The 57671-nt window shown below is 61.4% G+C and carries 47 protein-coding genes and 5 pseudogenes (2 of these 52 only partly in view); 19 read left to right on the plus strand and 33 right to left on the minus strand.

Annotation, left to right across the window (positions count from 1 at the left end; all coding sequences use genetic code 11):
- From INQ48_43280 to INQ48_43315, 8 genes and pseudogenes are all read right to left on the minus strand, one after another.
- Window positions 1-326: the beginning of a YncE family protein gene (locus tag INQ48_43280; GenBank protein QRF63229.1), read on the minus strand. It extends 823 nt beyond the left edge of the window; 326 of the gene's 1149 nt are visible here — the first part of the coding sequence; it begins with the start codon at window positions 324-326; the stop codon falls past the left edge of the window.
- A gap of 20 nt (window positions 327-346) precedes the next feature.
- Entirely contained in the window at window positions 347-2062 is a 1716-nt protein-coding gene (locus INQ48_43285; GenBank protein ID QRF63230.1) for a dihydroxy-acid dehydratase, read from the minus strand.
- A gap of 42 nt (window positions 2063-2104) precedes the next feature.
- Window positions 2105-2792, minus strand: a pseudogene (locus INQ48_43290) (RraA family protein).
- 702 nt (window positions 2793-3494) lie between these two features.
- A complete protein-coding gene (locus INQ48_43295; GenBank protein QRF63231.1) occupies window positions 3495-3980 on the minus strand; it encodes a hypothetical protein in 486 nt (161 codons plus the stop codon).
- Between the two features lie 125 nt (window positions 3981-4105).
- Window positions 4106-4720: a hypothetical protein gene (locus INQ48_43300; GenBank protein QRF63232.1), complete on the minus strand. Its 615-nt coding sequence runs from the start codon at window positions 4718-4720 to the stop codon at window positions 4106-4108.
- Between the two features lie 221 nt (window positions 4721-4941).
- Window positions 4942-5684, minus strand: a pseudogene (locus INQ48_43305) (IS630 family transposase).
- Window positions 5685-6098: 414 nt separating this feature from the next.
- A complete protein-coding gene (locus INQ48_43310) occupies window positions 6099-6731 on the minus strand; it encodes a hypothetical protein (protein ID QRF63233.1) in 633 nt (210 codons plus the stop codon).
- Window positions 6732-7067: 336 nt separating this feature from the next.
- A complete protein-coding gene (locus tag INQ48_43315; protein QRF63234.1) occupies window positions 7068-7427 on the minus strand; it encodes an H-NS histone family protein in 360 nt (119 codons plus the stop codon).
- A gap of 604 nt (window positions 7428-8031) precedes the next feature.
- Between INQ48_43315 and INQ48_43320 the strand changes: the two genes are divergently transcribed.
- Window positions 8032-9048, plus strand: a complete 1017-nt coding sequence (locus tag INQ48_43320; protein ID QRF63235.1) for an H-NS histone family protein — start codon at window positions 8032-8034, stop codon at window positions 9046-9048.
- A gap of 386 nt (window positions 9049-9434) precedes the next feature.
- On the opposite strand, the pseudogene INQ48_43325 reads toward INQ48_43320, so the two are convergent.
- Window positions 9435-9818 (minus strand): annotated as a pseudogene (locus INQ48_43325) (enoyl-CoA hydratase/isomerase family protein).
- A gap of 70 nt (window positions 9819-9888) precedes the next feature.
- Here INQ48_43325 and INQ48_43330 point away from each other — a divergent pair.
- Window positions 9889-10228: pseudogene (locus tag INQ48_43330) on the plus strand (helix-turn-helix domain-containing protein).
- Window positions 10229-10280: 52 nt separating this feature from the next.
- On the opposite strand, the gene INQ48_43335 reads toward INQ48_43330, so the two are convergent.
- The 3 genes from INQ48_43335 to INQ48_43345 all read right to left on the minus strand — a co-directional run bounded on the left by INQ48_43335 (window position 10281) and on the right by INQ48_43345 (window position 13223).
- A complete protein-coding gene (locus tag INQ48_43335) occupies window positions 10281-12404 on the minus strand; it encodes an IS66 family transposase (protein QRF63236.1) in 2124 nt (707 codons plus the stop codon).
- 88 nt (window positions 12405-12492) lie between these two features.
- On the minus strand, window positions 12493-12831 hold the full coding sequence (gene tnpB, locus INQ48_43340) for an IS66 family insertion sequence element accessory protein TnpB (GenBank protein ID QRF63237.1): 339 nt from the start codon (window positions 12829-12831) through the stop codon (window positions 12493-12495).
- Window positions 12828-13223, minus strand: a complete 396-nt coding sequence (locus INQ48_43345; protein ID QRF63441.1) for a transposase — start codon at window positions 13221-13223, stop codon at window positions 12828-12830. The genes tnpB and INQ48_43345 overlap by 4 nt, the downstream gene beginning before the upstream one ends.
- Before the next feature lie 530 nt (window positions 13224-13753).
- Here INQ48_43345 and INQ48_43350 point away from each other — a divergent pair.
- Complete coding sequence (locus INQ48_43350) at window positions 13754-14671, plus strand: amino acid ABC transporter substrate-binding protein (GenBank protein QRF63238.1); 918 nt, start codon at window positions 13754-13756, stop codon at window positions 14669-14671.
- A gap of 12 nt (window positions 14672-14683) precedes the next feature.
- Here INQ48_43350 and INQ48_43355 read toward each other — a convergent pair whose 3' ends face one another.
- The gene (locus INQ48_43355; protein ID QRF63239.1) at window positions 14684-15577 is read right to left on the minus strand and encodes a LysR family transcriptional regulator; all 894 of its coding nucleotides are present in this window, start codon (window positions 15575-15577) and stop codon (window positions 14684-14686) included.
- A 91-nt stretch (window positions 15578-15668) separates the two neighbouring features.
- Between INQ48_43355 and INQ48_43360 the strand changes: the two genes are divergently transcribed.
- The 6 genes from INQ48_43360 (at window position 15669) to INQ48_43385 (ending at window position 20614) form a co-directional block, all read left to right on the plus strand.
- Window positions 15669-16871 (plus strand): pyridoxal phosphate-dependent aminotransferase, encoded by a 1203-nt coding sequence (locus tag INQ48_43360; GenBank protein QRF63240.1) that lies wholly within the window; start codon window positions 15669-15671, stop codon window positions 16869-16871.
- A gap of 9 nt (window positions 16872-16880) precedes the next feature.
- The gene (locus INQ48_43365) at window positions 16881-17666 is read left to right on the plus strand and encodes an SDR family oxidoreductase (GenBank protein ID QRF63241.1); all 786 of its coding nucleotides are present in this window, start codon (window positions 16881-16883) and stop codon (window positions 17664-17666) included.
- Window positions 17667-18401 (plus strand): ribonuclease activity regulator RraA, encoded by a 735-nt coding sequence (locus tag INQ48_43370; protein QRF63242.1) that lies wholly within the window; start codon window positions 17667-17669, stop codon window positions 18399-18401. It begins immediately after the preceding gene.
- A 131-nt stretch (window positions 18402-18532) separates the two neighbouring features.
- Window positions 18533-18688, plus strand: a complete 156-nt coding sequence (locus INQ48_43375) for a hypothetical protein (protein QRF63243.1) — start codon at window positions 18533-18535, stop codon at window positions 18686-18688.
- A 69-nt stretch (window positions 18689-18757) separates the two neighbouring features.
- A complete protein-coding gene (locus tag INQ48_43380) occupies window positions 18758-19480 on the plus strand; it encodes a glutamine amidotransferase (GenBank protein ID QRF63244.1) in 723 nt (240 codons plus the stop codon).
- Between the two features lie 117 nt (window positions 19481-19597).
- Complete coding sequence (locus INQ48_43385) at window positions 19598-20614, plus strand: homoserine dehydrogenase (GenBank protein ID QRF63442.1); 1017 nt, start codon at window positions 19598-19600, stop codon at window positions 20612-20614.
- Between the two features lie 62 nt (window positions 20615-20676).
- Here the strand turns inward: INQ48_43385 and INQ48_43390 are convergent, their stop codons facing one another.
- A complete protein-coding gene (locus INQ48_43390) occupies window positions 20677-20988 on the minus strand; it encodes a LysR family transcriptional regulator (protein ID QRF63245.1) in 312 nt (103 codons plus the stop codon).
- A gap of 74 nt (window positions 20989-21062) precedes the next feature.
- On the opposite strand from INQ48_43390, the pseudogene INQ48_43395 reads away from it, so the two are divergent.
- Window positions 21063-21691: pseudogene (locus INQ48_43395) on the plus strand (SDR family oxidoreductase).
- A gap of 52 nt (window positions 21692-21743) precedes the next feature.
- Here the strand turns inward: INQ48_43395 and INQ48_43400 are convergent.
- The 14 genes from INQ48_43400 to INQ48_43465 form a co-directional block, all read right to left on the minus strand.
- Complete coding sequence (locus INQ48_43400) at window positions 21744-22439, minus strand: TetR/AcrR family transcriptional regulator (GenBank protein QRF63443.1); 696 nt, start codon at window positions 22437-22439, stop codon at window positions 21744-21746.
- 34 nt (window positions 22440-22473) lie between these two features.
- Window positions 22474-23049: an SRPBCC family protein gene (locus tag INQ48_43405; GenBank protein QRF63246.1), complete on the minus strand. Its 576-nt coding sequence runs from the start codon at window positions 23047-23049 to the stop codon at window positions 22474-22476.
- Window positions 23050-23060: 11 nt separating this feature from the next.
- The gene (locus INQ48_43410; GenBank protein ID QRF63247.1) at window positions 23061-25379 is read right to left on the minus strand and encodes a xanthine dehydrogenase family protein molybdopterin-binding subunit; all 2319 of its coding nucleotides are present in this window, start codon (window positions 25377-25379) and stop codon (window positions 23061-23063) included.
- Window positions 25376-25870 (minus strand): (2Fe-2S)-binding protein, encoded by a 495-nt coding sequence (locus tag INQ48_43415; protein ID QRF63248.1) that lies wholly within the window; start codon window positions 25868-25870, stop codon window positions 25376-25378. The genes INQ48_43410 and INQ48_43415 overlap by 4 nt, the downstream gene beginning before the upstream one ends.
- A gap of 1 nt (window position 25871) precedes the next feature.
- Window positions 25872-26735: a xanthine dehydrogenase family protein subunit M gene (locus INQ48_43420; protein ID QRF63249.1), complete on the minus strand. Its 864-nt coding sequence runs from the start codon at window positions 26733-26735 to the stop codon at window positions 25872-25874.
- Window positions 26732-27547, minus strand: coding sequence for an alpha/beta hydrolase (locus INQ48_43425; GenBank protein ID QRF63250.1), 816 nt, complete (start codon window positions 27545-27547; stop codon window positions 26732-26734). Before INQ48_43425 ends, INQ48_43420 begins: the two co-directional genes overlap by 4 nt.
- Before the next feature lie 24 nt (window positions 27548-27571).
- Window positions 27572-28276 carry an ABC transporter ATP-binding protein gene (locus INQ48_43430; GenBank protein ID QRF63444.1) on the minus strand — a complete coding sequence of 235 codons (705 nt, stop codon included), beginning with the start codon at window positions 28274-28276 and terminating at the stop codon, window positions 27572-27574.
- 1 nt (window position 28277) lies between these two features.
- The gene (locus INQ48_43435; protein ID QRF63251.1) at window positions 28278-29015 is read right to left on the minus strand and encodes an ABC transporter ATP-binding protein; all 738 of its coding nucleotides are present in this window, start codon (window positions 29013-29015) and stop codon (window positions 28278-28280) included.
- Entirely contained in the window at window positions 29012-30001 is a 990-nt protein-coding gene (locus INQ48_43440; protein QRF63252.1) for a branched-chain amino acid ABC transporter permease, read from the minus strand. Before INQ48_43440 ends, INQ48_43435 begins: the two co-directional genes overlap by 4 nt.
- Window positions 29998-30864 carry a branched-chain amino acid ABC transporter permease gene (locus tag INQ48_43445; GenBank protein QRF63253.1) on the minus strand — a complete coding sequence of 289 codons (867 nt, stop codon included), beginning with the start codon at window positions 30862-30864 and terminating at the stop codon, window positions 29998-30000. The genes INQ48_43440 and INQ48_43445 overlap by 4 nt, the downstream gene beginning before the upstream one ends.
- Window positions 30865-30871: 7 nt before the next feature.
- Window positions 30872-32014, minus strand: a complete 1143-nt coding sequence (locus INQ48_43450) for an ABC transporter substrate-binding protein (protein ID QRF63445.1) — start codon at window positions 32012-32014, stop codon at window positions 30872-30874.
- Between the two features lie 840 nt (window positions 32015-32854).
- Window positions 32855-33163 carry a transposase gene (locus INQ48_43455; GenBank protein ID QRF63254.1) on the minus strand — a complete coding sequence of 103 codons (309 nt, stop codon included), beginning with the start codon at window positions 33161-33163 and terminating at the stop codon, window positions 32855-32857.
- Window positions 33164-33229: 66 nt separating this feature from the next.
- Window positions 33230-34769 (minus strand): IS3 family transposase gene (locus tag INQ48_43460; protein QRF63255.1). Its coding sequence is split into 2 segments (ribosomal slippage): window positions 33230-34504 and window positions 34506-34769, totalling 1539 coding nucleotides; the frame shifts between segments, so codons are not numbered across the junction.
- 62 nt (window positions 34770-34831) lie between these two features.
- Entirely contained in the window at window positions 34832-35332 is a 501-nt protein-coding gene (locus tag INQ48_43465) for a transposase (GenBank protein QRF63256.1), read from the minus strand.
- A 390-nt stretch (window positions 35333-35722) separates the two neighbouring features.
- Here INQ48_43465 and INQ48_43470 point away from each other — a divergent pair, with 390 nt between their 5' ends.
- Complete coding sequence (locus INQ48_43470; protein ID QRF63446.1) at window positions 35723-36763, plus strand: IS110 family transposase; 1041 nt, start codon at window positions 35723-35725, stop codon at window positions 36761-36763.
- Between the two features lie 452 nt (window positions 36764-37215).
- Here the strand turns inward: INQ48_43470 and INQ48_43475 are convergent, their stop codons facing one another.
- A complete protein-coding gene (locus tag INQ48_43475) occupies window positions 37216-37953 on the minus strand; it encodes a hypothetical protein (GenBank protein QRF63257.1) in 738 nt (245 codons plus the stop codon).
- 44 nt (window positions 37954-37997) lie between these two features.
- Between INQ48_43475 and INQ48_43480 the strand changes: the two genes are divergently transcribed.
- A complete protein-coding gene (locus INQ48_43480; protein QRF63258.1) occupies window positions 37998-38204 on the plus strand; it encodes a transposase in 207 nt (68 codons plus the stop codon).
- 416 nt (window positions 38205-38620) lie between these two features.
- On the opposite strand, the gene INQ48_43485 is transcribed toward INQ48_43480, so the two are convergent.
- From INQ48_43485 to INQ48_43495, 3 genes are all read right to left on the minus strand, one after another.
- A complete protein-coding gene (locus tag INQ48_43485) occupies window positions 38621-40891 on the minus strand; it encodes a DUF262 domain-containing protein (GenBank protein ID QRF63259.1) in 2271 nt (756 codons plus the stop codon).
- A 1528-nt stretch (window positions 40892-42419) separates the two neighbouring features.
- Window positions 42420-43568 (minus strand): ParB/RepB/Spo0J family partition protein, encoded by a 1149-nt coding sequence (locus tag INQ48_43490; protein QRF63260.1) that lies wholly within the window; start codon window positions 43566-43568, stop codon window positions 42420-42422.
- A 151-nt stretch (window positions 43569-43719) separates the two neighbouring features.
- Window positions 43720-44955, minus strand: a complete 1236-nt coding sequence (locus tag INQ48_43495; GenBank protein ID QRF63447.1) for an AAA family ATPase — start codon at window positions 44953-44955, stop codon at window positions 43720-43722.
- A 612-nt stretch (window positions 44956-45567) separates the two neighbouring features.
- On the opposite strand from INQ48_43495, the gene INQ48_43500 reads away from it, so the two are divergent.
- The gene (locus tag INQ48_43500) at window positions 45568-46992 is read left to right on the plus strand and encodes a replication initiation protein (GenBank protein QRF63261.1); all 1425 of its coding nucleotides are present in this window, start codon (window positions 45568-45570) and stop codon (window positions 46990-46992) included.
- 152 nt (window positions 46993-47144) lie between these two features.
- Complete coding sequence (locus INQ48_43505; GenBank protein QRF63262.1) at window positions 47145-47645, plus strand: hypothetical protein; 501 nt, start codon at window positions 47145-47147, stop codon at window positions 47643-47645.
- Here the strand turns inward: INQ48_43505 and INQ48_43510 are convergent.
- A complete protein-coding gene (locus INQ48_43510; GenBank protein ID QRF63263.1) occupies window positions 47581-48747 on the minus strand; it encodes a hypothetical protein in 1167 nt (388 codons plus the stop codon). The genes INQ48_43505 and INQ48_43510 overlap by 65 nt on opposite strands.
- A 1656-nt stretch (window positions 48748-50403) precedes the next feature.
- On the opposite strand from INQ48_43510, the gene INQ48_43515 reads away from it, so the two are divergent.
- The 5 genes from INQ48_43515 to INQ48_43535 form a co-directional block, all read left to right on the plus strand.
- Window positions 50404-51516, plus strand: a complete 1113-nt coding sequence (locus INQ48_43515) for an EAL domain-containing protein (GenBank protein QRF63264.1) — start codon at window positions 50404-50406, stop codon at window positions 51514-51516.
- A 2-nt stretch (window positions 51517-51518) separates the two neighbouring features.
- Window positions 51519-52289 carry a hypothetical protein gene (locus INQ48_43520; protein ID QRF63265.1) on the plus strand — a complete coding sequence of 257 codons (771 nt, stop codon included), beginning with the start codon at window positions 51519-51521 and terminating at the stop codon, window positions 52287-52289.
- 190 nt (window positions 52290-52479) lie between these two features.
- A complete protein-coding gene (locus INQ48_43525) occupies window positions 52480-52941 on the plus strand; it encodes a hypothetical protein (protein QRF63266.1) in 462 nt (153 codons plus the stop codon).
- A gap of 13 nt (window positions 52942-52954) precedes the next feature.
- Window positions 52955-54370: a hypothetical protein gene (locus INQ48_43530; GenBank protein ID QRF63267.1), complete on the plus strand. Its 1416-nt coding sequence runs from the start codon at window positions 52955-52957 to the stop codon at window positions 54368-54370.
- A gap of 89 nt (window positions 54371-54459) precedes the next feature.
- Window positions 54460-57671 carry the 5' portion of an S-layer family protein gene (locus INQ48_43535; protein ID QRF63268.1) on the plus strand. Its footprint extends 1489 nt past the window's final position, so 3212 of the gene's 4701 nt are visible here — the first part of the coding sequence; the start codon lies at window positions 54460-54462; the stop codon falls past the right edge of the window.

The raw sequence follows: 57671 nt of genomic DNA on the forward strand, positions 1-57671 counted from the left end.
GTGGGGACACGCTGGACGACGCGAGGCGACTCGATGCTCAGGTCCACCACCTGAAGGTAGTTCTCGAACACGCACTCGTCCCGGGCCGCGGCGTAGCGATTGGGTGCGGACACAACAGCCAGTTGTCCATCCGGCGAAAGTGCAACGGCCTGCGGCGGGCCGACAATGGTGGTGCGCACATCCACCGTGGCGACGACGCGTTGCGGGAACGACGTTGCATCGATGAGGTCCATCGTGTCGCAAGGTGCGTCGCAGGGATAGGTGTCCCCGCCCGCCACGCGCTGATACTTCGCATCGTTGGTCGACACGATCCAGTCGGGCCTCATGGCCGCATATCGCTGCGAGTTCAATGGCTCTCCCGCGGCACAGCGTGGCCTCGACAGCCGACGAGAAAATCCAGGTCCGCCCCCTTGTCCGCCTGCAGCGTTCGCTCGACGTAGAGCGACTGATAGCCGCCCTGCATGGCAGGCTGCGGCGCGGACCATGCTGCTCGGCGCGCGGCCAGTACCTCCTCGGAAACATGTAGTTGGAGCCTTCGAGCTGGCACGTCCAGTTCGATTTCGTCGCCATCCAGCACCAAGGCCAGAGGGCCGCCGACGGCTGCTTCCGGAGCGACGTGCAGGACCACGGTCCCGAAGGCGGTGCCCGACATTCGGGCATCGGACAGCCTCACCATGTCCCGTACACCGCGCTCGAGCAGCTTGCGCGGAAGCGCCATGTTGCCCACCTCGGCCATCCCAGGATAGCCCTTGGGGCCGCAGTTGCGCAGAACCATCACACAGCTTTGGTCTATGTCCAGAGCAGGGTCGTCAACGCGGCGCTTGTAGTCCTCGATCGTGTCGAACACGACAGCCCGCCCGCGATGGCGCATGAGTTCCGCAGACGCGGCGGACGGCTTGATGATTGCGCCGTCGGGCGCGAGGTTGCCTCTGAGCACCGCGATTCCGCCGTTCGCCGTGAGCGGATTCGTCGCAGGGCGGATTACCTCCTTGTCGAAGTTTTCCGCCGCTTCGATGTTCTCGCCAAGCGTTCGCCCCGTCACGGTAAGCGCGTCGAGATCAAGCGCAGACGCCACTTCCTTCATGAGTGCCGGCAGGCCGCCCGCGTAGCAGAAGTCTTCCATGAGGAAGCGCCCGGACGGCATCAAGTCGAGGATGGTGGGCATGTCCTGTCCCCATCGGTCCCAGTCCTCCAGCGTGAGCGGCGTGCCTATGCGCCCCGCGATCGCTAGCAGGTGCACGACTGCGTTTGTCGAGCCGCCGATTGCACCGTTGACGCGAATCGCGTTCGCAAATGCTGCGCGCGTCAGAACACGCGACAGGGCTAGATCTTCGTGAACCATTTCAACTATGCGTCGGCCCGTCATCCGGGCTAGACGAGAGCGACGCGCGTCAACCGCTGGATAGGCGGCGTTGCCGGGCAACGCCACTCCCAGCGCTTCGACCATGGAGGCCATGGTCGAGGCTGTTCCCATCGTCATGCAGTGCCCCGGCGAGCGCGACATGGCGCTCTCCGCCGCCATGAAATCGCTCCGGCTCATCACGCCCGCGCGAACGTCTTCCGAGAAGCGCCAAACGTCTGTGCCCGAGCCGATGTCCTTGCCTCGGAACTTGCCGTTGAGCATGGGACCACCGGAGATCACGATGCTTGGCAGGTCGCAACTCGAAGCGCCCATGAGCAGCGAAGGCGTCGTCTTATCGCACCCGGCCATCAGCACCACTCCGTCCATCGGGTTGCCCCTGATCGCCTCCTCGACATCCATAGACGCGAGGTTTCGGAAGAGCATGGCCGTCGGCCGCAGGTTGGACTCCCCGCAGGAGAACACCGGGAACTCCAACGGTACGCCTCCGGCTTCGAGGACACCTTTCTTGACGTGCTCCACCAACTCTCGGAAGTGCGCGTTGCACGGCGTGAACTCCGAGAAGGTATTGCAAATTCCTATGATGGGGCGCCCGTCGAACGCATCATCTGGCAGCCCGCGGTTTTTCATCCAGCTGCGATGGATGAATGCATCTTTGTCGTCGCCCGCAAACCAGGCAGAGGATCGAAGTTTCTTTGTCATGATGGTTTTTTTGCGACGGGGGGCGTTCTGCAATCCGCTCGACTACATCACGCCGAATGTTTGGAAGGCTTCGACCGCGCCCATGCTGTGCTGGATGACCTTACGCACACTGCTTTCCGTGGAAGCCTTCTCCAGTGCCAGGCTGATGGCTTCAACTTTGGCTTCTCAAGGAATGATCAATACGCCGTCTTGGCCGCCGTAGACGACGTCACCGGGGCGCACCCGCACGCCCTGAATCTTCACCGACACGCGGTAGTCGACCACGTTGCCGCGTGGTCCCTGATCCTGTGATTAGCCGGCAAGCGAGAGCACCGGCGGGCCCAGCCCGAGTACTTCCGTCGTGTCGTGGGAATACCGTCTAGGACCGCCCCGGCGGCCTTTAAGTGCATTGCCCGTGTAGTCATCAGGCCGAGCCCCACAGCGCGAACTGCGGCGCCGATCCGGTGGCGATGTAGACCTCATTGGGCTCTAGGTCGTCCAGCGCCTGAAACAGCAGGCCAAACGCCTGCTGGCTCAGCGAAGACTTGCCTTCGGGTTCGATCCGCGAGAAACAGTTGATCTCCAGCATAGGCATTGCGCGGCCCGCGACGACCATCGGGCGCTTGACCGGCTTGATGGCCGGCTGCAGGAACTTTTGCATCAGCCCAAGGGTGTCGAGGATGTCGCCAACCACAGCCGGGAATATCCGCGTGCGCATAAAACTGAATAGTTTGGAATCGTCTTTCCACATGGTCTCAGGTCTCCTTGAGAGACTTGGATTGAACCAGCGGACGTCCGCATCAACAACCTATTACCCTATCTGATAGGTATACGAAGCGCACGACGGCTGCGCGCCGCTCCGATCTCGGAAATTTCGAAGAAAGGTGATGATGTAGCGGGGCAGCTAGATTCACCGGTTCGAGCTGGGAATCGCCCGAACCCCGAACGTTCTGGACCATGTTGGGCACTTACTTCGCGAAGCCTGGTACCGCATGAACGCAAGCCTCTGCGCCTCTACCAGAGGGCAAGGAGGTCTCAACGAATAGTCACAACACCTTCAGCCATGGATGTGCCGTGGATGTATTGCGGCGCGATGAGCCTGAGCCACTCGGCTGGCTCTGCCTAAGCCCATCGCGGAGTTGCCGCCGTACTGTTGGCGGACGACCATTGGGCCTTGATCCTTCAGGTGGGCTCATCGCACACGGATGAATAGGGCGCTATACGAAAATTCAGCCGATGGTCGCGGCACAACGGTGTTCTCGGCCGCTCGGCGACGCCTCTTCAAGTTGTTCCCAGACGATTGCAATGGCGCAGTGCAGTCTGGGACTAGATAACTTCGTGCCGCATTAAGTCGGCGTGCTTTGATGCGCGAGTCTTGATTGCAAAAAAAGTACCTGCGTCGAGCGGATCGCCAATGAGTTTGATGCGCCCCCCGAAGGACGGCTGCTAACTCCTAGAACTTTTGCGTCGTTCCATCAGTGTAGATGATGCTCAATGTGCGAAACGCCAAACTCATATTCGAAAGTTCCGTTGCCAGCATCCATTGATGCTCGGTCATGAACTGGTTGTATGCGAATCCAGTCCCTGGTTGTGCAAGCGGGACACCGGGCTTGAGAGGAACATTGAGCGTCAAATTCAACCGAAAATGGACCTCGCCGAACAAATCTAAAAACTCAAGTACCCCCTTTACTGCACGCGTAGGTTTGGAGGCAGACGAAAGTGTATAGACGCAGTCGAACCAAAGATGGTCCTCGTAGCTGTTGAGCGACGGGTTAGCCGGATCGAAGCGCTTGTTCTCCACCTTCACCCTAACCAGATCGCCTGATTTCTCCGGCATATCGTTGACCACAGAGAAAAGCTCAGGTTTGCTCGGATCTCTTGCTTCGAGTGCAGCAAGCCGAGCCTCGATATCAGCCAATCTTCTCTCTAAATCATTCATCTAAAGTTCCTCAATTCGCCAGCGTAGTGCATCCTCGATAGATAGCAGTAAGTTGGCCAAAGGCTATGTGTCCCTCATAACATCGGACTACGAATGTGTCGCGACAAAGACATGCGTGACACCGCTTAATCGTAGCGAGCTAGAAGCGTTTGCAGGCGCGCTCGCGCAACGGGCTTCAATCGTTCAGATTGTGCGAGTTCGCGCGCCGAAAGCAACACACTGTCCTTGGACTTGTCCTGGGCACTCTTAAGCAACAGGGTCAACTGGTGAGACGCCGCCGAATCTTCACTGCGGCCGGAAGCGCTGAACGAGTTTGGCGGCCCGATCACTCTTGCGAATAATTCCGGCCGAAGCAGACTCCACATTGCCAGCCGGATACCAACTACCTCTACATACTCGTCTTGATACCATCGCCCGTCACTCTTCTTGAAGGCAGTTTCATAACGATCGAGTACGCTCGGCAGTCCACTGAGGATTTCGCCTGCCAGCTTTTCATTGCCGGGTGGAACATTGGATAAGGCAAAAAACACCATGGCGGCGTTTTCAGCATTCAGCAGCGTGTCGACGCTCCTGCCTCCTTGGTCATGCAGCCAGAGCGGTTCGGCTGGATATGCAGATTGGCGCTTCTCAGTGGCTCTCAGGGCGAGAACATATTGCGTTACGAGGCTCGAACTTTGAACGGCCGGATAAGGAAGAACCGGCGTGGGTGCAGAACCACATCCAAGGAGCGTGGCGGCCATGGAGATGGCGAGCACGATTCGAGTGGCTGAAGACATCTTTCGTTTTCAATGTAATTTTGGTAACTCGATGATCCCACAGAAATCGGTGAACGCAATGGCTCGATGCGCGAGGGGTGATCCTCCATTTGGAGGAGTGCAGATCGATCTAGCCTAGTGTGGTGAATTAGAAGTTCGCAAACAAATCGCTCGACGCTGGCGAGGATGTCTTCGGCGGTTTTCGATCAAACGAAGGGCTTCGGCTCGGCGTTGTTGATGTCCAGGTGCTCGCGGATGGTCTGCTCGAGCTGCCGCGTGGAGCGATGGGTGCCCCGACGAATGCAGCGCAGGGTGAGCGTCGCGAACCAGCGCTCGACCTGGTTGAGCGATGACGCCGAAGTCGGCGTGAAGCGCACATGAATGCGCGGGTGGCGCGCCAGCCAGGATCTGATCGACGCCGTCTTGTGCGTGCCGTAGTTGTCCATGACCAGATGGATGTCCAGCACCGGTGGCACGCTGGCTTCGACAGTGCGCAGGAACTGCAGAAACTCACTGCTGCGGTGGCGACGGTGCATCTCGCCCATGACCGCCCGCGTGGCGATGTCCAGAGCCGCAAACAACGTGGTCGTGCCATGGCGCTCGTAGTCATGGGTGCGCCGCTCGGGGATACCAGGGGCGAGCGGCAGCTGGGGTTGCGTGCGATCAAGCGCCTGGATCTGGCTCTTCTCGTCCACGCACAGCACCATCGCCATCAAGGGTGGATCCATGTAGAGGCCGACGATGTCGCGCACCTTCTCGACGAACATCGGATCGCTCTATAGCTTGAACGTCTCCTGGCGATGCGGCTGCAAGCCGAAGGCGCGCCAGATGCGCGAGACGGCCGTCTGCGAGAGCCCGGCTGCACTGGCCATAGTGCGGGTGCTCCAGTGCGTAGCGCCGCGCGGCACGCTCTCCAGCGCTTGGCGATCACAGCATCCACGCGGGCGTCGCCTTACCCTTGGAAGCGAGCTCTAGGTGGGCTGGAAGGTTGCTGCGACCGTCGTCGCGCAGCCTCAGCTCAGCGAAGAGCAATGGTGAACTGAGCGACCGCTACACACCCCGTTTGATGCCGCTGGTGTATGGCTTCCCCTCTTTGATCAGACGTTTGCCTCCTTCGAAGTCGTCGCACAGGATTTCCTGGCTGGGTGCAGCGGAATTCTATGAAGTTCAGCTGAACCGAGCCGGAAAGTTAAAAGCATGCTTTTTATTTCGCATGAGTCACGTGGCTAATTTCGTGCATCCGACTCAATGCACTTTCGTGCCATTTTTCGTGGGTAGCTGGAGCAGGATTTGGATGCCGCAACAAAATTCGAATGGGCCTTTCCAAACTGCGGCACGCCAAGCCTTGTATCTTTTGGGAGAATCACGTGGAGCTCCATTGGAGTGGAGTCTTGTCCAGCCATCTTGGCCGCTTTTCGCCTTCCTTCACATCGAGGGGTCCCCTCTCACTGCTGCGCCAAGCGAGCATGTGGACGTAAGCGATCTGCAGCATGAGAGCTTCTGAGTCCGCTGGCGAAATCCGGAGTTCAGCGTAAGTGTTTCCCTGTTCGCCAAACCGAGCACGTACTGAAAGGTCCCGGTAGCCTGGAGCATTCCCATAACTGAGCAACGTCGCTGGAAACGTTCCACCATCGTGCAACGGCGCCGGCGCCCCTTCGGGTAGCATTGCGCGTCGAGCATCCAGGCGCACTCTTTCTATGTCCTCTATCCCCCAAAAGTTGGCCAACTTCTCAAAGCCAGGACCGCCATCTTTAATATAGAGGTGGAGCTCTTGGCGTGCTACACGCGCATCCATACGCAGCACGGCAATGCAATCCTCGAACAGCGCATCGTCGATTGCGCGCAGATCTTTGAGGTCGAGCGGAAACCGTTCACCGTTGTAGAGGCTCAGCAGGAAACGGGCGACATAGCGAGACTGCCCCGCGTCACGGCTGCTCGCCGCGAAGAGGCGCTGCAAAGCCGCTTCGCCCTGCGTCTCGAAGATGTCTTTTTTCATGAAAGAGCCTTTCCCAACGTCCTCAAACTTCAACAAACTGCACTGCAACGCCAACGAATGTAACAAACGATCTGCGCCTTGAACCGATACAGCTACAAGCTGGTATCCGCTTTCCGCGAATGGTTCGTAAGGGGCCGAACATTGCACTTGCGAAGCCAATTCCTCCGCACGCCCCCTTTTCCCGAAGTCGAGCCCGCTATATCGAGTCGGTTTAGGCTGAAACGTATGGTCTCCGCTACACGGCACGTCGCAGATCTGCCGATCACCTGCGAAGAATGAGCGCGGCCGTGATACTTGATATCGCGGAATAGAGACTCTGTGAGCAAGAAGTCTTTCTTACTTGGCGAGAAACGACCCCGGATCGGCTCCGGACCTTAGTGCCGCCTTGAACCACGCAGGACGAGGGCCGCGGCCGCTCCAAACGTTGCCAGCTTCATCGCGATACTTCGGCTGAGCGCCCGAAGCCTTCTTGGCACTTGCAGGGCGGCCGAGTGTAACAACGCGCGAGGGCCTTGCCGAGCCAGTGCGTCGTAATGCGCGCCCTACCCCCAACTCGGCGGCGGAGAAACCGTAGACGGCGATGGCTTCTTTGATCCTTGCCAAGACCTCATTCGCTTCTTGCTGGCGAAGCTCACTCGCTTCCTTTTGGAGTTGCTCGATCTGCTTTTGCACCTCTTGAAAAGTCTTCTTTGCCATTGAACATCTCCATAGTTAAAAGTATGAGGATACACGATTAGGTATTTCTTAGCGCTAAAACTTCATTCATCGGCAGGCTAATGAACTTAAAAAGGCAATGTTGTACAGCGACCTCTGGGTGGGGCACGCACTTGGGCTCCGGCACCTTCTGACTCTCGGATCGGGTTCGATTTTCTACATCGTCAATTTGTCCTCGCATGCGATGGGCGTAAGGCTTCCAACAGAACCTTTCTGGAACCAGAAACGCGCCATTTGTGTACTTACGGCGAGTAGCTAACCACTTGGACCCACAGCAAATGCACTAACGGCGTATGAATTAGCTCCCAACCTCAATGCTCACCAGCGGCTCGCCGCTCCAGCGCTAGCCGTTAGTGTATTTTCTGCCTCGTCGGTGATTCATCCCTGATGGCTGTCTTGCGTGATCAGCATTGATCCCGAGAGCGCCAGACAGCCGCGCTAGGATCGCGCAGCATGCCGGCGCAGCTGCAGCCGTTCGCACCCATGCGTCTGGCGAAATCGGTTTCCGCATGTTTGCCGTTTGTATCGACCCATAACCATCGGCTGGGGGGGCCCTACACTCCCCACCAACTCTTTTTGACTAAAAATGGCACGCCTACACAGAACCTATCTTCAGCTGCGCGACGAGATCGCAGCGCTGCAACGTACCGCCGCCGACCTTTTGACAGCTGAAAAAAACGATGCGATCGCCAAGATCGACTCCCTGATTGCTACTTACAACATCGCACCGTCGGAGCTGACCTTTGCACATCGCACCTCCAGACCTCTAAACACGGCTAGGACCAAAGGCCGTACGCCCAAGAAAGCGAGCGTTCAATTCCAAGACGCCGCTGGCAATACGTGGGGCGGGCGCGGGCCGCGTCCGATCTGGCTAAAACAAGCTTTGAAGAAGCGCGGCGCACGCATCGAGGATTTTGCGATCGCGTCATCGCGTCAAGCACCCGCACCCAGCCAACCCATCAATGGCTCGACGAATCATCCTCTCGTCAAGATCCACGTCAAGCCAACTGCCGCGACCCCGCTGGCCCAGAAAGTCTCTGAAGCCAGCAGGGTCAATACCCCGGAAAGTGCCCCCAGAAGCGGCAAGTCTTCTGCAACCAAAGTTTCTTTAACACCAAAGAAGCTCACAGCAGCGAAATCAGCCGACTCCGCAAAGCAAGCGCACAAGAAGCCAGCGACAGCTTCTAAAAATGCGTCTTATTCCAGCGCGCCTAAGACATCGAGAAAGAAGTTGGTCGCACCAAAGCCCGCTGTTCCAGAGCATCAAGGTGCCGAGGGGGCTGCGGCGTCCGCTTCGGGAAAGGCAATCAAGAGCCGATCGGGAGAGGTAACGACGAAGCCGTCGAGCATCGCCAAGGTTGCATCCAAAGTGGCGTCTACATCGGCTCGTGCAAAGAAATCCAGCAATGCTCGCGCCAATCCCTCAAAGACCACCATTGCAAACAAACAACTAAAGGTATCGACCAAGAAGGCGCGCAAATCAACCGCGGCGACAGAACGTCAAGACGACTCGCAGCTTTCTCTGCCCATCCAAGTGGAGCACTCGACCACTGCCCCTAACGTTGCGAGTTCAGAGACCAATTCCGCTTCGATCGCCGAATGAGCAGACCATCGTCTTCGCGCTAAAGCTGGTTCGGCCATTTCACGAGGCACTCGGCGGCACCTACTGCGCGGGCGCCGATCTGAAGAAGACCATGCCACCAGCGGAAAGCTTATATCTCCACTAACACAGCTCCGAGCGGAGCGAGTTAGTGTTGCCAGGGCGGCATTGCTGAGCCCTGTTAAGTAGCGAAGGCGGCCGCTGCGTGGCATGACCTTAACTGCGTCCAAGGCCTTAGGGCCGGCTCGGACCGGGTCGACACCTGAACACTATCTCTCCTTCGCACGCAGGCGATCGGCGCCGCCGCAGCCCGCGCGCCGACGAGTTCAAGGCCCACGCCGTCGAGCAGCCTGGCATGTCGATGGGGGCGGTGCCGATGTCTCTCGGTATCCCATCGCGCGCGGCAGGCGCTGCGTGCCGCCGGCGCCGGGGATCACGCCGATCTTGATCTCGGGCTGGCCGAACTTGGCGTTGTCGGCCGCGATGATGAAGTCGCACATCATCGCGAGCTCGCAACCGCCGCCGAGCGCGAAACCGGCCACCGCGCCGATCACCGGCTTGCGGATCGAACGGATGGTCTCCCAGTTGCGCGTGATGTAGTCGCCCCGGTAGGTGTCGATGAAGCTGTACTTGGCCATCGCCGCGATGTCGGCGCCGGCCGCGAAGGCGCGCTCGCTGCCGGTCAGGATGATGCAGCCGATGGCGTCGTCGGCGTCGAAGGCCTTCAGGGCCTGGCCCAGCTCGGTCATCAGCGCGTCGTTGAGCGCGTTGAGGCCGGTGAATTCAACCGGTCGTCGCAACACGTCCAATCAAGGAGGTTTCATGGCAAAACCTGCAGGATGGGTGCAGGAGTTGACGGCGCGAGCGGCAACGCGCTCGCCCGGTGCTCCTTCGCATCGGCGAGAAGTGGAGCGACAGTTCTGGGCGCAGATCGCAAATGGAATCACGAGTGAGAAGGCAGCTGAGGCCGTGGGCGTCTCTCGGCCGGCAGGCACACGCTGGTTCCGTCATCGTGGCGGTATGCCGTTCTTCCTGTCGATCCCTATATCTGAGTGTTATCTATCATTCGCCGAGCGAGAAGAGATTGCTCTTCTACGAACCAAGAGATTGAGGTGAGGGAGATAGTCCACCGCTTGGGCCGCTGCCCTTCAACCGTTCGCGAGAATTAACACGAAACGCCGCGCTGCATCCATCGTGAGCGTCCAGTCATCCCATCTTGACCGGCCGCACGCGTGTCACTTGGACTGTAGCTGCGCTCCGACGTAGGCAACGCACTGCACGAGATTGAGGCAGGCCAGCAGCAGGTATTTCTCGGCGTCGGTTCTCACGGCCAGCAGGTCGTGCTCGCTGAGGTAGCCGTACACGAACGCCAGCAGGTAGCGCTCGGGGTGTTCGACGCAGGACTTCGTGATCATCTGCTCGACGAGGTCTGGCGGCACGCCCTCGGTGAACCTCATCGTCGCAGTCAGCCGCTGCAAACAGGTTTCCTGGACGTCTTCAGAGATTGTCGGCAAGGCGTGCCCGCAGTGCTTCATGGCCTGGAAGGCGACCAGCAGAACATAGATCGGGACCTCAAGCTGCAGCATGTCGACTCCGTAGCGAGGCAACACGAGGATGGAGGCCAGCAGGTTCGGTTGCTGGACGTAGATTTCGTCAGCCAGCTCAACCCTCTGCTGCGCGCTCATGCGGTCGACGTCGATGTTCGCCCGAACCATCACAGCCTGTGTGAGCAAGGTCATGGTGCCGCGCTGGATTCTGGCTGCCATCGGTGTGGCAGCAGTTCCTCGATCCGACTGCTGCGCTGCGCTGCGTCGGCAGCACGTCGTCGCAGGTAGGCCCAGGGATCGCGCCCGTTCATGCGCGCCGACTGCACCAGGCTCATCACGATGGCCGCGCGCTGGCCAGCCAGTTCGCTGCCCAAATTTGGCGCTCAGGTGGTTGTTGTCGATGGCGACCGCGCCGTCGTCCAAGTGCCGCGTCAGCGCGGCCCAATGCCCCAGCGCGTAGTCGATGGCCTTGGCCGTCGGGCCGCCGTCGGCTACCAGCCGGCGCTCCAGTTGTAGCCAGTGTTTGAGCTCTTCCCACAGCTTGGCAAGCCGCTGGCGCTGCGCCCGGCGCTCGTCATCGCTGAGCTCTTTGAGCTGTGCCTCGACCCCGTAGATGCGCGCGAAGCGACGCACCGCCTCCAGGCCCACCACGCTGGTGCCGTCGTGCGTCAGCTCTTCGAAGTTGCGGCGCGCGTGCGCGGCGCAGGCTGCGCCCAAGCGGTCCGGATACAGCCGCGGATCGACCACAGTCTCGTAGGCGCTGTAGCGGTCGGTCAGCAACGTGCCCGACCATCGCTTGCCGTATCGATCCTGGCCTCCCAGGAATTCCAACGGGTACTGCGCTCCGCGTCCCGGGCAGAACTGGTAGATCACACCAGGCACCTTGTCGTGCCAGCTTCTGGCGTAGGCCCAGATGTAGGCTCGGCGCGTCTTGCCCGCACCCGGGTCCAGCAGGGCCACTGGGGTCTCATCGGCGTGCAGCACTGCACAGCTGAGGATGAAGCGCCTGTGCGCCTCGTGCAGCGGCTCCAGCGCCGCACCGGCCTGGCCGGTGATGGATGCCAGCGTGGAGCGCGGTGTGTGCACGCCGCTGCGGGCGTTGATGGTCGCTTGCCGGTAGTAGGGCATGTGGTCCACGAAGCGACTGATCAGCGTGTGTGCGACGAAGCCACTGGCAGCGATACCGCCTTCGATGACCTCTGCCACGCTGGGCGCCTGGCGCAGCACCTGGCAGCAGCGGCAGGCCCACTTGCCGTAGATGTGGCGATGTACGAAGAACTCGGCAGGCACGATGTCCAGGCGCTCGCTGACCTCCTGGCCGATGCGCGTCATTGGGCGCCCGCAGCCGGGCTCCAGGCAGTCGGTGCGCTCGGGCTCATGGTGGTGTTCCACACGGCGCAAGTGATCGGGGAACGGGTTGCGGCGCGGCCGGCGCGGGGGCGCCTTGGTCGCCGTGTCCGAGGCAGCTGCGCCGGCTGCGGCCGTGGCGGCTTCACGCCGCAGCCGCTCGAGCTGCTCACGCAGGCCCGCCTCGTCCTCGGCCAGCGTCTCCTCGAACAGGCGGCGCTGCTCGGCATTCATGGCCTCGGACTTGGCGCCGAACTTCCAGCGCTTGAGCCTGGCCAGCTCGAAGGTGATCTTCTCGATCTTGGCCTCGCGCAGCGCGATCTCACGGTCCTTGCGCTGTAGCAGCGCGTCGCGCTCGGCAAGCTGCTTGTCCTGGTCTTGCAGGCGCTGGCGTAGCTGGGCAATCAGCGCGGCTGTCTCTGCGGACAGCTCGGATGGAATCGCAGAAGGAAGAGCGCGCGCCAAGCATGCTGTGCATGGTGCCAGAGCGTGCCGATGGAGCCATCGGCACATGCACTGTCAACGCGGGGCACGCGGCCTGGGCGTTAAGCCCTCAGGCCCGCGTGATGGCGCTCAGTTCGGGCAGACGCTGCCACGGCAGGCCCAGGACCAAGGCATCGAACTGCGCAGGTGTGAGCGACAGCAAGGGCGCTGCGTCGCTCGTGCCCGGCCAGACGAAGCGCCCCGCGTTGAGCCGGCGCGCCGCGCACCACACGCCGAAGCCGTCGTGCACCAGCAGCTTGACGCGCGTGCCGCGGGCGTTCGCGAACAGATAGCCATGGTGCGCCTGCGCTGCGCCGAAGACTTGCACGACGCGCGCCAACAGGCGCTCGGCGCCAGCGCGCATATCGATGGGTTCGGCCGCCAGCCACATCGCGTCGATGCGGATCATCGAAGCAACTCGCGCATCCAGGCCGCGCACTCGCTGGCCGCGCCGCCCGGCCAGGTCACCGTGACCGTCGTCGGTCCACGTCGCAGTTCGATGCGAATGTCTGGGGCCTGCGCAGATGGCGTCGGTGCCGACGTCGGTAAGCTAACCGGGACGAAGACGGTCTTGGGCTCTTGCGCCTTGGCTCCATCATCGACCTGCGCGCGCACGGCGTCGCTCGCTGGCTTCATCTCCGCCTCGTGCACCCATCGCCGGAGCAGATTGGCGTTGATGCCATGGGCCATCGCCACTGCGGCCATCGACATGCCAGGCTGCATGCAGGCAGCCACCGCATCCGCCTTGAACTCTTCGCTGTGGCGGCGCCGACGGCGGCCCCCCTCAAAAGCTGCAGGCATAGTGTTCACGAATCCACCTAGAGTTAAGTGGATTCGAGACTCCTATACCTCTTTCCGAAACTCAAGATGGGATGACTGGACGCTCACCATCCATCGCCCTGCTAGCCAGTTCATGATTCAAAATTGGAACGGCGCATTCGAGGCAGGCGCCAATATTCACGGCGAGCGACATTGCTACCTTCGAGGGCCGGCTCGGCGACCGCACGCCTGGCATCGTGACGGCTGCCTCCAGGAACGAGAACACCGACTCATGAAATTGCGCTCGGATGCGCCATGGCAAGCATCAGGGCTCTCACCGCTTCTCGCGCGAAACGCGAGGAGATTCGCTGCGCGCGCCGGGGCCTTTTGGGCATCAAAGAACTTGGTGCTGAGAACGCAAATCCATCGTTATCACGTCTCGTTTCCCCGGACTAAAGTGGTCATCGAAGGTCTGCTGCATCAGCAGAACCTCCAGGCGCGGAGCGCCCACGCGCAGATCTAAGCCGTGATGCTCCGCCGCAATCAATCGACTAAAAAATGGAAACAAAAAAATGATCCTAAGATGCTTCTTTAAACCGGCGCTCGTTTGCGGCGTTCTGGCCGTGGGAGTGCTTGTGGCGTTATCCGCGGCAGCTGACACGCTGGACAAGATCCAGGAAGAAGGGCGAATCACTGTCGGTGTCAGGGATGCCTCCGGCGCCATGTCGTATACCCTGGGGCCGGACAAGTACGTCGGCTACCAGGTCGATGTATGCGAGCGAATCGTTGCCGACATCAAAAAGACGTTGCTGCTCGACAAGCTGGAGGTTCGATACCAGGTCGTGACGCCCACCAATCGCATTCCACTACTAAGTAATGGCACCATCCAGCTCGAATGTGGATCGACCACCAACAACACGGCGCGACAAACCGACGTGGCGTTTTCTCCCACGACATATGTCGAAAGCGTGCGCATCGCGGTGAAAGCCGACTCGGGCATCCACGACTTCACAGACCTCGGCGGCAAGACCATCGTTGCGACGGCGGGCAGCACCGCAATTCGAGTTGTCAGGAACTTGAATCGGGTCGCATCCCGGAAGGTCTTGGAAATCTACGGTAAGGACAACGCCGATGGCTTTCTGCTCTTCGAGTCGGGCAGAGCCGACGCCTATGCTGCCGACAGTCAGATCTTGGCCACGTTGATCTCGAAGAGCAAGTATCCAGGCAACTACAAGATTCTGGAGCGGCCCCTGAGCGTGGAGCCAATCGGCATCATGATTCCCAAGGGCGACACCAGGTTCAAAAAGCTCGTGGACACCACGGTGACCGCACTGGCCTCGAGTGGTGAGCTTGCCCAGCTGTACGACAAATGGTTCGTGCAACCTATCCCTCCCCATGGCACGAAGGTCGGACTGCCAGCTTCTGCGCTCACCCGGGCCGCTTGGGCTTCACCCAATGACAAGCCGCTGGAGGCCTACGCGGAAAAGTAGGCGCGTCCAGCCTCATCTATCAACCGCTCGGGCGCCGGCGAACCTAGCTGCCGACTCGAGCAGGCATTCAAGAAGAATATTGGACGCTGGCGCTTCGCTCACACGCCGCTGCATCACGCCGATCTCTCTGAAGAACGTCTGCTCTCCCAACGAAATCATTCTCACGCCTAGCGGCAGCGGAAGATTGGCCTCCGCAAGCGGCACGATCGCCACGCCGGCACCCACGGCCACCAGGTTGACAAGGCCCGCGATCTCGTCGAGCTCGATGGCGTCGTGCACGGAGAGCGACTCGCGCTGGATGAAGCGCTCCACCATGCGCCCACCGAACGAGGTCCTCTCATACCGCAGGAGCGGGTTCTGTTGCACAAGCTGCCGCCAGTCTTCGCCGGGCACGTCACTCGGTACGACCAGGACGTAGGGTTCGCGAACCAGCGGTTGCCACGTCATGTCATGCAGTATCCCGAAGGGCGGCTTGATGATGATCGCCGCATCGATCTGCCCACTATCCAGAGCATCCGTCAGTGCAATCGAAAGGCCCGGTATCACGTGTATGCGCAGGAGCGGAAACCTCTGGCGCAGCATGACCAATGCGCGAGGAAGCAAGGTCGTCTGTGCGGATGCGATGGCCCCCAGCCGCATCATCCCCACCGTCATGGCCTCGTCCGGAAGGTCGATGAGCTTCGCGCACAGGGCACTGATCTCTTCCGCGCGAGGGAGCGTTGCATGACCCGCTGCGTTAAGGACAGCTGCTCTTCCGGTTCTTTGGAAGAGCGGGAAGCCGAGCAAGTCTTCCAGTCGCTTGATCTGGCTGCTCACCGCCGACTGCGTCAGCCCGATCCGATCTCCCGCAGCTTGGAACGTGCCGTGCCGACAGACAGCAATGAAGGTTCTCAGTTCGGTCAGCATTTTGCATTTCCAGAATCGATGAATAGCAGAAGAATATATCGTTATTCATGTTGAGCGAAAATCCCTAAATTCCATCTCCTCGGAGATTCGAATGAAACTGCTCGCCACCTCGCTTGACGCAGTCAAGCCTTCACCCACGCTGGAAATTGCCAAGCAGGCGGCCTCGCTGCGGCGAGAGGGCGTGGACGTGATCGGGCTTGCGCAAGGCGAGCCGGACTTTCCTACGCCGGATCACATCGGCACTGCTGCCAAGGCGGCCATCGAGAACGGGTTCACCAAGTACACCGATGTGGATGGCATGCCTGAATTGAAGGCCGCAGTCGCCCGAAAATTCAAACGGGAGAACGGTCTCGTGTACGAATCCAGCCAGGTCAGCGTGGGCACCGGCGGCAAGCAGGTCATCTTCAACGCGTTGAGAGCGACCCTCGATCCGGGCGACGAGGTCATCATTCCCGCGCCGTACTGGGTTTCCTATCCCGACATGGTGTTGCTGGCCGGCGGCAAGCCGGTGGAAGTACTGTGCGGCTCCGAGCAGCACTTCAAACTGGATGCGCAGCAGTTGCGCTCGGCCATCACGCCGAGGACCAAGTGGCTCATCCTGAACTCGCCCAGTAATCCGACGGGCGCCGGCTACTCCGGCGAGGAACTGAAGTCACTGTCGAGCGTGTTGATGGAGCATCCGCACGTTCACGTTCTGACGGATGACATGTACGAGCACCTGCGATACGACGGCTGGAAGTTCCACACGATCGCCGCCGTGGAACCCGCGCTATATGAGCGTACGCTGACAGTCAATGGCGTATCGAAGGCCTATGCGATGACCGGATGGCGCATTGGCTATGCCGGCGGGCCGCAAGCCTTGATCGGCGCCATGGCCAAGATCCAGTCGCAAAGCACGAGCAATCCCTGCTCCATCGCGCAATACGCGGCGCGGGCGGCGCTCGACGGTCCGATCGACTTTCTTGCCGAGCGCAACGACGTGTTCCTGCAGCGTCGCGACATGTGCCTTGAAACCTTCGATGCGATCGACGGGCTGGATTGCCGCACGCCCGAAGGCGCTTTCTACCTCTTTCCTTCCTGCCAGGCATGGCTTGGTCGACGCACACCAGACGGTGTCGAGTTGAAGGACGACATGGACGTCGCTCGATATCTTCTGGATCGGGCTCGCGTGGCGGTGGTGCCAGGCAGCGCATTCGGCGCTGGCGGCCACTTTCGCATCTCGTTCGCAACCTCGACCGATCGGCTTCAAGAGGCATGCATGCGCATGTCCCGTGCTGCTCAACAACTCATCTAGGAGAACGCTTTGGAACTTGGCATCAAAGGAAAGACCGCGCTGGTCCTGAGCGCTGGCGGTGGATTGGGAAGCGCCGTGGCAGTGGCGCTTGCACGCGAAGGCGTGCGGCTTTGCCTCGCCGACATCAGCCGCCAAGCCTTGGACGATACCGTGCGCCGGGTGCAGGTTGTCGGGGGGCGTGCCGAGTCTTATGTGTTCGATCTGGCCTCTCCGACCCAGACATCGGAGGCGATCGGAGAAATGCTCTCAATGTTGGATGCCGTCGATATCCTTTTCAACAACACTGGTGGGCCCCCGCCAGGTCCGGCCTACGGACACGTGCGCGAGACCTGGGAGCGAGCGTTCGGCTCCATGGTCACGCCAGTCATCGGCATCACAGATCTGCTGTTACCAAAGATGTGCGCCAAGGGGTGGGGCCGGATCATCACGAGCACCTCGTCGGGGGTGGAGTCGCCAATCCCGAATCTGGGCCTGTCCAATACCGCCCGGATCAGTCTTGTCGGATGGTCCAAGACCCTCGCCAAGGATGTGGCTCGCGATGGCGTGACGGTGAACATCCTCGTTCCCGGCCGGATCAGCACGGCACGCACGCGATTTCTCGATGGCGCCAAAGCTGCCCGCGAGAAGCGCGATGTGCAAGCGGTCGAGGAGGAAAGCGTGGCCTCCATACCGGTCGGGCGCTATGGTCGGCCGGAAGAGTACGCCGACGTGGCGGCGTTCCTGGCCAGCGAACGTGCCTCCTACATCACCGGCGCCATGGTGCGCGTCGACGGTGGACTGATCCAAGCCCTTTGAATGGCAACTTCTTACCAAGGAACATCTGTGTCTCTGCTTGATCCTGCAATCGTCAATGCGCTGTCGAACGTCACGACGGCGACTCTCACCACCATCTTGCTCAAGAAGGGTTTGCGCAACGTCTGGATCAGGGGCGCCTTCCCATTGCTGCAGGACTCGCCCCGCGTTGTCGGCCGCGCGTTCACGGTGCGCTTCGTGCCGGCCCGAGAGGACCTTGCAACCCCGGCGTCCTGGGCGTCTCCCGTATCCAGCCGAGGCGCCATCGAGCAGATGCCCGAAGGCTGTATTGCCGTGGTGGATGCCATGGGTGTCAAGGATGCGGGCATCTGGGGCGACATCCTGTGCGCGCGCATGGTCAAGCGCGGCGTGCGGGCTCTGGTCACGGACGGGGTCGTGCGCGACCTTGTCGGGGTTCTCGCGACCGGGCTTCCAGTCTGGAGCAGCGGTACCGCGGCGCCTCCTTCGGTGGCTGGCCTCACGTTCGTGGACTGGCAGCAGCCCGTCGCATGCGGCGGCGTGGCGGTTTTTCCCAATGACGTGATCGTGGCAGACCAGGATGGCGCGGTGCTCATTCCTGCGGCCCTCCTCGACGAGATCGTGGACGCCGCCGTCGAGCAGGAGCGTTTCGAAGGCTGGATCATGCAGGAGGTCAACGCCGGCGCGGTGCTGCCCGGCTTGTACCCGCCGAACGACACCAACAAGGCCAAGTACGAGGCGACGCGCGACAAGGCATAGGCAGGGCATCTTGCATCGATGAGACGATCACGCATCCTCCTGGGATCCGGACCACAAAAGATGTTCAGACTCGAGTCGCGTTCCAGCATCGACGCAGTGTTGAACGCCATCCACAAGACAGAAGATCAGCGGTGCTTGCCGGCGGAGAAGTGCTGGCGAGCCGATCGGGAAAGCTCAACCACGCGCTGCGCGCGCCCGCGCTTGGAGAGCTCGCGAAAGTCTGGGCCAAGCTGAGCCAGGTGGTGGCCATCGGGGAGCGGCTGGTGACTTTCGACTGTTCGTGCTGAGCCTGGAACGCGTTGGCAGATTGATTTGATTGATGTCGGTCCGAACCATGGACCGCAGAGGAAAAGTGTATGACAGAACGCCGGAAGAAGGCGATCGCGATTTCGCATGTCGACTTCGAAGATCTAGGATCTTTGCACCCGCTGCTCCAGGCGCGTGGCTTCGACATCCGGCGCGTGGACGCGGCCGTCGCGGACTGGGTCGAGTTGTCTGGATCCGAGGCTGACCTGGTGGTCGTCCTCGGCGGCCCGCTGGGGATCGCAGACATACCCGCCTATCCGTTTCTGGACAACGAACTGGCGTTTATCGGTCGTTGTCTTGATGCGCAGGTGCCGTTGATCGGCATTTGCTTGGGCGCCCAGCTCATCGCCAGCGCGCTCGGCGCGCGTGTCGTTCCCATGGGCGTCAGAGAGATTGGCTTCATGCCGCTCGAACTCACGCGAGCCGGTGTGGCATCGCCCTTGGCCTCCATCTACGGCGCGCCCGTGCTGCACTGGCACGGGGACGAATTCGAGATTCCGCGTGGCGCCGTCAACCTGGCGAAGACTGTTATCGGCAATCATCAGGCTTTTGCCCTGGGCACCAATGTGCTCGGGCTGCAATTTCATCTGGAGATGGACAGCCGGTATTTCGAGCGCTGGCTGATTGGGAACGCTGGCGAGTTGGCGCAAGCGGGCATTGATCCGCGACGCCTTCGGGCCGATGCACAAAAGTACGGAAAAGAAATGGCTGCGGCCGCCGGGGTCGTCTTTGGCCGATGGCTCGATGCGGCCGGCATTTTTCAACCGGAATGAAACTCTGTGCTGCTCGGCAGCGCAGCCTTGCGCCAAGCCGAGCAAGCCGGTATCCAAGGCCCGAACGCTCCGAATACGCATTCGTCCTCCAAAATGCAACCTTCAGCGAGAAACAACATTCGCAACATCAACGTCGCAATCACGGGATTCGGAGGCATAGGCCGCAAGGTGGCGCAGCTCCTGCTCGACCGGCGTGACGGCTACAAGAGCCGCTATGGATTTGACGTCCGCGTGGTTGGCGTTTGCACGTCTTCCGCAGGGATCATCAGGGCCGAAGGGCTGGACAAAGCCAGCCTTGAGGACAAAACAGGCTACACCAGCGGTCTTTCGGGTTCGAGCTTCATCGAGAGCGTGCCTGCCGATGTGCTCTTTGAGGCGAGCCCGACAGATTTCTATACCGGCGGTGCTGCCTTGTTCTATATTAAATCGGCCTTGGCTCGCCGGATGCACATCATCGCGATTTCCAAAGGCGCGTTAGCTTTCGATTTCGCAACCATCCGCGACGAGGCGGCTCGACAAAAGGTGGCGCTCAAGTTGAGCGGTGCGGCAGGGTCGGCGATGCCCACCATCGACTTAATTCACCACAACCTGGCCGGCTGCCAGGTGTCGTCCGTAGCGGCCATCGTGACCGGCACGACGAACGTGATCCTGTCTGCGATGATGGATCAAGAGTGCTCGTTCGAAGACGCGCTTGCGGAAGCGCAGCGTCTAGGGATCGCCGAATCGGATCCCACGCTGGATACGGATGGCTGGGACACGGCATGCAAGATCGCCATCCTGTCCAACGCTGCGTTCGGTACCGCTATCAATGTCGAAAAAATGCCTCGGCAAGGGATCGGCGGCGTGACGGTGGCGGACGTGCGGCACTGGCGTAGCCTCGGCGTGATGCCCCGTCTCGTAGGCCATATCGACCTGGTCGAGGGCAAGTACGAAGCTTCGGTCCGGCTGGATCTGTGTGACGAGAGCCATCCGTTCGCGCGCGCCCACGGACGTACCAAGGCCGTAAGCGTTACAACCGACTTGATGGGAGACCTGACGATTGTAGGCGGCGGTTCCAGTCCCTACGGAACCGCCGCCGCAGCGCTTAAGGATCTGGAGCATGTGCTGCGAGCGCTAGAGCAATCAGTTGTCTGAGTTCCTGAGTTGCTTTACGGGCACGCACGCGGCGCGGGGGACATCCGCAGCACCAGGCGACCTTAGGCATCCGGTACGCTGAGGCGCAACAGACGGCGCGGTTTACCCGCTCGCTGAAATGCTTGACTCCGCGTCATCGATTGACCGCCAGGGATTTGCGCGCCCTGCTCGTAGAAGAGCGGCCCTTCATCGGTCTGCTCCAAGGTGCGGGTGGTGCGGTGGAGCAACCGCAGGCCGAGCCGGTCCGGCAACCACCCGACCGCCTTGCCTGCCGCCGAGTGCGACAGGCTCGTCGCCTTGCCGCCAGCCACGAAGCTGTCCTCGTCGACCACGGCCATGAAAACCAGGATCGCGTTCAGACTAGAGCGCAACACGCGATTGTGTGTAGACCCCGATTCGTCAACGAATTTTTAAAAGTCATCGATCCATCAACAAACGGAAGAATGCAATAGGACAGCTTACAGGCAAGGTGGCAGTGGTCACCGGCGGCAAACAGCGGCATCGGTCTTGCCGTAGCGAGCCGCTTTGCGAAGGAATGTGCGCAAATCTTCAACGCCGGCAGGCAGCCGGCACAGCTCGATGCGGCTGTCGCATCCATCAGCGGGAGCGTGGAAGCCGTGCAAGTCGACGTCACCGATGCGGCCGATCTGGAACGCCTGTTCGCCACGATGCGCGAGCGTGCCGGGCGTATCGACATCCTCGTCGCGTCCTCGGGCATGTCGAAGCACGCCACGCAGGACGCCATCGCCGAAGAACATTTCGAACGCACCTTCGACCTTCACGTTTGCGCCATGGTGTTCAAGTACAAAAGGCGGTGCCGCTGATGGCAGGAGATGGCCGAGCGCGGTATCCGCGTCAACACGCTCAGTCTCGGGCCGATCGACACGCCGATGTTCGATAGCGCGACGACTGCGGCTCCAGCGGGGCTGGTGGCGCAGATTCCGCGGCGTCGCTGGGGCGTCACGAAGAAGTCGCCGCCGCTGCATTTTTTCCGGCTCAGATGAAAGCAGCGACATCGCCGGTGCCGAACTGTGTATCGACAGCAGGATGACCAAGTTTAAGGAAGGTCTTAGTTGATATGGGCGCCCCCGGATTACAAGAACTCGCTGTATGAAGATCCTTGCGGCTGTCAAACGGCGAATGGAAGCGAAGCGGCATATGCACGGACGCGGGCTTCGATGAACTTCCTGTCGTATCGGTTTCGCACCGGCCCATAGTTCTGTTCGTAGACGAAGCGTCTCATGCTGGTGTGAAAGATACCTCCGTGAAGACCCATGAGGTGCTCGAACTCGGCGTCGGTTGCCTTCCCGCGCGAAACGGACCCTCGCAACTTACGCGATTCGCGGATCAGCCGAGGGAACAGCCGGATGTGCAGCAAGGAGACGAATCGGTCGGGAATGTAGTGGTCTGTCAATCCCGAGAAGATGTAGATTCGCACGAACTCGCGTGTGAGCACGGCGTCGAAGTACTCCCAATAGAAAGCAATGATCTTTTCGACCGGATCAACCCCGGGAGCGTCCAGCATCACCTCGTACTCCTGCTTCCATCGGCCCTCGAACAGGTCGAGGTATACGCGCTCGATCAGGGCTTGTTTCGTAGGGAAGTAGTGATAGAGCAGTGCATGGGTGATTCCCGCCGACCTCGCGAGCTCGCGCATCTGGCCACTCAGGCCGTGCTCGGAGAAAAATTCGATGGCTTTGTCAAGAATCTGGCGCTCGCGGTCCTCTAGGGACAGGCGACGACGCGCAGGTTTGGGCGGTGCGAAAGCGCCGGTTACGTCTTGCTTGACGCTCAAAAGCAGATCCTCCTCACGGAAAAATCGCATTGTACAAACCGCCCTCCGCAGCGTGCGAACGTTCTCAACCTCGATCATTCGCACCCGCGCGCGTGAAGAGCTGAAGAATGCGAAGCCACATGCTGCGTGCCACAAGGCTGAATCCGGAAATCGGCCGGGCCGGCGCAAGCGGCGGGGCCGCCTGGTCCCGAGCGATGAGGGCCTGCAGGTTGGCCGCAAACTGGGCGACGATCTGTGACGCTGCAATCTGCACCAGGCCCGAACCACGTCCATATTGTGCAATGGAGCCCGCCAAATCAACCTCGCTGTCGACTTCGACCAATGTTCGGTCAACGTCGCGCTCGTGGAGGGAAAAAACTATTGTCGAGACCGCACTTCCACGGCCCTTGCGGTCCCGTGCCTTGCCAGCGAGCTTTGCCGTATGCGTCGAAGAATCGGCGTCCAGGAGTTGCGCTTCCCCCTGCATCTCAAGCTGGACAGGGCCGAGTTTGACCCGACCCACAAGCAGGATCACGCCGTCGCTACGGACCTCGGTGATCTCAACTCCGGGCATACACGGGGCCACCGCAGGGATGTCTGTCAGAAGTGCCCAGGCACGTGCAATGGGACAGTCGATCTCGAAGCTGTTTTTGATGTTCATGGTGTTGGTCTTTAACGTTCCGCCTCGACCCATCGAAGGATGTCTTGGGGCGACACAGGGTGATGGTCGACATGCGCGCCGTGTTCGGACAGCGCGTGCTCGACTGCAGCGATCAGTGCAGCGGCAGCCGGTATCGTCCCGCCTTCACCCGCACCCTTGGCCTCAAGAGGATTCAGCGGGCTTGGCGTCTCGAGGTGCACGATGCGGATCGCAGGTATCTCGGGTGCGGTCGGCAGTAGGTACTCGCCGTAGTTCATCGATAGCGGCTGACCTTCGGCGTCGTACACCATGCGCTCGTAGAACGCATTGCCAATGCCGTGCACGACGCCGCCGATGATCTGCCCCTCCACAAGCATTGGATTGAGCATTCGTCCGCAGTCGTGTGCCACCACGTAGTCGACGATGTCGACGTGACCAGTTTGAGGATCGATCTCCACTTCGGCCACTTGCGTTCCGCTGGCGGTCGTCGGTCCTGAAATGGGCATGTAGGCGGTGGCCTCGAGGCCAGGTGAAAGGCCGCCTGGCAGCGGCATCCCGGGTACACCGGCAAGTGCACGGGCAATATCGCCCAGGCCGATAGACCGACACTCACCGGCCTTTTCCACGACATGACCGCCGGCAAGACCGAGCGCCCCCGCGTCCGTCTTCCAGATCTGTGCCGCGAATCGGATCGCCTTGGCGGCAACTTCGCCTGCAGCCTGATTGACTGACGATCCGGCCGCGACGGCAATCCGACTGCCAAAGGTGCCAAGTCCAAAGGGCATCCTTCCTGTGTCGCCGGAAACCACTTCGACACGCCCGAGTTCGATGCCAAGCCGCTCCGCACAGATCTGGGCGAGTATGGTGGCGTGTCCTTGGCCTTGGCCCGCTGCTCCGGTGACGACTAGCGCCGAGCCGGTAGAAAGCACCTGGACCGTCGCACCTTCGAAGGGCCCCGACCCAGTGTCGTCCACGTAGCTCGCGACCCCGATGCCGCGAAGGAGGCCAGCTTCGGCCGAAGCCTCCCGCCGGCGCGCGAACTCATCATATTTCGCGGCTTCGAGCGCCTTGCGAAGACAAGCGCCGAAGTCGCCGCTGTCGTAAGACGCCATCGAGCCATCGCGGTACCGCATTCCCGTTGCATAGGGAAACTGGTCTGGCCGAACGAAGTTGACTTCCCGAACGGCCGCCGGGTCCATTTGCAGATGGCGTGCCACCGCATCGATGCAGCGCTCCATTACGAAGGCTGCGTTCGGGCGGCCAGCGCCACGCACTGGCGACGTCGGCACGAGGTTGGTATAGGCCACATCCAATGTCAGATCGAGCGCCTCCATCGCGTAGGGTCCGGGGAACGGCCAGAGTGAGCTTTGCGGCAGCACCAATCCATAGGGGAGATACGCGCCGTTGTCATGTGCGCCCTTTCCACGAAGTGCCAGAAGTCGTCCCTCGGCTGTCGCGGCGATCTCGATGTCCCAGACCTGATCGCGCTGCTGGGTCGTGGACAGGAAATGTTCCCTGCGATCCTCGGTCCATTTGAGCGGTACCCCCAGCCGCAACGCCAGCACGGCCAACAGCAGTTCTTCCGGGTACACGGCAGCCTTCGGCCCGAAGCCGCCACCTACATCAGGCGTCATCACACGGACGCGCGGCTCTTCCCATCCAAGAAACGCAGCGACTTGGCGTCGCACCGCATGGGGTGACTGGGTGGACGTCCAGAGCGTCAGGCCCGCGTGTCCGGGTTGAAGGGCGGTAACCACCCCTCGGCCTTCCATCGAGTGACAACCGCCGCGATGCATCACGATGTGCCGGGTCAGCTTGACGTCTGCCTTGCTGAAGGCCCCATCGATGTCTCCATAGCCGGCCTGCAAGCGTCCTGCCAGGTTGCTATCCGCACCGTCGTGGGCGCGCGCTGAATCGGCGCCTAGCGCGGACTGGCAGTCGGTCACCACGGGCAGGGGCTCATAGTCGATGTCGACTGCATTGACACCATCCTCGGCAGCGTAACGGCTGTCAGCTATCACCACGGCGATGGCCTCTCCGACATAGCACACTTCACCCCTTGCCAGAAGGTACTGAGTCTTCGAGAGGGTGATCGCCGGACTGGGAAAGGCCTGCGGCATGCGCCGTTCGCCGGCGTCACCAAGGTCTGCTGCCAACAGCACTTCGCGTACGCCAGGTGTATCGAGAGCACGCGACACGTCCACGTTCATGATCCGCGCATGCGCATGCGAACTGCGCACGAAGCCCACGTGCCACATGTCAGGTAGCCGGATGTCGTCGACATAGCAGCCGTTGCCTCGCAGCAAGCGCTCATCCTCGAGCCGCTCGACGCGCTTTCCTATGAAGCTCATGATCCGCCTCCCGTGCGCATCCGCTCCGCCGCGTCCATCACCGCGGCCACAATGCCTTGGTAGCCGGTGCAGCGGCACAGATGCCCAGACAGAACTTCGCGGATCTGCTCCTGCGTCGGATGCCGCTCCCGATCAAGGAATGCGCTGAACGACATCAGTACGCCCGCAGTACAAAAGCCGCACTGGAGCGCGTGGTGACGACGGAAGGCCTGTTGCAGTTCCGTCAGTGCACCACTTGACCTATGAGCTAACCCCTCCACTGTCGTCACCTCGGTGCCGTCCAGTTGCGGGCCCAGCATCAGGCACGAGCGCACCGGCTCGCCATCCACGACGATGGTGCAGGCTCCGCAAACCCCGTGCTCACAGCCGATGTGGGTGCCGGTGAGGCCAAGGCGTGTGCGTAGCAGGTCAGCCACCAGCATCCGGTGAGGCGTATTGCACTCGCGCGCCCGGCCGTTGAGCGAGAAGGCGACAGGATATTCACTTGTCATGTCAGATCTCCAGCGCGCGTCTGGACGCGGATTCCAGCGCGCGCCGTACCAGCACACGCCCAATTTTCTTTCGGTAAGCCGCCTCGTAATAGGCGTCGTCGCTGACATCAAGCGCATCGACGACGGCGCAAGCAGCGTCGAAATGGGCTTGTTCCGGCGGCTTGCCGCGCAGAATTTCTTCTGCCCGTGTCAGCCTCGTTGGCACTGCGCACAGGCCACCGATCCCGAGCGCTACGCTCGCGACAATCCCCCTGTCGTCCAGCACAAGTGAGCAGGCAACCGCTGCCACGGCGAAGTCGCCGGATCGCCGGGCGAATTCAACAAAGGCATCGCCCTGACCTGGCCGCCGCAAAGGCAGCGAGATGGCAGTGAGGATCTCCTGCGAATCCAGCGCAGGCGTCATGTATGCAACAGGCCAATCTACCGCGCTGAGCTCACGAGCGCCGTGGGGACCGCGGACCGTCATACGCGCATCGAGCACGAGGCATACCAGTGGCAGTTCGGCAGCTGGGTCGAGATGGCAGAGGCTGCCACCGATCGTTCCTCTACTACGTGTCTGTACATGGCCGACGTGTGCCAATGCCTCGCGCATCAAGGGACATTCCTTGCAAACAAATTCGTTCTCCAGAAGCAGTGCCTGTTTCGTCATCGCGCCGACTACAAGCCAATCACCAGCGCGATGTACATAGGAAAGGTCGGCTATCCGGCTCGCATCAACGACGTGCATCGGTGAAACAAAACGCATGTTCATCATCGGCATCAGCGATTGCCCGCCGGCCAAAAGCTTGGCGTCTTCCTGCGCCAAGGCGACCAATGCCTCCTCCACCGAGTGAGGGCGGTGGTAAATGAAAGGGGCGGGTTTCATGCGGGACTGTGGCGTTGCAACCATTGCGCGACCAAACCGTGAAAACGCGCCTGCTGCTCCAGCAGGAAGAAGTGGCTCGCGTTCTCGAACAGCACGGTCTCGCTATTGGGAAGGCCTGTGCTCAACTGCCCGGTCGCCACCGCAGAGGCAATCGGATCCTGCGCACCGGCGAGCACCAGCACTGGCTGTCGGATCTGCGGCAGTCGCGCCACAGTATCGTGCGCGACGCAGGCGCGATTTTGGTGACTGTAGGCCTCTTGCAACCGCGATTCACCGCCTATCAGGCTCTCGATCCTGGTAACCATTTCGGGCCGGCAATTGAAGCTGTCGGGGGAGAGAAAATAGTGCACGCTGTGGCGCGCATGGTCCTGCCAGCTCCCGCGCCATTCCAGCACCTCTCGCATGATCGTCAGAACACGCACGCCCAGAGGGTCCAGCTTGGCAAAAGAGGCACATAGGACCATCGATCGGATGCGCTCAGGGGCTTGAAGGGCCATGATCTGTGCAACCGCTCCGCCCATTGATCGGCCCACCACTTGCACGCTTTCCAGGTTCAGGTGGTCCAGAAGGGCGAAGGTGTCCCCGGCAAGATCCGCTGTCGTGATCGGCTCGTCAATCTGCGTGCTCTGGCCTGCGCCGCGATTGTCGAATGCGATGACCCGATGGCGATCGCGCAACGCCTCAATGAGGGGAAACCAGCCGGCGCAATCACCGGCCAGACCATGGATTAGCAACACGGCAGGGCCCTGGCCCACATCCAGATATCGCAACTTGTAATCGCCCGCAGGCGCGATCTGAAATTCGTATGTCATATCGGTCTCAAGAGATGGAGGAGATCAGGCCACGGCAAGGTGGGCATAGAGTTGAGAGCGGCGCTCCATGAAAGCCTCGCAGTCGCCGCTGAAGACCACGCGACCGGTGTTGAGCAGCACGATGTCGTCGGCAACTTCGAGGGCAAAGTTCAGGTTCTGCTCCACCAGCACGACCGCCATCTCGCTCTTGAGCAGGATGAAGGCCGTGGCAAGCTGCCGCACGATCTGGGGTGCAAGCCCCTCGGACGGCTCATCGAGCAACAACACCCTGGGCTGCGTCATCAGCGCCCTCCCGATTGCGAGCATCTGCTGCTCGCCGCCCGAGAGGCTCCCTGCAAGCTGGGCGTGCCGCTCCTTGAGGCGGGGAAACATGTCGAACACGCGCTGGAGAGTCCAGCCCGTCGCGCCGGGGCTTTGTCGAGCGCCTTGCGCCACTTCCAGGTTCTCCCTGACGCTGAGCGTCGGAAACACGCGCCGCCCTTGCGGTACCAGGCCCACGCCGGCGCGGCAGATTGCTTCGGGCGCAAGACCGCGCATGTCTTTGCCATCGAGCAGGATGCGGCCCGTACGGGCCTTTACGAAGCCAATCGCGGTAGACAGGCATGTCGACTTCCCGGCACCGTTTCGTCCCAGCAGCGCCAGCGCGCGGCCGGACCTCGCCTTCAACTCGATGTCGTGCAGCACATGGCTGTCCCCATAGAAGGCGTTGACCCCTGTAAAAGAAAACACTTCATTGCCCAAGATAAACCTCGCGTGTCTTCGGATGGTTGGCAATCTCTTCTCTCGAGCCGGTTGCAACGACCGCGCCCTGATGCAGCAGGGTCACGCGGTCGGCCAGTGAGAGCGCGACATCCATGTCATGCTCGATCAGCAGCACGGTGACATGGCGGGGGATCTCACGGAGCACGCGCGTCACCGTCTCCCGCTCTTCGGCAGATAGTCCGGCGAGTGGCTCGTCGAGCAACAGCAGGCGGGGCTCCTGCGCGAGCGCCATGGCGATCTCGAGCCGACGTTTTTCACCGTAGGATGTATGCGCAAGCGGAAGATCCGCCTTGCTCTCCAAGCCGACTCGCCGTAGGCACTCGAACGCCTTCGCGTAAAGGCCTCCGCGTTCGAGCCTTCCCCAGGGGAGCCAGCGCCCTGCGGTCTTCCCGAGCAACGACAGCATCACGTTGCTCCGCAGGGTGTCCCGTTCGAAGAGTGTGATGATTTGGTAGGTTCGCGCCACGCCGTGCTGGACGCGAGCAGCAGTGGCCATCCGTGTCATGTCCACTGCGTCGATCACAATGCGTCCGTGGTCTGGTGGGACGTCGCCGGAGATGAGGTTGAAGAGGGTGGTTTTTCCAGCGCCGTTCGGGCCGATTAGCAGATGGCGCTCACCGCGCGCGATATCAATGCTGATGTCGCACGTCACCCGCAGGCCCCCGTAGGACTTGGCCAAACCGCTGATGCTGAGCATGGTGTTCATGCCTGCTTCTTTCCGAGTGGCAGTGCGACCACCGAACTTGCAGGCACAGTGTGTTCGCGGTTCTTGCGGCGGGCACGCCAGGTCAACAACTCTGGAACGATGCCTTTGGGCAAGAACAGCACCACTGCAATGAACACAAGTCCCAGTAACGTGACCCATCGCTCCACATAAGCACTTGCCAAGTGTTTGAGACCGGTCAACAAGAACGCGCCGACGATAGGGCCGCTCAGCGTCCCCGCGCCGCCGATGATGACCATCAGCAGCATCTCGGCAGCGTCTGCGAGCGACAGCGCGTGAGGGCTGATGAACTGGTGGTAGTACACGTAGACCAGTCCCGCCACGCCCCCCAGGAACCCGCTCAGTACAAAAACTGTGAGGCGGATGCGAAAGACCGAGTAGCCCAGGGCGGCCATGCGGCGTGGCTGGTCGCGTGTGCCGCGAACGCTGTGGCCGAGCGGCGAGGCCGCGAACACGGCAATCAGCGCCGCCATGCTCATGAGCAGCGCCAGCGTTGACCAGTAGAAAATCACTGGGTCCTCCAGGTTGAGTCCGAAGGGCGATGGCCGTTGCAGCCTGGTCAGGCCGTTGTCGCCCCCCGTCACCGAGGCCCAGCGGTAGGCGATTCCCCAGAGGATCTGGCCAAGCGCCAGCGTGATCATCAGGAATCCGATGCCGGCTGCACGCAGCGCGATCAGGCCGAACACCAGCGCACCCAGCGACGCGACAACCAGCGCCATGAATGCCGCCGGCAAATGCCCAAAGCCAAGGCTCATGGTGAGCCACGCACTGGTGTATGCCGACAATCCCAGGAAGCCGCCATGAGCAAGGGAGTCAAGGCCGGCATGGCCGCACAAAAGATCCAGGCTCAGGGCAAACATGGAGGCGATGCAGGCCTGGGTGAGCAGGTTCAGGTAGTAAGGGTTATGCAGCACCGCCGGAGCCACTGCGGCGACAACAACCAGGAGAGCGAGCAGCAAAGATTTCATGTCGCCACCCGTCCGAACAGGCCGCGAGGGCGCAGAGCGAGGATCGCAACCATCGGGACAAAAAGCACGACATAAGCCAGTTCCGGGAAAGCGACCTGGCCCACGCTGTAGATGGCCCCGATGACAAAGCTTCCTACGAGCGCACCCACCAAGCTGCCCATGCCACCCAGGATGACCACGGCCAACGCCAGGGGCAGCATCTCGTGGTCCATACCAGGCGAGACGGAAAGGATGGGAGAGGCCAAGACTCCTCCCATGCCCGCCAGCGCACAGCCCAGTGCGAAGACCGCAGTGAAAAGGGTCGATGCCGGCACGCCGATGCCGCGAGCCATCTGCAGATCGTCGACGCTGGCACGGATGCTCACGCCGATTCGCGTTCGGTTAAGCAGTGCCCACAAGATCAGTGCGCTGAGCAGACCAAAAGCAATGAGGGCCAGCCGATAGGTTGGGAACATGGCGATCCCGAGCGAGGTGCCGCCGGACAGCAGTGGCGGCGCGCTGACCGTGCGCGGATCGCCGCCCCAGTACCAGAGGCAGCCGTCGGCGACGACGAAGGCGACGCCCAGGGTGGCCAGTACCTGCGCCAGGGGCTGACCGGCAAGGCGCCGCAGGAGGGTGCGTTCGATCATGGCGCCCAGCACGCTCACGGCAAGCGCACCGACGACAACCGCCACCAGGAAGCTGTTGCTTCGTGCCATCACCTCGACACCGACATAGGCCCCGAGCATGAAGAGTGCGCCATGTGCGAAGTTGGCCACGCGCATGAGCCCAAAGATGAGGGAGAAACCGCTGGACAGGATGAACAACACCCCGCCCATTGCCAAGCTGTTGAGCGTTTGCGTGATCAGCAGGGACGACGACATGGATCGATCACTTTCCGAGGTTCTTTGCGACCGGAAAATCGCGGGAGTACACCGGGTTGGCCAGGAACTCCGCCGTCTTGTACGTCCAGAACTGGCTGACTGCGGGGTAGGTTTTGATGACGGTGTTCACCAGCTTTCCGTCGCGCTTTTCCAGCCGGCGGATGTGGATGTCCAGCACCGGATTTCCCAAGGCATCGAGGTTCACCTTGCCGCGCGGATCAGTTGTGACCTGTACGTTCCTCAGCGCCTGCATGAAAGCGGCCTTGTCTTCAACGCGCCCCTTCACGGCGACCATTGCGGCCTCGAGCATCAACGCCGCGCCATATGCGCCGGTCGCGTAGTAGCCAGGCTCCTGTTGATAGGTGCGCAGCATCCCGTCTGCATACGCGCGATTCGCGGGGTTGTTGAGTGAAGCGGCGTACCAGCCGGAAGAAATCACGCCAAGCGCCTCGTCGCCGGTTGACTTGAAATTGCCTTCGTCCACGGTTGTCATGGCGCCCAGCACGGGAATCTTTCCCTTGAGCCCATATTCGTTGTATTGCTTCATGAACTTCACGCCGTTGGCGCCGGCAAACACCGCGTAAACAGCGTCGACGTTCTGCGTGAGCTGGCCTATGTAGTTGCCGTAATCAGGCGCATTAAGAGGCGGCCACAGCTTCTGCACCACCATGCCGCCGTTGTCCTCGAAGGTGCGTTGGAAGCCGGCTGCCACCTCATGGCCGTAGGCAAGGTCATCGCCAATGATCGCAACGCGCCTGTAGTTCAGCGTCTTGGCAGCGTACTCGCCCAGCGGATGGCTCTGCTGGGAAGAACTCGCAACAGCACGCACGAACCAGGGATTGGGCTTTCGTTGCGTCATGTCGTCTGCGGCGGCCGACGGCGAGATGATCGGTGTCTCTGACTTTCGGATGTAGTCGTCGAGAGCCAGTGCCTCGAACGCCGCCAGGGGCCCGATGATGGCGTGCACCTTGTGCTTCTCGACCAGTTCCTGGGCCTTGGATTTTGCGATCGCGGGCGTGCCTGCGGTGTCGATAGAAATCAGCTCGACCTTGCGCCCGGCAATCGTCGAATTGCGCTCCTTCAGGAACAGGCGCAGTGCGTCGTCCATCTGCTTGCCGCCTGATGCCAATGGTCCTGTGCGCACGGTCATGAAACCCAGCCGTACCGCTTCCTGCCCCAAGGCGGTTTGCGCGGAAAAGATCAGCGCCGCCGCAAGACATATCGACGTCGAAGCTGGCCGCACGGGGGGAAGTGGTTTGAGTGGTTGCACGAAGAGTCTCCTGGTTGGCTTGTTTTGATCGACCTGTTATTAACCGTTTGGCCAATAGTAGAGGTATTTGATCAGGTCGGTTCCGGGGATTTTCCCCAATACACAAATATGAAGACGACGGAATCGTATAGACCATATGGTTAATAGCAAACGCCAAAGCCGAGGTGCCTTGCGCCACCCGCATGGTTGTGAAGTTGTCTGTACGGATCGCGCCAAATTGCTGGTCGGCGCCGAGGGTTGATGACGGGCTTGCCAGTCGGGGCTGGCATCGCGCACGTCCCGATGCGGCCGGGACGCTGCACTGCGCCCTGAGGGCTTCGCGTCGGGCAGCTTTGCAGCCGCTGCCTGCTTCGAAGCAGCTGTAGCGAACTGCAGCAAGAGCGCCCTGGCGCCATAGCATGCGGCGCAGTGTTTCATCCGAATCGCCATACGCCGGCCCGCGATTGAAGATCGATGACGCGTACGTGAGCTGGGACTTTGGCCTATTCTCTTCGCCCTCCGTGCGCGGGCCTCCACGCCTCGGGGGGCCAGGCTTGGCCTCTTGCCAGCACCGCCCAGGTCGTTCGCGCCAGCTTGTTCGCCACCGCGGCGACAGCCAAGCTGTAAGGTCTGCGCTGCAACAAAGCGGTCAGCCATCGCCAGGTCGGGCCATCCTTGGATCTGATCACCACGACTCGAGCACAGTGCATAAGCAACGTTCGCAGGTAAGCATCACCTCGTTTACTGAGCCAAGCTGCCGTACCCGCCCATCGGTGCCGGTCTGTCGAGGGCCAATCCGATCCGTGCAGCAAACTCCCGAGCGTATTTGAACGCTGTCGGCGTACCCTTGCTGGCGACCACGGCCGTGGCTGTGAGAAGACCAATGCCAGGGATCTCGGCGACAGCTTTGCAGGCCGGCATTGCCCGCATCTGCTGAGAGAGCCGTCCCACGATGAGTCCGATGCCGGCCCACAGTTGCTGGACTCGCCTGAGTTGCTCGTCCAGGCTTTCCATGAGCATCGCTGGCAGCCCCGTCTTCGCGTCGCACATGGCAGCGGGTGTCAACGCCGATTTAAATCTGACCCACTGGGGGTGCGGATAAAAACTTGGACTGGTTTATGCCGCAAGTCCAAGGCTTACTCGGTATTCGGTGGGGCTGAGAGAGCCAAGAGAGATCTTGATCCGCTTCTCGTTGTACCAGCGGATGTACGAGTCGACGGCCTCGACGAGCTGCTCGATGGTGGCGTTCTTCCAGTCTCGAGGGTAGAGCAGCTCGTTCTTGAGTCGACCGAAGAATCCTTCGCAAGCTGCGTTGTCAGGTGAGCATGCCTTGCGAGACATCGAGCGCGTGAAGTTCGCGTCGCTCATTCTTGATAGCCAACCTGGCCAACGGTAGTGGCCGCCGCAATCGGAGTGGACCACAGGCCTATCGGCGGTTTCCGCGACCGTCTCGATGGCTGCATCCATCATGGTGTTGACCAGCTCGGCGTCCGGACTGGTCCCAATGGTCCAGCTGACGACCATCCCGTCGAAGCAGTCGATGATGGGCGAGAGGTACACCTTGCCAGCCGGGATCTGGAACTCCGTGATGTCTGTGAGCCATTTAGCGTTCGGGGCCGCCGCTTGGAAGTCGCGGTTGATGACGTTTTCGGGCGCTGGGCTGATCTCGCCGAGGTATGACGCATATCTGCGCTTCCTGGGTCTTGGAACCACCAAGCTTTCCTGCTTCATCAACCGCTGCACGACCTTCTCGGAGATCGTGACGTCCTGCCTCGTGAGCGAAGCCTGCAGCCTGCGGTAGCCATAGCAGCGGTGGTTCGACTCAAAGATGTCGGTAATGGATTGCCGCACCTCCCGATACTTGTCGCCCACCACTGCGCGAGCCCGATGGTAGAAGTACGAACTACGCGCAAGATCCAACTGTGCAAGGAGCTCTGGCAGGCCATAGTGCTCCCTGAGGGCGTCAATCAGCAGTGTCTTCTCCCGGTTGGACAGGAGCTGCAGGTCGACGCCCAGGCCTTTTTTTAACAGTTCGTTGGCCTTGTTCAAGAGGTCCTGCTCGAGGCGCAGTTGCCTGACTTCGCGGCGCAGCGACTCCACCTGGCGCTCGAGTTCGTCGCGCTCTTGCGACGACGGCGTTTGATTGGTGCGTTTCATGGATGCGGGTGCCTCACGTCCCAGAAGTTGATTCTTCCAGTTGTACAGCGTTGGCCGGCACACGCCGAGCGTGTCGGCGATAGTCTGGGCGCTTACCTCGCGCGTGCAGAGTTCCATGACTCCAGCCTGCATCAGCTCTGCGGAATGCCTTCGTCGCTTCACACTGCCGACGACAGCCCTTCTGACCTCAGGAAGGGCCTCGCGGATCCAGGCGGTTAGCGTCCCTCTGCGGGGGGTAGCCCAGTGCCCGCATGGTGGCCGCAATGCAGCGGTCGTGAGCGAGGTAGTGCTCGATCGCTGCCGCTTTTTGCTCCTGCGAGAACTTGGGGCGGCGGCCCGCATAGCCCGCTGGCAGGTCGAGCTTCTGCTGGTACTCGTTGTACCAGCCCTTCAGAGCATTCTTGGTTGGATAACCGAGCTGCCGGATGGTCGGTCCGACGCGTTTGCCAAGCTTGATGTAGAGCTCAACGGCTCGAATCCGATCTTCGTAGGAATACATGAACTACCTCTTGGTAGTCCAAGTTTTGTCCGCACCCCCAGTGGGTCAGTTTTACATCGGCGCTAACAAGCGGCCAATGCCTTGAGAAGCGCCGCGTGACCTCCCGGCAGCACGATGCCGAATTCATACAGCACGCCCCGCAGCTCGTTGGTTTGCATGATGCGGGTCTTCATAAGCTGCGCGCGTAGCGACAGCACGATCTGCTGCGCCTCGCTCTTGACGGGACCAAAGCGCATGCCCGGCTGCCGGCACGCGGTCCAAATCGCTCGCGCGTCCGCAGCATCGGTCTTGTTGCGCTGCACGAACGGACGTACTTTTCCGGGCGAGATGAGTCGTACCTCGGGGCCGAGTCCCATCAAGCCTCGGCCCCAGTCGTGAGCTCCGCCGCGGGCTTCCATCACGACCAAGGCAGCTGTGCGACTGGCAAACCAATTGAGCAGCTTTGCGCGCTTCAGCTGCAAGCGCTCGATGCAGCCGGTGTCCATGTCGACCCAATGCAGCTGAAACACCTTCTTGGAGATGCAGACGGCAATGTGACCCTGCCTCGTTTCCGCGTGCATCAAGCATGCAGCCAGGAGGCTGCGCTCTCTTGTGACTGGGCGAGGTATTCGTTTGCCGAATGAATTCGCACGCGGTATAGAAGCCCTCGATCCGGTCCACGATGTCCAGGCGAGCCAGCTCCCGGGGGTCATAGCGCACATGGTAGACGCGCTCGACCTTCAAGATTTTGAAGAAGATGTAATGGATGCCTCCCTGCCTGCGGGCAGATCAAACGTATCGGGAGAGCAGAGATGAAGGGCGCAGCCGTTGTGGGGGCAAGTTTTCTGCAGACAAAGCGACTGCTCGGATGGAAACGGCATCGAAGTGCCTATAGCGTGGTAGACCGAGGTCTTCACATACACCATCGAGGAACCAAGATGAATCGTATTGCGACACAAGGCGCCGGACAAGTCATCGGCCTTGTCGATGGTCGGCAGGTCGTTGGCCTAGACATCGCCAAGAACGTCTTTCAGCTTCACACCGTGGACATGAGTTCGGGCGAGATCATCAACATGCAGCTCAAACGGGCCAAGATGCTCGAACACTTTGCCAATCGCCAGCCCTGCTTGATCGGCATCGAAGCCTGCGGCGGAGCGCATCACTGGGCGCGTGAACTGACAGCACAGGGCCATCGTGTGCGACTGATCCACGCGAAGGCGGTGCGCCCTTTCGTAACTGGCAACAAGACCGATGCCACGGACGCTCGGGCCATATGGTTGGCGATCCAACAGCCGGGCACTAAATTCGTAGGGATGAAAACCATCCAGCAGCAGGCCACCTTGGTGCTGCACCGCCAGCGCGAGTTGCTCATGAGAATGAAGGTCATGCAAATCAACGCGCTGCGAGGGCTGCTCTACGAGTTCGGCGCAACCTTCGCGCGAGGCAAGAATGCGCTATTCGGCGAGATCGAAGCCACCTTGGAGTCTCTGGCCAATGACATCCCCCAGTACGTAGCTGATAGCCTGCGGGAACAGGCCCAGCGGATTAAGCAATTGGCTACGGACATCGAAGCCATCGAATTGCGGTTGTCGCAGCGTCTGCGCACAGATACGGACATGAAGCGTGTGGCTGCGATACCTGGAGTCGGGCTGTTGACGGCCACGGCAGCGATCGCCACCATGGGGGATGCCGCCGCCTTCAAGTCCGCCCGTGAGTTCTGCGCCTGGCTAGGCCTAGTTCCCAAACAGCGGGGCACGGGCGGGAGGGTCAATCTGTTGGGAATTTCCAAGCGGGGTGACACCTACCTGCGCACATTGCTCATCCACGGCGCACGTGCAGTGCTGCACCATGCCAAAGAGCCAGGGCCGTGGTTGGAACAGATCAAGGTCAGACGGCCGGCCAATGTCGTGATCGTGGCGCAGGCGGCCAAGATGGCCAGGACGATCTGGGCCGTAACGGCCCGGCAGCAGGACTACCAACGGAGCTACATCAGCAACGGGCCGCAAGCGGCTTGAGCCATTTGGCAAACAGCAATCCGCGGAGGAGGAATGTGAGCTTTTGAAGGCAATGAGGCAGCAGAACGCGAAGTGATGTGAAACAGGTCAGACCAAGACGAGTTAAACCTGAATGGAAAGCAGGACTTGAAAAGTCCGCGAAGAAGATGAGGTGCTCGTCAGCGGATTACATCGGGGCCAGTGAGGACCTGGGGCAACTCAATACTCACACACAGGCCGGATACAAGGCAGCAGCCGACTCCTTCACGACACGATGCGGGTTACTACTCATTGCCGGGAGGCATCCATACAAGCTTTCCATCACCGCGTTGTCCCATGCGTTGCCCTTCCAGCTCATCGACATCGTGATCCCGAAGTCGGCCGCCAGCCGGCAGTACTCATGACTGGCGTATTGGGTTGAGCGAGGCGCTGAGCTGGCCGTCCCCGTTCAGCAAGGGCGAGCGCGCAATCCACTAGTGAGATGGTCCGCCTCGTCCCCCCAGTAGTACAACGCGTGCCTCATCCATCCGGAGACCGTCACGAGCAACCAGCAAATCGCGGCCGTCAGTTACGGCATCGATCTGGGTAAGACGTGGTTTCATGTCGTTGGAGTGGACGCCAGCGGCCACCCCGTCAAGAAGACCAAGCTCAGCCGGAGCACCATCCAGAATTTCTTCGTGAACATTCCGCGTGCCCTGATTGGAATGGAGGCATGCCCAGGATCGCAATGGCTCGCGTCGCTCGGTCACCAAGTCCACATCATTCCGGCACAGTTTGTGAGGCCCTATGTGAAGTCCAACAAGAACGTCATCATCCACGCTGAGGCAATCGCCGAGGCCGTCACACGCCCGACGATGCGTTTCGTATAGATCAAGCACACCGAACAGGTCGATCTGCAGGCGCTCCATCGCAGCCGCCAGCTGCTCCTTTCCACACGCACCCGTCTGATCAATCAGATGCGTGCATTCTGTCTGGAATACGGAGTTGCCATGCGTCACGGCGTGGGCGGGTTCAAGTCCGGTCTGCCCGCCGCCCTCGCCGACGAGGTGAACGACCTCACACCTGCCATGCGCGCTTCTTGCTGGGCTAACCGAAGACATGAATGTCCTGGAGGGGCGGATCGCGATGCTGAGCCGCCAGATCAACGCTGTGGCTGACGCCTCAGACAGCGCGCGGCGACTCACATCGATTCCCGGGGTCGGCCCCTTCATCGAAGGCTCTTGTCGCGGCTGTGGGCGATGCCCGTCAGTTCAAGATGGCACGAGATCTCAGTGACTGGCTGGGACTGACACCCGGCCAATACTCCACCGCCGGAAAAACCAAGCTGACTGGGATCAGCACGCGCGGCAACACTTACGTGCGCACGCTGTTCATTCACGGTGCGCTTTCGACGTTGCATGTATCTCGATCGATCGAAGAATCGTTTGCGCATATATCTCGATCATGCACAAGCCTGACTTAATCACAACATGCTGGTGGTCGACTTGGCCAACAAGATGGCTCGGATGCCCAAGTCATCATGACCAAGGCCGCCCCTTTATTAGCGGCGCGACCCTCAGTTCGGTAGCCAGATCGGCCGAATCGCGTGCGCGTGGATTTTAGATTTTCAAGTTTGCTTGGCTCTAGACTGAGGATGAAACAGTCGATCGGCCCAGCGTAAGATCGAGAAAAAGCGGGTGCCATAACCCGATCCACTTATTGGGAACTTTGCGAGCGGCTTTCATCATGGCTTGGCTGCAACCGCAGCTCACTTGCAAAAAGGCCGGGTGGCTCACACACATCAGTGGTCGCTGGCATGTGCCTGAACACATGCGCAATCTTAGGCTATGGCCAAAGAACTGAGCTTTCCAACGCTCGATAGCGGAAATACGGACCAACTCAGTCCTTCGTACTTGGCATCAACGTCTCTATTTTCAGATCCTTGTACCAAGCGCTATATAGCGCCACAGTGCGTGATGTAAGCGCTCTGACAAGCGCGATTCGACACTCTCCGTGTTCCGCTGCCATGGACAAGTAGCGCGGGACCGGCCGAGTGGGAGTGCAGCGCTGAAAATCTTCCCATTGCCCATCGAGCACAAAGCTCGCCGCTCGCAATGCCTTGGCGGTCTTGATCCCATAGCCTTTCAAGACCTCGTCGGGTCGGCCTCCCAGCTTGTCCGCAGGGGGAGTGTGCGAATCCGCGCGGTTCGCATCGAAGGGCCAAGCTCGCAAGTTTCCGATCGATGCATGCCAATCTCGCACTACATCGGGTACGTTGTGACGTCCGTCGATGAAATACCGCGGGTGGATATGGTCCATATCCCATGGCCGATTCATTTCCTCGACCGTTTCCGGATGGGTAGGATCGAAATCCGGAAACCATTCCGCCAGATAGTGTCGCTGCGCCAGCAACACAAGACGACGCTCGAGGGAGAGCTTGTCCGCGAACAATACCCAATCGGCTTCCGCGCGCTCCCTCCAAGGCTCGTCCTCGCTGTGGATGGTGCCCAACCTGGCCATCGATTTGCGGTACCAGTTCTCCAGATAGTTCGATAGCGTGGCAAAGCTTCCGTACCACGTCCACTCTCGCCAGAACGCGGACCCGGGGTCGCGAAACCCACCAGAGGCTCGGGCGCCCCGAGGAGAAGTCACCTTCGCGGATACCTGACGATAGAGCGTCATCGGCGAGGGGAGAAGCAGCATCGGGGGTTCCCTGCGCCGCGCATCGCCCATCAGACAGTGGCGAAAGTTCTTCCTTTCGAAGAAATTCTCAAGCTCGGACGCGTCGCACTTTTGAAGGCGAGGCCAGAGTACCGAGACGCATCCTTCGGGCCGCCGCGAGAACCACGAGATCGCAGTGAGTGCACCGAGGACACGCCTTCGCTGTGCTGGCTTCAGGCTGGATACGGCCTGGCGATTCTCGTGGAGTCTCTCGATCCATCGGAGCAGTAGAAACAGAATCTCGCGCCCGCCCTCCCCTCTTCCCAGATCTGCCGCCAGCACCGCAGGCAGCGCATAGTCTCCACCAGTCAATAGCTTCGCAGCGTCGCGAAAGATCGGGGCCGCCTTGGTTCGAAGATAGGCGTCCAGGCGCGCTCGATAGGCCTGCTCCGCGGAGTCTCCGTGCACCAGGCGGCGAAAACGCGACACCTCTGGTACGGGCGGCAATGCGGAGGATTTCCTGTCGACCAACGCCAGCCTAGCGACCATGAGGGCGGCACGTGGCTCGCTGACAAGATGGTGCTGGAGCTTGGCGATCAGCTGGGCGGCATCCGGCCAGATCGCTTTCACCATGCTATAGATCAGGTCCTCGCCTTGCAATGGCGTCCCGCCGGCGTTGATGCGCAGGAAGAGCGTTTCCGCAGGATCCTTGCCAGCATCGAGGCCGATCGCGTGCATCCCATTCCTTGCAAGGTCCACGTTGATGGCCGGAACCCTGTACTCGTCGACCACTCTTCGTAACGCCGCAATCCGCGATCTCGAATCCTTCAAGATCCGGGGCAGGGCCTCGTGGTAGGCCTTGCCGTCGACCTGGTGCTTCGTGACGAGGCCGGGCCACCACGGAACCATCTCGGAGTACTTGGCCAGCACGCTTGCCGGGCTATCGTCGTCCGCAGCCAGGAGTACCGCGAGCGGCACCGGCGCCCAGGAGTCCCAAGGCCAACTGCAACAGACCGGCGGTTTGCGGGACCATTCGCTGCCGCTGTCGACGGCGCGAAAGTTCTCGATCGCACTGCGGATGTCGGACGCCTCGAGGCGTTGTCGATCATTCGCGACGGGATAGCCCCATGGATGCGCTCGGCTCACCAGCCGGGCATGCAGCGTCCGCTCGGAGTTTGGAGGCGCCCCCAGATCGACCCAGAGCGCAGCTGGCACATCGGGCTCCCGGCGCAGCCATGGAGCAAGATAGCCAAGGGCGATGGAGTTCGCGCGCTGTTGACCATCGAGCAGCATATGCGTGGGCTCGAGATCCTGAGGTCCCAGCAGCATTTTCTGGCTGCCTAGGTTTGCCTGGTAGGGCATCAGGAGAAACGAACCGATGGGAAAACCACAGGCGATCGAATCCCACAACGCCTCGACTTGTGTTGCTCGCCAAACCGCGCCTCTTTGCAAGGCGGGAAGGGACGCCACGATTTTCGCTCTTGCGTCGACGGTGAGCGGATTGCTCACCTGCCACCGCGCTACTTCTGCGAGTGTCAACACCTGGACTGCGCCCCCCACCGGATTTCTTTTCATAGTTGTAGATGGCTCCTCGTAAGCCTTGGAACACCCCTCCTTCAGGGGCGGCAAGGATTGTGGACTTTTTTCGTCATACAGGTCGCGTCGTTCTCGCTCGGCCTGTTGCAAGTCTCCTAGCAGCCAATGCGTTCGCAGCCACCGATCTTTCCAAGGGCGTCGCTTCATGGCAATTCCCTTTGTCGTCCCCTTCCCTCCCCCTTCGTTCACCGCCCTCTCTAGCCATATGTGAGAACGCATGGGAAACCGGCGGGCAGGTTTCGGCTTGCGCGAGGTCAACCCAATGGCTCGAGGTCTTGTTCGCCAGCCCTTCAGACGGCTGCGCGATCTCCTTCGCGCAAGGGCGTAGAGCGCTAAGCGCGAGACGTCGGCCAGCAGAAGCTGCTTGTCCGCACGACCTTCCGATTCGTCGCGCTCTCGAAAATTTAATTGGCAATGACTTACGGAGTAGCCGAACAAGAAATCTCGATGCGCCCGCCAAGCAAACCTCTATCCACGACTTCCAAACCCAGATGCCAGGAGCACCAGTCTGAACGCGGAAAGGAGTAGCGGAGAGTTTTCAGGAGTTCAGATGCACGGCTGTTGAACGGTTCAACGCCCCCTGATGAGTCGGGCCGCCCTGCGCCGGATCCCTAGCCTCCCTCATAGAGGACAGAACCATCGGCTACGGCAGTTGGAGAAATCCAACGATTCAGCTGGACCGCCTTGGTCGAGCTGACCACGCGACGACCCGCGACTCCGTCCTAAGTGGGGTTCTGCCCTACCCCACCCGATTAGCCCGCATCGCTGGATTTGGAGAGCGACTTTCGGCCAGCAGCGCGGCCATGCACGGCCGGCTGCTGGCGCTGTTCAGTGCTTGAGAACTTAGTCGAGGGATCCAGTCTGAGCCTATGCGGCGCGACGATGCGCCCGCTGGCGCTGGCGAAGCTTTCCTGCGAAGGGTGTTGAACGGTTCAACACCTCAAACCACACGGGGCGGAGTTGTAGACGACGATCGCGCCGTTCGGCTTTGGGCGACGGGCATCCGCTTCCAGCTCCGGTCGTACTTTTGTCATAGCGCCCGAGGCCCGGAACACAATGCCTCCAAAGTCATTACGGCTGCGGGACACCTGCGCCATTCCCTACTTTTCGGAGACGGGGAACGACGGGAAAGAACTGCGCACTCACAATAATCATCCGTGTTATTTTTCGATGCGTCTTTCGACTATTGGGAGTCGACAGACAATACTTTCAGCTGTGTCAACGACTTAGCGCTTGCTTTGAAGTGGCTTTCACGGAGGAATGGCGCGAAGTGGGCGATCAGCGCGAACCCTCGTTTCCTTGTTCATGACGTCGCTAAGCGCAAGACTGCATCTGCGGATCGATTCGAAGTGATTACGTACTTACGGTAGCCGGGCGGTCGTCCAGTTGGCGAAAAAAACCGCCCATCAGGGCGGCTGCCAACTGCCGACGGCACCGAGACCTATTTAGCTGGAACGAGATCCTCGAGCCAACGGAGCAAGGCCGTTTCGCGCTCGGGGGTGAGCACGCCGGCGTCGAAGCGAAGCGTTGCACGCCCAGCCCCGTCGCGTCCGAGCACCGCGCCTTGGCCCACCCTGCCAATGCGACGCTCGGCCACTGGGGGTGTTGAACTGTTCAACACTTCTGCGGTGGAGGCAAGAAGCGTGTCCAGAACCTGCTTCGCCGACATTGTTCCTTTGCGGGGAATCATCCCCTTTGCACGTGCAACGAGGCCTTCCGGATCACGTTGCAACGCTTCACTCAACGGCTGGGCCCAACGGAACTGGATATCCAGCGGTGACCCAAAAGCCTTTACGACGGATTCAGGCAACCGCGCCAGTGTGAGGCTCTTCGAGACGAGCGAGAGATCGACACCAATCGATTCGGCCAGCTTGCGCTGAGATGGATAGAGCCCGCTGTCCAGCGCCCGTCGATACATGGTTCCTTGCTCCCAAGCGCTCAGATTCTTGCGAGCGCGGTTCTCTCGCTCCATTGCCTCGAACAAGGCTTGGTCATCCATCTCCGCCACCATCGCGCGCACTGGCAGTGCCAGCTCGAGACACGCACGATGCCGGCGGTGCCCGAACACCAGTTCGAAGTCATGGGACGGATCGCTTCCTTCGGCCAGCGGACGAACACAGATCGGCTGCACATTCGACCCAGCCGCCGCGATGTCTGCACGTAGTTCCTCGAAGTCCTTGTTGGCAAGGCTGTCGTCATGCCGGTTGGCCCAAGCGGATGCGCGAATGCGAGCAGGGTCCATCGAGCGTACAGGCACGGCCCCCTCGAAGGCGCGAAGCTTGATCTTGAGCTCTTGCGCCTCCTTTACAGCCGACGACTGGGCTGCCATGAAAACCGCCATCGAACCTGGCGCCGTGCGGGGCCTTGTGTCTCCCGTGACGGCGGCGCCAAGCGACCTCCGAGCTGGCTCCGCCACAGGCTCCTGGCTCGCGGGGATTGGAGTCGCGTCCATTTGAACTGATGGCTCTCTCGGCGCTGCCGGGGCCGTCGATGCGTCGACGAAGACGGAGGGAGCTTCCAAGGCGCCCAACGTTTGCTTGGTCGGCGGCGCCTGAATCAGGCTCGCCTTTGCTGCAAGCTTCTTGCTCATGAATCCCACTCCTTGCACTTGAGACTGTCCAAGGTGTTGAACCGTTCAACACCTGCAGCCGTGCTCCTTTTCCCAGGCAGGGTATTACCGCCCATCGGAGCATGGGAAGGGGTGTTGAACCGTTCAACATCCCAGGCGATAGGCCGCACGTTCATCGCCGAGCCTCCCTGCACGAGCCATCGATGGACGGTGTCGCGCCTCTGACTCCTGCTAGCTGCCGCGCCCAGACCGTACGGACGGAACCCTCGACGTGTCCCACGAAGCTGTCATACGCATCCCGCGCACGCTTGAAAGTACGCGCGCTTCCGTCGTATCGAGAAACGTCGTACAGGGTCCCAAACTCGGCGCTGGCGACGCCCGTCACCGCAGTCTTGGGGATCTCCACAGGGAGAACCTTTTCGGCATACGTCTGGCCGATCCACTGGCGGATGACCGCGCTCGCGGCATCTGCAGAGTCCACACGAGCGAGCAGCACGTGGATGAAATCGAAGTGCTTGTCCAACCCGCGCTTGGTCAGCAGCTCGCCCGTCAAATCGGAGAAAAGACTCCAGAACTGGGAAGCCGATGCAAAGTCGAGCGCGTTCGGCGGCAACGGCATGATGATGCCGTCCGACGCCATGAACGCATTGATGGTGGTGTAGGAAAGGGCAGGGGGGGTGTCGAGGATGACCACGTCGTAGTCGCTGCGGATGTCGTCGATCCCCAAGTCAAGCACCCGCCAAAATTCGAAGCCCGGCTCCTGCGTCTGCCTGGCAGGCAGCAGGAACTCCGCACCGAACAATGAAGGCGCGGCAGCCACCAAGTCGATGCCGTCCCAGTAGGTGGGTCTGATCGCGTAGCGAATGGAGGTTTCCGTCCCCATGGCCAAAGGCAGGATGGTGTCTTGCTCCTCGACCTCCGTATCGGGCAGGATGCCGAACAAGGTGGTGAGTGAGCCTTGGGGATCGGTATCGATGACCAGGACACGATGACCCAAAAGAGAAAGCCCCTGCGCGAGCGTGACCGCGGTCGTCGTCTTCGACACCCCGCCCTTGAAGTTGCCGATCGAGATCGTCACCGCTTCCGCGTCCTTGGGACGCAGGCGATCCTTTCGGTACTCTTGCATCCAGACGCGGGTTTCCGCGAGCGTGAATTCTCGACGGCTACCGGCGGCATTCAGTTTTCCAGAGGGAAGGTCGCCCTTTGTGAGGCGGTGGGAGACGGATCCCTTTTCGACCTCGAGCATCGTTGCAAGTTGGGAAAGGCTGTACCGAGGAGCCTCCTTGCGTGCAGTTGGCGCCAACATGGTGGCCCGGATCTGCTCCATCATGGCTACGGCGCGCTCGGCTTGATCCGCGATGTCCGCCAAGCTGATGAGCTTGAATTGAGGAAGAGGAGTTGATGTCATATGCTGATTTCTGTTGCTCGCGAGTTTACCGGCGTGCTTTACGGAAAGCACTGCTATCGACTGGGAATCGTCAAATGCAACGGATTTTTCTGCTTCTCGAAGTTGTGGCAGGTATCCGGTTTTGGAGAGTTTGAATTCCTTCAAGCCCTTTAATCTCTTTAGGGCGATTTTTTTTCTTTGAAATCAAGGAGTTAGGCGTAGTTGGGTGCAGGTCTTCGGGAACGACCGGAGGCTTTTCAGGATGTTCCGCATAGAAACACGGGATCAAGCGGCGAGCCCGCAGGGCCATAGGTGAGTGGATACGGGTTCGCTGCCCGACGCGATGAGGGGTTTTAGGTGAGGGTTTTCAGGAGTTTTGGGACGGGATTGAGGGGAGGCGTGTTGCGATAGGCGGCCTCAAGCGCGACAGGATGCCTTGACAGCTTTCCAACGGAGCCTGGAACGAGCCGCAGGCGGGATGCAGGCTAGCCAGAGTGGCAAGACATCCCGAAAACTCTCCACCAACTCCAGGAATGGTGCAGGCACGAGCGAGGCACACGTGAGAGTTTTCGGGAGCGGGAGGCGTATGATCTGAAGTGAATCGAGCTTTCACACATGACGTACAGTAGGTACATGGCACGAAAGCTCGCTTCCCCCACACTCTCGTCGAGCGATTCGCGAGGAGAGTTGGATCGCGGCGAGCGTCCCGAAGAAAGCCTGCTCCTTCGTAAGGCCGTCAACACGCTTGCAATCGTGCCCAAGTCGGCACGCATCACCACGTTGGGCCGCAAAAGCTACAACGTGCTGCTCTACCAAGCCCAGGAGCAGGGACTGGAGAAGGATGTCTTCCGCACTCCCCTGGACACCGTGGTCAAAGGCCTGGACTTCGACAGCAACGATCACGCGTTGATCAAAAAGCACTTGCGAGCCATGGTGTCGACCACGGTGGAGTGGCAATCGCCGACTTCGGGCGAGGGCGCCAGCTGGAACGTCAGCGGTCTGTTGGCGCACGCCAAGCTGAGCAAGGAGCGCGGCCAGGTCTGGGTGGAGTGGTCGTACGCGGTGAACCTCAAGCAGGAGCTGCTCGAGCCGACGGTGTTCGCACGTCTTCGGCTGGAGGTCATCAGCCAACTGCGTACCCATGCAGGCGTAGTGCTCTACGAAATCTGTACTCGCTACAAGGACATCGGTCGAACAGCGCGTCAGCCTTGGCGCTGGTGGTATCCGGTGCTCAGCGGCAACCCGACCTCTGAAAAGACCGAGCGCCTGGAATACCGAATCTTCAAGCGTGACACCCTTAAGCCTGCCATCGCCGAAGTCAATTCCATCACCGACTTGGACATCGAACTGGTCGAGCACAAGCAGGGCCGCTTCGTCGACGAGATCCAGTTCTACATAGGGCTCAAGAAGCAGACCAACCTTGCGCTCACACGGCCGCCTCGGCCGGTGGACGTCGGGCTGGTGACGCGAGCGGCAAAGTTGGGAATTCCGGAAGAGACCCTCGAGCCACTGTGGGTGGCTCATGGTGAAGCCGCAGTGCATCAAGCACTGGAAGCGCTCGAGCGACGGATGGCCAACCCATTCCCCGAGGCCCTGCGTGATCCGTTGCGCTACCTCAAGGCGTTGCTTGCCAATGCAGCGCCACCGGCGAGCGCTGCCACGGCTACCAGCACAATCGACGGCGGCCTGCCGACAGCTGCGCGCGAACTGCCGTCGGCGCGCAAGGCGCGATGGCAGGCCGAATGGACTCGCCGGGAGCACGATCGCTGCGCCGCAGCGATCAACGCCCTTTCCGAGGAGGCGCAGCGCGAGCTCGAAACGCAGTTGCTCGAGTCCCTGCGCGCACGCGATGCGCATCCATCCATCATCAAGCGTCTCGGTGCGAGCGGCTGGCAGCATCCAATGGTCCGCCAGGAGATGCTCAAGTTCTTTGGCGACGCGTCCTTTGGTGCCGGGTGGGACAAGCCCACTGCGGAGCAACTGCTGGAAATCGCTTCGCAGATTGGCGTGGATCAGGAAGCCGGCGACCCTGCCGATCCTGGATACCGGCGATCCTGAAGCTGAACAGGAGCCGTGTGCTTCGGGCGCGGTGATCGTCCGCGATCGAGGGTCACGGTCGGGCGCGTCGAACACCAGAACGACGCCGCGGCTTTCCTTCATCGCGTCCCGCCGAGCGTCGTCCACAACCAAACTCCGAAAGGAACTCGGTCATGCTCAAAAGCTGCATCCCTTGCAGAAGCGCACACGCCTTCTGGTCCGATCGCCTGCGCTACATCATTGTTCTGTGGGGCTTCATCTGCAATCCAGCGGTGTTCCTCAAGCAGGCCGGAGTCACGGCGCTCCTGTATGAACATGTGAATGCTCTTGTGGATTGGCGTCTTGCAGCCGTCCTCGTGCTTGCTGTTGTCGCGCTGTCTACTTTCGGGTTCGCTCTCAATCTGATGTTCGACATGAACGAGGAGGTGCTGGCCGAATGGAGATTCCACATCAGACGCTTCGTCGATGAGATCTCGTCCGCTGCCTGCCACTTTGCCGTCGCGAAGTTTTTCCTGGCCATGCTCGGCGCGCCCATACTTTCTGCTCGCTTCTGGCACAACGCGGGCAGCGACTTTGGATCGATCGCAATGTTTCTGCTGCTGGCGCTGATCACCTTCGACAGAGAGCAAGCGCGGATTTCCGAGCACGTCGCGGATCGCCGGGCTTCGCGTTGAGTCCAAAGGGCAGCTCGCAAGGGTAAGCGCGTTCGCCGAGGTGGGTCCAGGTGCGCCACGGCCGTTCGAGCTCGAAAGCAGAAAGGAGAGGGGGATTCGTACCTCCGTCCCAGGTCGGACTCGACGTGCCTTCCGTGTGGATCTCGATTCCTCTTAGGTTTGCAGCAGCTTGTGAATCTCGTTCGCAAGAGGTGTCCTGACCGAAGCAAGGGAAGCCGCAGCCGAAAAGATCTGACCCGGCAAGGTCAGTAGGTAGGTCGCGCGGCCTTGGGACGATTCGATCCTGAAGCAAAAGAGGCGATGAGAGTCTTGGCGCCTCCATACCAGCCCGCCGATCTCGGTGTCTTTCGCACTCGACCTGCACGTCCGGCATTCGTGCGGCGAAGCCTTGTTCGACGAGCTTGAAGCCGAGATGGGTCGCCAGAACCGCGCCTGTCCTGGAAGCTGCCAGGATGACTTTAGGTTGGAGCCGTACGACCATGCGGACGGTGCTTTCGGCCGCGGCTGCGAGAGCCGCTCGTAGTCGTCCGCGGTCATCCAGCAGACGCGGGGCGCTCTGGAGCAAACCGGTGATTCGATCCTCCGAGCTATGGAAGGGGACCAGGTCCACTGCGCCCACATGACCATCGCAAGCCCACTGCCATACGTCTGTCGGTGGCGTCGGCTGCGCAAGACAAGTGTGGGCAAAGCGTACGACGCTCCTCCACCAGTTGCTTCCTTGGAAGTAGGCCAGGTGTTTGGTAAACGGGGCCATGCAGAAATCGCGGTTCGCTTCTTGCGAGTGCCGCAACTCGAGCTCCAGGGCGTTGCGCGCCTCGTTGAAGTGCGGGTTCGCGCACAGCACGACGAGACCTCGGAATCCCCCGGTGGCGGTCGTGGGAAGGTGCTCATCTCGCAGGCGGCCTTCGTTGCGCACCGGTGCAAGCAGCACTTCCGAAATCTTGCGCTGAACGTGCCTGCCTGTCGGCAACTCGCCTGCTGTCGCGGAAGAAGTGTGCTCCTGGTACTGCCAATCCAACAGGTCGTTCCACAGTTGCTGCGGTTCGTCGACGGCATCCAGGCGCTGTTTGTACGATGCGAGGTAGTCGAGCGCAGCTTTCATGGTGCAGAGAAAATGATGGGACCGGTCCTCACCGATCCGACGCGGCGGCGGGTCAGGTATCGAACGCGATCCTATTCGTGTTGTGTGACGTCGCGCACCGAGCTCGCACAGGTAACGGGTCATTTCGACGCTATCGCTGGGCTTGTCGGCTGCACAGGGTTGGCCGCCTCGAGGCTCGACGATAGCTCGCCCCCGGAACCTCCAGGTCCTACTTCACGCGCATGAAATCGATGCGGTCTTCATCGACCGATTGCCAGGTGCATCCCGCCTCGCATTCACCGATGAAAGGTATGTCGGCAGCTCGATTGCAAGCCGCCGGCACTGGGCGTCTCGGGGCAGCGCAACTGTCCATGGATTTTTTTGTCAATCCTGCGAGGACCTCGATCGAACAAAGGCAAGATTGTTGCGTTAACAAAACATCGCAGAGCGTGCGCAATGGATGATGTGCCGGCCGCAACCAATCGTGCGACAACATCGAGACGTCGAGTGTCGCTGGAGGATCAGCGCAGATGCTCGAGATCTCGATGCATGACCCATCACGAACCCTCGATGGCACGTGTCGCGAGCGATGTCCACGGATATGCAACGGATTCGAAGCTACTCGGGGCTTTCAGCCGAGCGCATCGACGGCCTGCGTCAACGCATGCGGGCGATGTTCCCCGTCAGGCTGTCGGGCAAATCGTGAGTCTCCGGTGAGCCTGCCTAACGCAGAGCACTCTGGTCGGCATGACCGACACGGAAAGTCTGGAAGGAATGGCTGCCTTGGTCAAAGGATTGGCCATGGAAGGCGAGCCAGTGTGTCGTTATCTGAAAAGCGAGCATGGTTATCGTGTTTGCCCATATGGGCGTCGAGAGCGTCGTGTTGTTCACACCCCCCGAGCGAATAGAGAATGGGTGGCTGAAGCGACATTGCTCGATAGCACGAGCGCTTGCGATGAACCATCCCACGAAGTGGTGAGAAAGCGTTGTTCGTCGCACCGAAGGAACAGCGCGTTCGAGGTCGGTAGCTCGTTACTGCGAAATGTTTCCCAAAAGTGAATGCGTTCACATCCTCAATCGGAACGCCTACCTGTTTCCTACCGTAATCTGTAGTATCCATTCGTACTACAGCTTGCAACGGAGATAACGAATGTCGAAAGCACGCGCCAAGGGCAGCTCACCCTGATACGCGCCCACGGGCCCTCGACGGCCTGCCCAGCGTACGCCTGAAGCGGCAACGCGCCCCCGCAGCAATGGTGGTCGATTAGTCGACGACCCGCCCAAGAACCCAGACGCCCATCCGTCGACGAGCCGACCTCGACTCGTGTGGATAGGCGCGCCTATGCGAACAGCCAGACTTCGAGAGAAGCCCCGATTCTTCGGGAGGGACCAGTCTTGCCGTTCGAGAGACAGCGCGCGGCCCCAAAGCCGACGCATTCGAAACAAGACTCTGGACTGGAGAGTTGGATGCTCGCCCTATCGCCTAGTGGGGGACATCGTTTCCTGGCAGGCCTTCAAGCCCGCACGACGATGTCGCCTCGCCCGCTTGCCTCGTCGGTCGTGGATGCGCAGACGCACCTTGCCTCTGGCATTCCACAGCCGCCGCGACGCGCATGCACATACGTGTTCATCGGGAATCTCCCTCAGCTCTCGCAAGCGTATGGGATCGAATTCGCGATGGCCGTCAGCCGCGAGGTCCGTCGCAGGATCTGCTTGTCGTTCGTCCGCACGATGGGCACCGACTTCGCCTTTCCGAGAGATGACTGTTGCCTGCTATGGTCTAACGAAAGTTTCCCAGTTCCGGTTGACACGTCGCTGACAGCCGCTCGCGAACAGCTCGAGTCGGTGCTCACCCATGTCGGCAAGCGGCCGATCGTGTTCCGAGGTATCGCAGTGCTGGCCCAGTTGCATGCCGACTGGATCGAGATGGGATCGCCGGGCGAGCTCGACAGCGCGGAGATCGAACTCGCTCTGTGGACGGCCCAGCAATGCGCAGAGTTCGAACAGATGGAACTCGATGGCTGGGGGCACCGCTATCGCGCCGACATGGATGTCGCCGTGCGCACTGCCGAAGCACTCTCCAGGGGATTCCTGAGCTTGTCCTGGCGACCGGTGGTCGACGTCTACGGCGGTTCGAGCGCCCTCTATCACTCGCTTATCGCAACCGCCGGTCCCATCCCCGAAGAAAGTCGCTCGGACGCCATCCACGAGAGCGTCTACGCACCGAGCTTGGAGCGCCTCGGCCTGGCGAGGCTTTGGGACAGGCACTTGTTGCGAAAGACATTGGCGATCCTGCGCCAGCGCCCGGGATTGCGTCTGGGAATACGGCTTTCCACGCAGAGCGCCCGCTGCGACCACTGGTGGTCATCGGTCTTCTCGGCGCTGCATTCGGAGCCCATGCTCGCCTCGCGGCTGGTGGTGGAGTTCAGTGCGAGCGGCGTCGTGTCCGAGCTGGAGGCCGTGAGGAGCTTTTGCAGCCGCCTCCAATCCCTGGGCTGCCGCATCGCCGTGCGTGGTCTTGGATGCCGTGACGGCGACCTGGCCATCGTCCACGCTTGCAGACCGGATATCGCGAAGGTGGATCCCTCCTTCCTGCGTCGGGCCCGCAGCAGCGAGTTCGGCCGCGAAGGACTGCAGGAAATGCTCTCGCTCGCAGGCCATCTTGCGAGCCACGCGGTGGTAGATGGAATCGAGCGGGAGGAGGACATGCGGCTGGCGCTGCGGGCCGGAGCGCAATGGGTCGAGGGTGCCTTCATGGACGGCGCAAAGGCCCGCAGAGGCGAGGCCTAAGCATGAGCAGCGACATCGGTGAATTGCTCGTGCGCATGACAGTCTTGCTGGGGCAGCTGCAGCAAACCTTGAACGACATCGCCGTTTGCAACGAGTCGATCAAGGACTGCCGACGCCAGCACGCAGGGGAGCCGCCAAGCAGCGAAGTCGATGGCGCGACCCATGCGCAGTACGTCGCGCTCGAAGAGGCCATTCGGCAGCAGACGGAGCAGGCGGCAAGAGCTCGGCAGTCCGCTTGCGCACAGGTGACGCCGCCTCCTTCGTCTGGCGAGATCTTTCTGGGATCGAGCAGTTGGCGTCTCTCGATGAACGGCTGGCGTCTTGCGAAGGAGGAGGGCGTGGAGGTGCGGCTGCGCCCTCAGGAGCGATCGCTGCTGCTGAGAGTGGCTCGCGCACCCAGTCAGTTCCTGGCTCCCCACGAAGTCAAGGAGCTGAACCGCTCGCTTGTCGACTCGGCGGACAACGTCGCAAAGATCGATGCCGCCGAAGAGGACATCGGATCGCAAGCAGGCGAGGAGACATTGGATCTTCTGCACACCAAGGTGATCGGCCGCCTGCGTCGGCGCATGCGCATGAACGGTCATCTGCTTCCGCTGCGCATGTCCGCGGCAGGAAGCGTCTACGTCGACGAAGCAGGCGACCTGCCGCGCGCGACAAGACGCAGACCCGGCGCACCGAACCCGCTCCATCCGCAGCGGATGGACAAGGCGAAGAGCGCCCCTCGCCCCGATATCCGAATCGCCACGGGGCTCACTGTCGGCGGCAGGAAATGAGATCTCCACGTCGCGGAACTCTCCTTTCCTCTCGCTGGCGACTGCCCCTCAACCGTACCCACAAGCAAACGGACAACCAATGACGACAGTACATCGCTTCTTCCCACCGCGCAGGTCCACGCGCGAAATCACCCGATCGCCCAGGTGCGCTCTTGTCGCCCTGTGCCTGATCGCCTGTGCTGGGCAAGGCATGGCCAACAACGTCGGCGAGAACGCGGCGTGGCAGTTCCAGACCTCGGCCGACAAGGCCAACCAGGCCGCCGTCCAGGACATGATCCAGCGGCGCAAGGCGGGCAGCTACGGCGCTGCCAGCACCACCAACAACACCTACATCCAGCGACAGTTCAACTGCGACGTCAACGCGACCGCGCAGGGCAACCAGGGCTCCAACAGCACGGTTGCGAACTCGCCCAGCACCAGCGGAGCGGCGGCCACATCGACGGGCAACGACAACACGGGTTGGAGCGGAAGCGGCACGGTGACCACCGGACAGGCCAATGCCGGCACCGTGGGATCCCTGGTCAATGGTTCGACGACCACGGGAGTGCAGGGTTGGGCCGCCCAGGCGCTCAACTCCAACCAGACGAACAGCGGCAGCCAGAGCGCAAGCGTGAGTGGCAGCACCGCCTGTGCCTACGGAACGCTCAACTGACGGATAAGCATCAATGACATCGATCATCTTCGCCCGACCACGCCCGGCGTCCATCGCCTCGATGAGAACGCTCAGTGCCGCAGTCGCGCTTGCATCGCTTGCCGGTTGCGTCACCGCTCCCCAGGAGCGTGCCGCCCCCAGGGAGGCACCCGTCGTCCTCGGCCCCGCCGTTCGCGACAACGTCACGCCCATGGAAGCAGTGCTCGCCTGCTACGGGGACCATGTGGCGGCGACGGCCAAGCCTCCCATCGTGGTCTCCGTGGGCGACGTGAAGGACTACACCGGCAAGTACAGCATCAACGAAGGCAATGCGATCACGCAGGGCGGTGCACTGATGGTGTATTCGGCCCTGGGCAAGATGGGCGGAGCGGTGCAGGTCGCCGAGCGTTTCGATCCGGTCATCGCGGAGCGCGAGCTCGGCTATGCCGACCGCAGGCAGCTGGGAGACGGGCGCTCGCACCAACTCGCCGGCCCTGCCGGCAACCAGGTGGTCCCATGGCTTCCGTACTTCGGGGGGTCGATCAACAAGTCGGACTACTTCATCGTCGGCGGCATCACCGAACTCAACTACAACATCAATTCCGGCGGCGCCGAGTTCGCAGTGAACCAGGTCGGCGTGAAAGCGAGGACCTTCAGCCAGTCCGTGGGCGTCGACCTGCGCATCGTCGACACCCGCACGCTGATGATCCTCAAGACCATCAGCCTGACCAAGCAGTTCAACGGCTACGAGGTCGGCTTCAACGTCTTTCGCTTCTTCCGCAACGATCTGTTCGACGTGGACGTCGGCGCGAAGGGCCAGGAGCCGGTGCAGTTGGGCATTCGCGCGGCGCTGGAAGAGGCCGTGGTCCGGTTGGTCGCCGCCGTCACCAAGGTCGACCCGAAGCCCTGCCTCGGCATGCGCGTCTTCGATGAACTGCCGCGCCAGTCGGCGGAGTCGCTGCGCAAGGTTCCCAACCCGATCGTCGATTCCAGCGGCGCGCGCGTGCTCACCGGCGAAGCCGTCAATGCGGCAAGCAACGCTTCGTCCGTCAACACAAGCGACGGCGCGAGCGTGCAGATCCCATTCGAGTTCGGCGCAGCGGCATTGACCGGCGGCACCTTGAATCTGCTCGACCAGATCGCGGCGGCCGCCGCCAAGGCGCCCACCGAAGTGGTGCTGGTGGCCCGCGACACCGAGAACTGGGACGCGGGCAAGCGGGATCTGCTGACGGACCAGCGCATCGGCGTCGTGACATCAGCGCTGGTGTCGCGCGGGATCGCCCCCGGCGGCATCAGCGTGAGCTGGCGGCCGGACAAGGCCGACACAGCCATTCATCGCGACGGTCCGGGGCTGCAAGAGGTCGCCAAGTTGCGCGTTCAGGGCGCGGGCTCGGGCAAGGGCGGGCCGGTTCAACCAGCCCGAGAGGAGAACACACGACGAGGGAGCTAAACCGCACTGAAAGCTGAACGCCACCACCACATCGATCCTCCGGATCCACTGAATTTTCGGAACTTTTGATCAATACCCAAGGAACTTCCATGAAGAAGACTCGCAATCTCCAGTCGCGTGCCGTCAAGGCGCCGGCACTCAGCCGCGTCGGCCTCGCGGTGCTCGCCAGCCTGGCAGCCAGCGGTGCGATGGCCGCGCCGCTCGAATCGGGCGCGACCACCACCATCAACGCGACGACCTCGACGGCAACCGCCTCGGGCTTCCTCACCGTGGATTCGGTGCAGACGAAGACGCAGCCTGTGTCGGCGACCGCCTCCGGTCAGCAGATCGGCGTCACCGTCGATGGCGTCCAGACCGGCACCTCCAACACCACGACGCAGAACAAGGTGAACGCCACGGCCAAGGCCAACGAGTTCTCCAACGCGATCGATCTGTCCCTGACGGGTAGCACGATCGTGCTCGACGGGGCGGCATCGCTGGGCGTGCAGACCAATACCGGCACCATCACCAGCAACGCGAACGGCAACTCGGTCGGCGTGAACCTCAATGGTTTCTCCTCGGGCGAAGCGTCGAACACGCAGAACACGGTATCGGCTACCACCGTGATCAATGGCGGCGCATCCTCGGTCGCAGGTACCGTCCCGGTCGACTACGCTTCCGCGGCGCCCGGCACGACGTCGAGCACGCACGCGGCCGGCAACAACAGCAGCCAGGCATCCGGCAGCATCGTCGTCACCACCGCTCAGCAGGGTGTCGGTGCCGCATCCTCCGCGAACGCCGGCGGCAACTCCGTCACGCTCGATCTGACCGCCGACGGTGCGAACGCCGTGAACTCGGCACCCGCTCTCGACGGCAACACCGTCTCGGCCACGCTCAAGGGAAATGCGGCGACCAACACCGCCTCGATCCAGGCTGGCGGCGCACCGACCTTCGCCGGCTCGGCCGTCGTGAGCAACCTGCAGCTCAACCAAGGCGCGGCTGTGACGCACAACGCGTCGAACACCCTAACCTCGATCGACGCGACCATCGGCAGCAATGGCACCGGTACGACCAACGTGCTGAATGGTGCGCTGTCGGTCCAGGGCAACACGGTCTCGAGCGCAGCGACTGGCAACGAAGCACTGGGTGCCGCTGGCGTGGCCGGCAACCGCATCGTGCTGGCCGACGGAATCTCCGTCGCCGGTTCGGGCGCGCCGACCGTCAACAGCAGCACCTACAGCGCCGGCAGCCAGAGCTCGCAGCTCGGTGCCGACCTCGCGATCCTGAACACCCAGGGCAACGTCGGCGTCTCGCTGCAAGGCTCCACGAATGCCGCAAGCGTGACCGCCACCGTGCAGTCGATCGACGGCGGTGCGTCGACCGTCGCGGGCAATGCGATCACCTCCGCAGCCACCGGCAACGCCGCATCCAGCGCGATCGCGACCGGTCAGAACGGCGCAACCTTCTCGGCCACCGCGGCACTCGCCAACCAGCAGAGCAACTATGGCGGCGGTGTCTCGGCCGTGACCGCACCGTCGATCATCGGTGCCGAGACCGGCCTGGAAAACGGCACCACCAAGGGCAGCACGGTGGCCGTCGAGCAGAACCGCACTGCTGCCTCCGCCTACGGCAACAGCGCCACGCAGAGCCTCTCGCTGGCCGCCAACGCCTTGCCGCTTAGCGCCGGCGCCACGGTCGTCACCGGTGGTCGCACGCCCGATGGCAACGTCTCGGCCAGCGGCGCGGCGACGATCACCAGTCTGCAAAGCAACTACGCGAGCCCGGTTTCCGCGACCACGGCTGGCTCCTACGTCGGCGCCTATGTCGACTCGCGCGGTACCGGTGGCGACACCATCACGGGCAGCACAATCGGCGCAAGCAAGAACACGCAGGAGGCGGTCGGCCTTGCCAACAGCGCATCGAACGCCCTGTCGCTGACCGGCACCAGCATCGGCTCCGGCGCAGGCGTCGCGAACATCCAGATTGTGGACGCGGCTTCGCCCGTGAATACCCAGCTGGTCGGCTCCGCCGCTGCCGTCTATGCCGGCACGCACATCGCGGACACCAGCCTGAGCCTGTCGGACAATCTGCAGCGTTCGATCGCCTACGGCAACTCGACCGGGAACACCCTGACGGTCGCAGCCAATGGGGCGACGGTGCCCACTTCGGTTGCACCGGCATCGACGCTGTCGAGCACGCCGAGCCTGGGTGGAACGGTGACGGCAGCATACGGTCTGCTGAACAACCAGTCGGCCCTCGGCGATGTGGACGCGCAAGCCATCGGCTTTGGCGGCCCCCTCGGTGCAGTGACGGTCCTGCTGGAAGGCAATGCCACCCGCAGCCAGATCGCCAACCAGGGCAATGCCTTCGTCGCGGCCGCCTACGGCAACGATGCGAGCAACGTCGGCAGCGTCAATCTGGGCACCGGCGTCGATGCCGCGGGCGCGGCGTCCATCGCCAACGTCACCAGCGCGCAGACCGCCAGCGGCGCCGTGTCGGCGACGGCAACCGGCGGCTCGGTCATCGCCACCGCGATCGAAGACAACGTCTCGGCCTCGACGGTAGCCACCTCCGGCAACCAAATCCAGGCCCTGGCTTTCGGAAGCCGCGGCACGAACAGCCTGAGCGCCTCGGGCAACGGCATCGAAACTGTGTCGGCCACGCCGCTGACCGGTGCGACCTCTAACGCCGGCACGCTCACGACCAACGCAGCCTTCAGCGTGCAGAACGCGCAATCGGGCGCAGGCTCGGTCACCGCAACGCAGCGCGACGGGGTCTTGGTCGGTGGCACCGCCGCCGGTATCCTTACCGCTGTGGGTGGCAACGTGACCGGCTCGAGCATCGCCTCGAACGACAACGTCTCCAGCGCTTCGGCAACCAGCAACGCCGCGACGAACAGCCTGAGCCTGTCGGGCAACGGTCTGTCGACCACCACCGCCTTGCAGAACTCGCAGACGACCAGCGCCAACGTCAACGCGCTGATCGGCCAGGCCGGTGTCGCTGGAAGCGCCGGCACGTCGCCGGAGCCGTTCTCGTTCAACGCGACCGGCAGTGCCCTGACCGGCACCTTCTCGGGCACGACGGCAACGCTGACCGGCGGTACGCTGACGGTAGCGACGTCCACGCTGACCCCGGGCCAGATCGCCTACCTGACCGGCAACGGCTGGACGATCACAGGCGGCAACATCAGCGGCTCGGCGACCATCCTGGGCACCATCCCGCTGTCTGCCTACACGTTGATCGCGGAAGGTGGCTCGGCATCGCTGTCGGCGACGATTCCGGGTACTCCTGCGACGGCCAGCGTCCCGAACCAGGGCGGCGT

It is taken from the genome of Variovorax paradoxus, from assembly GCA_016806145.1.
Classification (GTDB): domain Bacteria; phylum Pseudomonadota; class Gammaproteobacteria; order Burkholderiales; family Burkholderiaceae_C; genus Variovorax.

Coding starts and splice junctions, on each gene's coding strand:
- INQ48_43285 (QRF63230.1), bottom strand. CDS start 2,062: ATGACAAAGAAACTTCGATCCTCTGCCTGGTTTGCGGGCGACGACAAA.
- INQ48_43295 (QRF63231.1), bottom strand. CDS start 3,980: ATGAATGATTTAGAGAGAAGATTGGCTGATATCGAGGCTCGGCTTGCT.
- INQ48_43300 (QRF63232.1), bottom strand. CDS start 4,720: ATGGCCGCCACGCTCCTTGGATGTGGTTCTGCACCCACGCCGGTTCTT.
- INQ48_43310 (QRF63233.1), bottom strand. CDS start 6,731: ATGAAAAAAGACATCTTCGAGACGCAGGGCGAAGCGGCTTTGCAGCGC.
- INQ48_43315 (QRF63234.1), bottom strand. CDS start 7,427: ATGGCAAAGAAGACTTTTCAAGAGGTGCAAAAGCAGATCGAGCAACTC.
- INQ48_43320 (QRF63235.1), top strand. CDS start 8,032: ATGGCACGCCTACACAGAACCTATCTTCAGCTGCGCGACGAGATCGCA.
- tnpB (QRF63237.1), bottom strand. CDS start 12,831: ATGATCCGCATCGACGCGATGTGGCTGGCGGCCGAACCCATCGATATG.
- INQ48_43345 (QRF63441.1), bottom strand. CDS start 13,223: ATGCCTGCAGCTTTTGAGGGGGGCCGCCGTCGGCGCCGCCACAGCGAA.
- INQ48_43350 (QRF63238.1), top strand. CDS start 13,754: ATGATCCTAAGATGCTTCTTTAAACCGGCGCTCGTTTGCGGCGTTCTG.
- INQ48_43355 (QRF63239.1), bottom strand. CDS start 15,577: ATGCTGACCGAACTGAGAACCTTCATTGCTGTCTGTCGGCACGGCACG.
- INQ48_43360 (QRF63240.1), top strand. CDS start 15,669: ATGAAACTGCTCGCCACCTCGCTTGACGCAGTCAAGCCTTCACCCACG.
- INQ48_43370 (QRF63242.1), top strand. CDS start 17,667: ATGGCAACTTCTTACCAAGGAACATCTGTGTCTCTGCTTGATCCTGCA.
- INQ48_43380 (QRF63244.1), top strand. CDS start 18,758: ATGACAGAACGCCGGAAGAAGGCGATCGCGATTTCGCATGTCGACTTC.
- INQ48_43400 (QRF63443.1), bottom strand. CDS start 22,439: ATGCGATTTTTCCGTGAGGAGGATCTGCTTTTGAGCGTCAAGCAAGAC.
- INQ48_43405 (QRF63246.1), bottom strand. CDS start 23,049: ATGAACATCAAAAACAGCTTCGAGATCGACTGTCCCATTGCACGTGCC.
- INQ48_43410 (QRF63247.1), bottom strand. CDS start 25,379: ATGAGCTTCATAGGAAAGCGCGTCGAGCGGCTCGAGGATGAGCGCTTG.
- INQ48_43415 (QRF63248.1), bottom strand. CDS start 25,870: ATGACAAGTGAATATCCTGTCGCCTTCTCGCTCAACGGCCGGGCGCGC.
- INQ48_43420 (QRF63249.1), bottom strand. CDS start 26,735: ATGAAACCCGCCCCTTTCATTTACCACCGCCCTCACTCGGTGGAGGAG.
- INQ48_43425 (QRF63250.1), bottom strand. CDS start 27,547: ATGACATACGAATTTCAGATCGCGCCTGCGGGCGATTACAAGTTGCGA.
- INQ48_43435 (QRF63251.1), bottom strand. CDS start 29,015: ATGAACACCATGCTCAGCATCAGCGGTTTGGCCAAGTCCTACGGGGGC.
- INQ48_43440 (QRF63252.1), bottom strand. CDS start 30,001: ATGAAATCTTTGCTGCTCGCTCTCCTGGTTGTTGTCGCCGCAGTGGCT.
- INQ48_43445 (QRF63253.1), bottom strand. CDS start 30,864: ATGTCGTCGTCCCTGCTGATCACGCAAACGCTCAACAGCTTGGCAATG.
- INQ48_43450 (QRF63445.1), bottom strand. CDS start 32,014: ATGACCGTGCGCACAGGACCATTGGCATCAGGCGGCAAGCAGATGGAC.
- INQ48_43455 (QRF63254.1), bottom strand. CDS start 33,163: ATGTGCGACGCGAAGACGGGGCTGCCAGCGATGCTCATGGAAAGCCTG.
- INQ48_43475 (QRF63257.1), bottom strand. CDS start 37,953: ATGAAGGGGCCGACCCCGGGAATCGATGTGAGTCGCCGCGCGCTGTCT.
- INQ48_43480 (QRF63258.1), top strand. CDS start 37,998: ATGGCACGAGATCTCAGTGACTGGCTGGGACTGACACCCGGCCAATAC.
- INQ48_43490 (QRF63260.1), bottom strand. CDS start 43,568: ATGAGCAAGAAGCTTGCAGCAAAGGCGAGCCTGATTCAGGCGCCGCCG.
- INQ48_43495 (QRF63447.1), bottom strand. CDS start 44,955: ATGACATCAACTCCTCTTCCTCAATTCAAGCTCATCAGCTTGGCGGAC.
- INQ48_43500 (QRF63261.1), top strand. CDS start 45,568: ATGGCACGAAAGCTCGCTTCCCCCACACTCTCGTCGAGCGATTCGCGA.
- INQ48_43505 (QRF63262.1), top strand. CDS start 47,145: ATGCTCAAAAGCTGCATCCCTTGCAGAAGCGCACACGCCTTCTGGTCC.
- INQ48_43510 (QRF63263.1), bottom strand. CDS start 48,747: ATGAAAGCTGCGCTCGACTACCTCGCATCGTACAAACAGCGCCTGGAT.
- INQ48_43515 (QRF63264.1), top strand. CDS start 50,404: ATGGCCGTCAGCCGCGAGGTCCGTCGCAGGATCTGCTTGTCGTTCGTC.
- INQ48_43520 (QRF63265.1), top strand. CDS start 51,519: ATGAGCAGCGACATCGGTGAATTGCTCGTGCGCATGACAGTCTTGCTG.
- INQ48_43525 (QRF63266.1), top strand. CDS start 52,480: ATGGCCAACAACGTCGGCGAGAACGCGGCGTGGCAGTTCCAGACCTCG.
- INQ48_43530 (QRF63267.1), top strand. CDS start 52,955: ATGACATCGATCATCTTCGCCCGACCACGCCCGGCGTCCATCGCCTCG.